Origin of the sequence: Rhodococcus sp. MEB064, assembly GCF_000834565.1 — a bacterium.
GTDB lineage: Bacteria > Actinomycetota > Actinomycetes > Mycobacteriales > Mycobacteriaceae > Rhodococcoides.
The window spans coordinates 1-57,671 of record NZ_JXQS01000021.1; the positions used below are offsets into that span (position 1 = coordinate 1).

At 67.7% G+C, this 57,671-nt stretch carries 55 protein-coding genes (1 of these 55 running past the window's edge); 17 read left to right on the forward strand and 38 right to left on the reverse strand.

The genetic code is table 11. The annotated features are described in order from the left end of the window. Positions 1-130: 130 nt before the first annotated feature. Entirely contained in the window at positions 131-880 is a 750-nt protein-coding gene (locus RU01_RS11235) for a hypothetical protein (RefSeq protein WP_052493240.1), read from the reverse strand. Between the two features lie 298 nt (positions 881-1,178). Between RU01_RS11235 and RU01_RS11240 the strand changes: the two genes are divergently transcribed. After that, entirely contained in the window at positions 1,179-1,472 is a 294-nt protein-coding gene (locus RU01_RS11240) for a WhiB family transcriptional regulator (RefSeq protein ID WP_042574652.1), read from the forward strand. A 114-nt stretch (positions 1,473-1,586) separates the two neighbouring features. Here RU01_RS11240 and groL read toward each other — a convergent pair whose 3' ends face one another. The 3 genes from groL to RU01_RS23170 form a co-directional block, all read right to left on the reverse strand. Next, positions 1,587-3,200, reverse strand: a complete 1,614-nt coding sequence (gene groL / locus RU01_RS11245; RefSeq protein ID WP_042574653.1) for a chaperonin GroEL — start codon at positions 3,198-3,200, stop codon at positions 1,587-1,589. An 86-nt stretch (positions 3,201-3,286) separates the two neighbouring features. Further along, on the reverse strand, positions 3,287-3,586 hold the full coding sequence (gene groES / locus RU01_RS11250) for a co-chaperone GroES (RefSeq protein WP_027503792.1): 300 nt from the start codon (positions 3,584-3,586) through the stop codon (positions 3,287-3,289). A gap of 175 nt (positions 3,587-3,761) precedes the next feature. Continuing rightward, positions 3,762-4,094, reverse strand: coding sequence for a hypothetical protein (locus RU01_RS23170; protein ID WP_197074750.1), 333 nt, complete (start codon positions 4,092-4,094; stop codon positions 3,762-3,764). A gap of 47 nt (positions 4,095-4,141) precedes the next feature. Here RU01_RS23170 and RU01_RS11260 point away from each other — a divergent pair, with 47 nt between their 5' ends. Next, positions 4,142-5,692 (forward strand): Hsp70 family protein, encoded by a 1,551-nt coding sequence (locus tag RU01_RS11260; RefSeq protein ID WP_042574655.1) that lies wholly within the window; start codon positions 4,142-4,144, stop codon positions 5,690-5,692. A 7-nt stretch (positions 5,693-5,699) separates the two neighbouring features. Here RU01_RS11260 and tsaD read toward each other — a convergent pair whose 3' ends face one another. From tsaD to RU01_RS11295, 7 genes are read right to left on the reverse strand one after another with little or no spacing between them, the layout of a single operon-like run. Further along, positions 5,700-6,746, reverse strand: a complete 1,047-nt coding sequence (gene tsaD / locus RU01_RS11265) for a tRNA (adenosine(37)-N6)-threonylcarbamoyltransferase complex transferase subunit TsaD (protein WP_042574656.1) — start codon at positions 6,744-6,746, stop codon at positions 5,700-5,702. Next, complete coding sequence (gene rimI, locus RU01_RS11270; RefSeq protein WP_442970497.1) at positions 6,743-7,210, reverse strand: ribosomal protein S18-alanine N-acetyltransferase; 468 nt, start codon at positions 7,208-7,210, stop codon at positions 6,743-6,745. Before rimI ends, tsaD begins: the two co-directional genes overlap by 4 nt. A 17-nt stretch (positions 7,211-7,227) precedes the next feature. Then, the gene (tsaB, locus tag RU01_RS11275; RefSeq protein ID WP_042574658.1) at positions 7,228-7,884 is read right to left on the reverse strand and encodes a tRNA (adenosine(37)-N6)-threonylcarbamoyltransferase complex dimerization subunit type 1 TsaB; all 657 of its coding nucleotides are present in this window, start codon (positions 7,882-7,884) and stop codon (positions 7,228-7,230) included. Between the two features lie 21 nt (positions 7,885-7,905). Further along, entirely contained in the window at positions 7,906-8,367 is a 462-nt protein-coding gene (gene tsaE / locus RU01_RS11280; protein WP_042574659.1) for a tRNA (adenosine(37)-N6)-threonylcarbamoyltransferase complex ATPase subunit type 1 TsaE, read from the reverse strand. Continuing rightward, the gene (locus RU01_RS11285; RefSeq protein ID WP_042574660.1) at positions 8,360-9,433 is read right to left on the reverse strand and encodes an alpha/beta fold hydrolase; all 1,074 of its coding nucleotides are present in this window, start codon (positions 9,431-9,433) and stop codon (positions 8,360-8,362) included. Before RU01_RS11285 ends, tsaE begins: the two co-directional genes overlap by 8 nt. After that, positions 9,430-10,614: an alanine racemase gene (gene alr / locus RU01_RS11290; RefSeq protein ID WP_042574723.1), complete on the reverse strand. Its 1,185-nt coding sequence runs from the start codon at positions 10,612-10,614 to the stop codon at positions 9,430-9,432. The genes RU01_RS11285 and alr overlap by 4 nt, the downstream gene beginning before the upstream one ends. Before the next feature lie 49 nt (positions 10,615-10,663). Continuing rightward, complete coding sequence (locus tag RU01_RS11295) at positions 10,664-12,109, reverse strand: NAD(P)H-hydrate dehydratase (protein WP_042574724.1); 1,446 nt, start codon at positions 12,107-12,109, stop codon at positions 10,664-10,666. A 56-nt stretch (positions 12,110-12,165) separates the two neighbouring features. Between RU01_RS11295 and RU01_RS11300 the strand changes: the two genes are divergently transcribed. Next, on the forward strand, positions 12,166-12,528 hold the full coding sequence (locus RU01_RS11300; protein WP_042574725.1) for a cupredoxin domain-containing protein: 363 nt from the start codon (positions 12,166-12,168) through the stop codon (positions 12,526-12,528). A gap of 4 nt (positions 12,529-12,532) precedes the next feature. Here the strand turns inward: RU01_RS11300 and glmS are convergent, their stop codons facing one another. After that, complete coding sequence (gene glmS, locus RU01_RS11305) at positions 12,533-14,395, reverse strand: glutamine--fructose-6-phosphate transaminase (isomerizing) (RefSeq protein WP_042574661.1); 1,863 nt, start codon at positions 14,393-14,395, stop codon at positions 12,533-12,535. Positions 14,396-14,462: 67 nt separating this feature from the next. On the opposite strand from glmS, the gene RU01_RS11310 reads away from it, so the two are divergent. Next, complete coding sequence (locus RU01_RS11310; RefSeq protein WP_231568678.1) at positions 14,463-15,329, forward strand: dienelactone hydrolase family protein; 867 nt, start codon at positions 14,463-14,465, stop codon at positions 15,327-15,329. On the opposite strand, the gene RU01_RS11315 is transcribed toward RU01_RS11310, so the two are convergent. From RU01_RS11315 to RU01_RS11325, 3 genes are read right to left on the reverse strand one after another with little or no spacing between them, the layout of a single operon-like run. After that, positions 15,302-15,544: a hypothetical protein gene (locus RU01_RS11315; protein ID WP_042574663.1), complete on the reverse strand. Its 243-nt coding sequence runs from the start codon at positions 15,542-15,544 to the stop codon at positions 15,302-15,304. The genes RU01_RS11310 and RU01_RS11315 overlap by 28 nt on opposite strands. Continuing rightward, entirely contained in the window at positions 15,541-17,193 is a 1,653-nt protein-coding gene (locus tag RU01_RS11320; protein ID WP_197074751.1) for a hypothetical protein, read from the reverse strand. Before RU01_RS11320 ends, RU01_RS11315 begins: the two co-directional genes overlap by 4 nt. Beyond that, complete coding sequence (locus RU01_RS11325) at positions 17,085-17,393, reverse strand: hypothetical protein (protein WP_042574665.1); 309 nt, start codon at positions 17,391-17,393, stop codon at positions 17,085-17,087. Before RU01_RS11325 ends, RU01_RS11320 begins: the two co-directional genes overlap by 109 nt. A gap of 155 nt (positions 17,394-17,548) precedes the next feature. Between RU01_RS11325 and RU01_RS11330 the strand changes: the two genes are divergently transcribed. Beyond that, entirely contained in the window at positions 17,549-18,589 is a 1,041-nt protein-coding gene (locus RU01_RS11330) for an LLM class F420-dependent oxidoreductase (RefSeq protein WP_042574666.1), read from the forward strand. A gap of 4 nt (positions 18,590-18,593) precedes the next feature. On the opposite strand, the gene glmM is transcribed toward RU01_RS11330, so the two are convergent. The 8 genes from glmM to RU01_RS11370 form a co-directional block, all read right to left on the reverse strand. Continuing rightward, positions 18,594-19,931, reverse strand: coding sequence for a phosphoglucosamine mutase (glmM, locus tag RU01_RS11335; RefSeq protein ID WP_042574667.1), 1,338 nt, complete (start codon positions 19,929-19,931; stop codon positions 18,594-18,596). Positions 19,932-20,041: 110 nt separating this feature from the next. Continuing rightward, positions 20,042-20,578, reverse strand: a complete 537-nt coding sequence (gene rpsI, locus RU01_RS11340; protein WP_052493241.1) for a 30S ribosomal protein S9 — start codon at positions 20,576-20,578, stop codon at positions 20,042-20,044. After that, on the reverse strand, positions 20,575-21,018 hold the full coding sequence (gene rplM / locus RU01_RS11345; RefSeq protein WP_042574668.1) for a 50S ribosomal protein L13: 444 nt from the start codon (positions 21,016-21,018) through the stop codon (positions 20,575-20,577). Before rplM ends, rpsI begins: the two co-directional genes overlap by 4 nt. A 184-nt stretch (positions 21,019-21,202) precedes the next feature. After that, a complete protein-coding gene (locus RU01_RS11350) occupies positions 21,203-21,580 on the reverse strand; it encodes a TraR/DksA family transcriptional regulator (protein ID WP_042574727.1) in 378 nt (125 codons plus the stop codon). An 88-nt stretch (positions 21,581-21,668) separates the two neighbouring features. After that, positions 21,669-21,947, reverse strand: a complete 279-nt coding sequence (locus tag RU01_RS11355) for a WXG100 family type VII secretion target (protein ID WP_052493247.1) — start codon at positions 21,945-21,947, stop codon at positions 21,669-21,671. A 35-nt stretch (positions 21,948-21,982) separates the two neighbouring features. After that, on the reverse strand, positions 21,983-22,285 hold the full coding sequence (locus RU01_RS11360; protein WP_197074752.1) for a WXG100 family type VII secretion target: 303 nt from the start codon (positions 22,283-22,285) through the stop codon (positions 21,983-21,985). A gap of 114 nt (positions 22,286-22,399) precedes the next feature. Further along, the gene (locus tag RU01_RS11365) at positions 22,400-23,902 is read right to left on the reverse strand and encodes a type VII secretion-associated protein (protein WP_042574670.1); all 1,503 of its coding nucleotides are present in this window, start codon (positions 23,900-23,902) and stop codon (positions 22,400-22,402) included. Beyond that, complete coding sequence (locus RU01_RS11370) at positions 23,899-27,810, reverse strand: type VII secretion protein EccC (RefSeq protein ID WP_042574729.1); 3,912 nt, start codon at positions 27,808-27,810, stop codon at positions 23,899-23,901. The genes RU01_RS11365 and RU01_RS11370 overlap by 4 nt, the downstream gene beginning before the upstream one ends. A gap of 274 nt (positions 27,811-28,084) precedes the next feature. Between RU01_RS11370 and eccD the strand changes: the two genes are divergently transcribed. Together eccD and mycP are read left to right on the forward strand one after the other, a co-directional pair. Continuing rightward, entirely contained in the window at positions 28,085-29,578 is a 1,494-nt protein-coding gene (gene eccD, locus RU01_RS11375; RefSeq protein ID WP_082043051.1) for a type VII secretion integral membrane protein EccD, read from the forward strand. Next, entirely contained in the window at positions 29,575-30,897 is a 1,323-nt protein-coding gene (gene mycP / locus RU01_RS11380; protein WP_052493244.1) for a type VII secretion-associated serine protease mycosin, read from the forward strand. The genes eccD and mycP overlap by 4 nt, the downstream gene beginning before the upstream one ends. Here mycP and eccB read toward each other — a convergent pair. Then, on the reverse strand, positions 30,878-32,281 hold the full coding sequence (gene eccB, locus RU01_RS11385) for a type VII secretion protein EccB (RefSeq protein ID WP_042574672.1): 1,404 nt from the start codon (positions 32,279-32,281) through the stop codon (positions 30,878-30,880). The two genes, mycP and eccB, sit on opposite strands and share 20 nt — an antisense overlap. A gap of 53 nt (positions 32,282-32,334) precedes the next feature. Here eccB and RU01_RS11390 point away from each other — a divergent pair, with 53 nt between their 5' ends. Next, positions 32,335-34,011: a type VII secretion protein EccE gene (locus tag RU01_RS11390; RefSeq protein WP_042574673.1), complete on the forward strand. Its 1,677-nt coding sequence runs from the start codon at positions 32,335-32,337 to the stop codon at positions 34,009-34,011. Here RU01_RS11390 and RU01_RS11395 read toward each other — a convergent pair. The 11 genes from RU01_RS11395 to RU01_RS11440 form a co-directional block, all read right to left on the reverse strand. Next, complete coding sequence (locus RU01_RS11395; RefSeq protein ID WP_042574674.1) at positions 33,987-34,505, reverse strand: NADPH-dependent FMN reductase; 519 nt, start codon at positions 34,503-34,505, stop codon at positions 33,987-33,989. The genes RU01_RS11390 and RU01_RS11395 overlap by 25 nt on opposite strands. 10 nt (positions 34,506-34,515) lie before the next feature. Further along, positions 34,516-35,355, reverse strand: a complete 840-nt coding sequence (truA, locus tag RU01_RS11400) for a tRNA pseudouridine(38-40) synthase TruA (protein WP_042574731.1) — start codon at positions 35,353-35,355, stop codon at positions 34,516-34,518. Between the two features lie 62 nt (positions 35,356-35,417). Then, complete coding sequence (gene rplQ, locus RU01_RS11405) at positions 35,418-36,005, reverse strand: 50S ribosomal protein L17 (protein ID WP_042574675.1); 588 nt, start codon at positions 36,003-36,005, stop codon at positions 35,418-35,420. Between the two features lie 39 nt (positions 36,006-36,044). Next, positions 36,045-37,106: a DNA-directed RNA polymerase subunit alpha gene (locus tag RU01_RS11410; protein ID WP_042574676.1), complete on the reverse strand. Its 1,062-nt coding sequence runs from the start codon at positions 37,104-37,106 to the stop codon at positions 36,045-36,047. A gap of 117 nt (positions 37,107-37,223) precedes the next feature. Then, positions 37,224-37,829 carry a 30S ribosomal protein S4 gene (gene rpsD, locus RU01_RS11415; protein WP_042574677.1) on the reverse strand — a complete coding sequence of 202 codons (606 nt, stop codon included), beginning with the start codon at positions 37,827-37,829 and terminating at the stop codon, positions 37,224-37,226. 20 nt (positions 37,830-37,849) lie between these two features. Further along, entirely contained in the window at positions 37,850-38,263 is a 414-nt protein-coding gene (gene rpsK, locus RU01_RS11420; protein WP_042574678.1) for a 30S ribosomal protein S11, read from the reverse strand. Further along, a complete protein-coding gene (gene rpsM / locus RU01_RS11425; RefSeq protein WP_042574679.1) occupies positions 38,263-38,637 on the reverse strand; it encodes a 30S ribosomal protein S13 in 375 nt (124 codons plus the stop codon). The genes rpsK and rpsM overlap by 1 nt, the downstream gene beginning before the upstream one ends. Before the next feature lie 172 nt (positions 38,638-38,809). Beyond that, positions 38,810-38,923: a 50S ribosomal protein L36 gene (gene rpmJ / locus RU01_RS22480; RefSeq protein ID WP_026917227.1), complete on the reverse strand. Its 114-nt coding sequence runs from the start codon at positions 38,921-38,923 to the stop codon at positions 38,810-38,812. A gap of 100 nt (positions 38,924-39,023) precedes the next feature. After that, positions 39,024-39,245: a translation initiation factor IF-1 gene (gene infA, locus RU01_RS11430; protein WP_005140011.1), complete on the reverse strand. Its 222-nt coding sequence runs from the start codon at positions 39,243-39,245 to the stop codon at positions 39,024-39,026. 129 nt (positions 39,246-39,374) lie between these two features. Then, a complete protein-coding gene (locus tag RU01_RS11435) occupies positions 39,375-39,794 on the reverse strand; it encodes a VOC family protein (protein ID WP_042574680.1) in 420 nt (139 codons plus the stop codon). Then, on the reverse strand, positions 39,791-40,639 hold the full coding sequence (locus RU01_RS11440) for a helix-turn-helix domain-containing protein (protein WP_042574681.1): 849 nt from the start codon (positions 40,637-40,639) through the stop codon (positions 39,791-39,793). Before RU01_RS11440 ends, RU01_RS11435 begins: the two co-directional genes overlap by 4 nt. A gap of 73 nt (positions 40,640-40,712) precedes the next feature. Between RU01_RS11440 and RU01_RS11445 the strand changes: the two genes are divergently transcribed. The 5 genes from RU01_RS11445 to RU01_RS11465 are packed head-to-tail and all read left to right on the forward strand — an operon-like array spanning position 40,713 to position 50,830. Beyond that, positions 40,713-41,396 carry a membrane protein gene (locus RU01_RS11445; protein ID WP_042574682.1) on the forward strand — a complete coding sequence of 228 codons (684 nt, stop codon included), beginning with the start codon at positions 40,713-40,715 and terminating at the stop codon, positions 41,394-41,396. A gap of 7 nt (positions 41,397-41,403) precedes the next feature. Further along, positions 41,404-42,372 (forward strand): ABC transporter ATP-binding protein, encoded by a 969-nt coding sequence (locus RU01_RS11450; RefSeq protein ID WP_052493245.1) that lies wholly within the window; start codon positions 41,404-41,406, stop codon positions 42,370-42,372. Continuing rightward, positions 42,369-43,151, forward strand: coding sequence for an ABC transporter permease (locus RU01_RS11455; RefSeq protein WP_042574683.1), 783 nt, complete (start codon positions 42,369-42,371; stop codon positions 43,149-43,151). Before RU01_RS11450 ends, RU01_RS11455 begins: the two co-directional genes overlap by 4 nt. After that, positions 43,148-47,008 (forward strand): ABC transporter ATP-binding protein, encoded by a 3,861-nt coding sequence (locus tag RU01_RS11460; protein WP_231568680.1) that lies wholly within the window; start codon positions 43,148-43,150, stop codon positions 47,006-47,008. Before RU01_RS11455 ends, RU01_RS11460 begins: the two co-directional genes overlap by 4 nt. A gap of 36 nt (positions 47,009-47,044) precedes the next feature. After that, entirely contained in the window at positions 47,045-50,830 is a 3,786-nt protein-coding gene (locus tag RU01_RS11465; protein ID WP_082043053.1) for a multifunctional oxoglutarate decarboxylase/oxoglutarate dehydrogenase thiamine pyrophosphate-binding subunit/dihydrolipoyllysine-residue succinyltransferase subunit, read from the forward strand. Between the two features lie 85 nt (positions 50,831-50,915). Here RU01_RS11465 and RU01_RS11470 read toward each other — a convergent pair whose 3' ends face one another. Together RU01_RS11470 and RU01_RS11475 are read right to left on the reverse strand one after the other, a co-directional pair. Beyond that, positions 50,916-51,947: a beta-ketoacyl-ACP synthase III gene (locus RU01_RS11470; protein ID WP_042574685.1), complete on the reverse strand. Its 1,032-nt coding sequence runs from the start codon at positions 51,945-51,947 to the stop codon at positions 50,916-50,918. Positions 51,948-51,998: 51 nt separating this feature from the next. Further along, positions 51,999-52,628, reverse strand: a complete 630-nt coding sequence (locus RU01_RS11475) for a TetR/AcrR family transcriptional regulator (RefSeq protein WP_042574686.1) — start codon at positions 52,626-52,628, stop codon at positions 51,999-52,001. A gap of 68 nt (positions 52,629-52,696) precedes the next feature. Between RU01_RS11475 and RU01_RS11480 the strand changes: the two genes are divergently transcribed. Genes RU01_RS11480 through RU01_RS11490 form a run of 3 tightly spaced genes read left to right on the forward strand, consistent with a single transcriptional unit; the run spans position 52,697 to position 56,016 of the window. Beyond that, positions 52,697-54,277: a flavin-containing monooxygenase gene (locus tag RU01_RS11480; RefSeq protein ID WP_042574687.1), complete on the forward strand. Its 1,581-nt coding sequence runs from the start codon at positions 52,697-52,699 to the stop codon at positions 54,275-54,277. Further along, a complete protein-coding gene (locus RU01_RS11485; protein ID WP_042574688.1) occupies positions 54,274-55,107 on the forward strand; it encodes an SDR family NAD(P)-dependent oxidoreductase in 834 nt (277 codons plus the stop codon). Before RU01_RS11480 ends, RU01_RS11485 begins: the two co-directional genes overlap by 4 nt. A gap of 12 nt (positions 55,108-55,119) precedes the next feature. Then, positions 55,120-56,016 (forward strand): alpha/beta hydrolase, encoded by an 897-nt coding sequence (locus RU01_RS11490; protein ID WP_042574689.1) that lies wholly within the window; start codon positions 55,120-55,122, stop codon positions 56,014-56,016. 16 nt (positions 56,017-56,032) lie between these two features. Here the strand turns inward: RU01_RS11490 and RU01_RS11495 are convergent, their stop codons facing one another. Beyond that, positions 56,033-56,872 (reverse strand): glycine betaine ABC transporter substrate-binding protein, encoded by an 840-nt coding sequence (locus tag RU01_RS11495; RefSeq protein ID WP_052493246.1) that lies wholly within the window; start codon positions 56,870-56,872, stop codon positions 56,033-56,035. A 77-nt stretch (positions 56,873-56,949) separates the two neighbouring features. On the opposite strand from RU01_RS11495, the gene RU01_RS11500 reads away from it, so the two are divergent. After that, a protein-coding gene (locus RU01_RS11500; RefSeq protein WP_042574690.1) for an ABC transporter substrate-binding protein crosses the window boundary here: on the forward strand, positions 56,950-57,671 show its 5' portion. The gene runs 250 nt beyond the window's last position; only the first 722 of its 972 coding nucleotides appear in the window; the start codon lies at positions 56,950-56,952; the stop codon falls past the right edge of the window.

Below are 57,671 nucleotides of genomic sequence, written 5' to 3' on the forward strand. Positions count from 1 at the left end.
TGTGTTCTCCACCTCACGTCGGGCGCGCCCCGAAAGGGGCGCGCTTCCCCCCCGGTCCCCGACAGCCCGGTGTGGAACGCCTCAAGGATAGTCGTCCCCCCTTCGCGGTCTAGCGAACCGTCCGGTCTCGTCACGAGAAAACGCCTCCGCGTGACCGGATCGCAACCTCCAGGGCGCCGCGTACGGTCGCTGCGCCGGTTTCACCCAGTGCTTCCGAGATCGACGACGCCGCCCACGCCAGCGGCAGCAACCCCAGAGCCTCGGCATCGACTCGCACCGATCGTGCGTCGACTGCCGCCGCGCCGTGGTCGCCGGCCACGAGGCGCGCTGCGCACAGGACGAGGCGGGACTTGATGCGGTGGCGATCCGAGGCGAACGCCTGCGACGCGTCGACAGCGCGCGATGCCGCGGACAGAGCGGACGGTCCGTCGCCGCGCGCCATGGCCACCTCGGCCCGGACCCACCACACCCGCAGCGCAACGCGCCGATGGCCGGGGTTCTGGTTCAGGACGTCCTCGGCGCGGGACAACAACGCATCGGCACGCGATGTCCGGTGCGGTCCGATCGAATCGGCGGCGAGACCGACCAACGCGTCCACGACCGCATCGACCGCGCGGGGTTGCAGTGCACCTCGGCCTAAGCCGCTCTCCCGCAGAGCGACCCCGTCGCGGACGGACGCCGCGTCGTGACGCCCCAACTGACGCAGGAGCGACCCCTCGAGGCTCGAGGACAGTGAGCGGACGATCGGGTCGGGGTCCGACCGAAGTGCGCGGGCACCGGTGAACGCCGCCGAATACCACCCCCGAGCTCCTGCCTCGACGGCGCCGGACCATGCCGCGACGGACGTCGGATCGGTCGATCGGGCACTCGATGTCGGCACGCGAAACAGAATAGTCTCCGGCAGTTTCCCGCGAATTTACACAGCGATTGTCACGACATTTGCCGGTGCCATGTGACCGGCCGTTGTCCGCGTCGTGACGGCCGTGTTACGTACCTGCCACACGGGCTCGAAACCAGAGAAAAATGTCGCCCGAGTTAAATAATCCCTGCTCGGACTATGGATCACACCACGAATCGAGGCTGTTGACGGCTATTCCGGGCTCGCTCTACGGTTGCGACAGATCGTGAACGGCACCAAGGAAATTCACGACCGCGCGTGAGAGTACTAGGAGTACACAATGCCCCAGCCCAATCACCTCCCCGGACCCAATGCCGATATCTGGGATTGGCAGATGCACGGCACGTGCCGTGGAGTCGACTCGTCGATGTTCTTCCATCCTGATGGTGAACGAGGTCGAGCCCGCGCGCAACGCGAAATGAAAGCCAAGGAGATGTGCCGCGCCTGCCCCGTGCTCGCACAATGCCGCAGCCACGCGCTCGCGGTCAGCGAGCCCTACGGAATCTGGGGCGGGATGTCGGAGACCGAACGCGAAGTTCTGGCCCGCCGCAACCGCCGCCGACTCGCCTCCTGATCTCTCCCCAGCGCGACCGACCACCCACACCACCGACAGAGGCCCCACCGGACGATCTCCGGTGGGGCCTCTGTCGTGTGATTCACCGGCCGTCAGGGGCCGGGGGTACAGCGGTCAGTGGCTGTGACCGTGTCCCTGTGCGTCGGCGTCGACCTCTTCGGGCTTGTCGACGACGGTCGACTCGGTCGTCAGGATCATCTTCGCCACGGACGCGGCGTTGACCACGGCGGAGCGAGTGACCTTGACCGGGTCGATGACACCGTCGGCGACGAGGTTGCCGTAGGTGAGCGTCGCGGCATTGAACCCGGTGTCGTCGTCGGCTTCGACGAGCTTGCCCACGACGACGGAACCGTCGACGCCGGCATTGGTGGCGATCCAGAACATCGGCGCGCGGAGTGCGAGGCGCACGGCCTCGACACCGATCGCCTCGTCGCCCGTCAGTCCGAGGTGATCCTTCAGTCCACGGCTGGCGTGCACGAGTGCGGCGCCACCGCCGGAGACGATGCCTTCCTCGACGGCTGCCTTGGCTGCATTGACCGCATCCTCGACACGGAACTTGCGTTCCTTGAGATCGGTCTCGGTAGCAGCACCGACCTTGATGACCGCGACTCCGCCGGCGAGCTTGGCGAGGCGCTCCTCGAGCTTCTCACGGTCCCAGTCGGAGTCCGTCGCCTCGATCTCGCGGCGGAGCTGACCGACGCGATCGGCGATGGCGTCGGCGGTGCCGGCACCCTCGACAATGGTGGTCTCGTCCTTGCTGACAACGACGCGTCGCGCGCTGCCGAGCAGATCGAGGCCTGCGTCCTTGAGCGAGAGTCCGATGTCCGCGTTGATGACCGTGGCGCCGGTGACGATGGCGAGGTCCTCGAGGAACGCCTTGCGGCGGTCACCGAAGAACGGCGCCTTCACGGCGACGGCCTTGACGGTCTTGCGGATCGAGTTGACGACCAGCGTGGAGAGCGCTTCGCCCTCGATGTCCTCGGCGATGATGAGGACGGGCTTGCCCGACTCGGCGATCTTCTCGAGCAGGGGAAGGAAGTCCGGCAGCGAGCTGATCTTGTCGCGGTAGAGCAGGATCTGCGCGTCGTCGAGGACGGCTTCCTGGCTGTCGACGTCCGTGACGAAGTACGGCGAGAGGTAGCCCTTGTCGAACTGGACGCCCTCGGTGATGACGAGCTCGGAGACCAGCGAGCTGGACTCCTCGACCGTGACGACACCGTCGGTGCCGACGCGGGTGAGCGCTTCGCCGACCATCTGGCCGATGACCTCGTCGCGCGAGGACACCGTGGCGACCTGCGCGATGGACTTCTCGCCCTCGACCGGAACGGCAGCGGCGAGCAGTGCCTCGGAGACGTGCTCGACGGCCTTGGTGATGCCGACGCCGAGTGCGATGGGGTTGGCACCGGCCGCGACGTTCTTCAAGCCCTGCTTGACCAGTGCCTGAGCGAGAACGGTCGCGGTGGTCGTGCCGTCACCGGCCACGTCGTTGGTCTTGGTGGCGACGCTCTTCACCAGCTGGGCGCCGAGGTTCTCGAAGGGATCCTCGAGGTCGATCTCACGGGCGATGGAGACGCCGTCGTTCGTGACCGTCGGGCCACCGAACGCCTTCGCCAGCACCACGTGGCGACCGCGGGGTCCCAGGGTGACCTTGACAGCGTCGGCGAGCTTGTCGACGCCTCGTTCGAGGCTGCGTCGTGCGACCTCGTTGAATTCGATTTGCTTGGACATGTGGCTTTCAGGCTCCTAGGAGTACGACGTAACGCATTCCGCCCCGGGTCCTGGGGAACCGGACACCGGGGCGGAGAGCGTGGGGCTTACTTGGAGATGACTGCCAGCACGTCGCGTGCGGACAGGATCAGGTACTCCTCGCCGGCGTACTTGATCTCGGTGCCGCCGTACTTGCTGTAGATGACGGTGTCACCCTCTTTGACGTCGACAGGGATGCGATTTCCCTTGTCGGTCACGCGGCCTTCACCCACGGCAACCACGGTGCCCTCCTGGGGCTTCTCCTTGGCTGTATCGGGGATGACCAGGCCGGAGGCGGTCGTCGTCTCGGCCTCGACGGCCTGGACGAGGATCTTGTCCTCGAGCGGCTTGATGTTCACGCCTGCCACGATGAGCCCTCCACTTTCACGATTGTCGGTCCGAGGCTGGTCCCCGGAACGCCTTGTTGCTGTAGTTCAGGTAGTTCGTGACTCCGGCCGCCGATGCCCCGTCGTCGCGGGTGCCGGGCCATCGATATCCGGTGTCGACTAGCACTCTATACACGCGAGTGCCAGCACTCAACCTTCACGAGTGCACAGTTTTCCGGCGCGGTTCCTCGGCCATCGCCTCGCGGACGATCGGCGCGACCTCGCGGCCCAGAAGTTCGATCGAGAGTTGCGCCTCCTCCACCACTTCCCGTAGGCGGCGGCCGTGCCCACCCACGGTGGCGACACCGCCCTCCGGGTAGGTCTCGGCGAACGTCGTGATGCCGATCTCGAAGGTCGAGGACACGGTGCCACACCCCTTTCCAAGAAATTTCACCTGGCGTTCCCGCACAGGTGACGACGGGTTGTTCACGTTCTCGGTGAGGGGGACCAGAACGCGATGCGCACTATTTCCGGCCAAGTTCGGTAACATTCGCATAACGGCACGTTCACGGAGCACGAGGAGAGGGGGTTCGGCGCATGCACGACAGCACTGTCACGATCGGAGTATCGGCAGGTTCGGAAGTAGTCTGCTGCGCCGTCCTCACCACGGCGGCCGACGGTACCGAGTCCTTCGACTACCGCACCGTGACCGCAGAGGGGTCACGCACCGACACCGGCGACCTGGTCGCCACGTCGATCGAGCTGGCGTCGGAGCACCTCGTCCGCGCCGACGACACGAGGTCGACCAGCCGTCACGGTCGCACCGCGGTCGCCCGTCGCACCGAGAGCACCACGCGATCCATCCTGTCCGCCGCGCGTCGCCGCGACCTCGCGATCACGTCCGACGCGTTGGTCACCGACACCGACGCAGCGCTGTGCTGGCTGCGACACACCGGCGAGGTGGCCAGGTACCGCACCGTGCTGATCGCCGACGTGGGAGCCTCGGGAACGTCGATCAGCGTCGTCGACCAGGTCGACGGCACCGTTCTGGCCTCCGAGCGGACCGACGAGGTCGGAGGTCGCGTATTCGACGACCGTCTGCAGGACGCCGTCGCCGGTCGGCTGCCGTCCGTGTCGCCCACCGACCGCGTCCTTGTCGCTGCACGTCTGCGGACGGCCAAGGAACAGTTGTCCTTCCACGAGTCCGTGACGGTCGATCTCCCGGACGGCGAGACACTCACCGTGACCCGCGCCGAGCTTCTCGACGCCCTCGCCGAGCCGCTGGCCACGTTGCGGGCCGTCGTGACCCGTGTCGTCGAGAGCGCCGTGGATCGACCCGATGCAGTGGCTGTCGTCGGTGGCGGCGCCTTCGTTCCGTCCGTCACCGAAGCCATCACCTCTGCTGCGCAGGTAGCGAACGTCGGAACGTCGGAACCCGACGCGGCGGTGGCCAAGGGTGCCGCACTGCTCGCCCGAGCGTTCGACCACGACATCGCGCCCGCGATGCAGTCGACACCGACATCGCTGTCGTCGAGCCTGCGAACCGTCGGCCTGCTGGCCGCGGCCTGCGCGGCCATGGCGGTAGTGCTGGCATACGGCGTCCAGGCCCTGACCCCGTCCAGTGACACGGATGTCACGACCGTCGCCACGTCCACCGTTCCGACCGATACTGCAGACACGTCGGCCGAACGACCGGACACCGCCTCGGCGGCGCCCCCGGAACTGACCGGAGGGTGGGACGACCCTGCTCCGGAGCCCGAGCGGCAGGCCGTCACACCGTGGCCCACCACGGACTACACCTACACCGCGCCCGCCGTGACCCCGACCCCGGCATATCCGCAGCGTACAGCCGTGACGACCCCGGATCCCGTGGTTCCCGAACAGTCCACGACGCCCCGGACGCCGACGCCACAACCGTCGACGTCCCAGTCCGCGACGCCGACGACCCCGAGTCTGCGACCCGCGCCGGATCTCCCGATCATCGTGCTGCCGGATTTCCCGGACCTGCCGCCGTGGTGGGCGGACCTGCCGGGAGTCGGCCCTGCGCCCTCCGCCCCGACCGAGCCGCCGGTCACGCCGGCGCCTGTCCCCGGCATCACGACGCCGGCTCCGCCGGTCTCGTCGGAACCGGCCGTTCCCGTCTCCTGACGGACCGTCAGCGCACCTGACTGACGGATACCGGGAGTCCCGGGTCGGTCGCCACGGTCAGCGGCGACGGTTCCGCGCCGGCTGCCGCGAGGTGCGCACCCAGTGTCGCGATCATGACTCCGTTGTCGGTGCAGCGCTGCGGAGTCGGCACGCGCAGCGTCACCCCGGCTGCGGCGCAGCGTTCCTCGGCCAACGACCTGATCCGCGAGTTCGCTGTGGCCCCACCGCCGAGAACCAACGTGTCGATGTCCCGATCCTTCAGTGCGCGGATCGCCTTCATCGTCAGGACGTCCGCGACAGCTTCCTGGAAGGACGCCGCCACGTCGGCGACCACGACCGGGCGGCCGGCGCGCTCCGCGGACTCGACGTAACGCGCTACCGCCGTCTTGAGACCGGAGAAGGAGAAGTCGTACCGGGAATCGCGGGGTCCCGTCATCCCTCGGGGGAACGCGACCGCCGCCGGATCGCCCTCGCGCGCGAGCGTGTCGAGCACCGGTCCGCCGGGGTAGCCGAGCCCCAACAACCTGGCCACCTTGTCGAAGGCCTCGCCTGCCGCGTCGTCCACCGTGCTTCCCAGTTCGACGATGGGTTCCGCCAGCGACGACACCTCGAGAAGGTGCGTGTGTCCGCCGGAGACGAGAAGGGCGACGCACTCCGGCATCGGGCCGTGCTCGAGGGTGTCGACGGCAACGTGCCCGCCGAGATGATTGACCGCGTAGAACGGCACGTTCCATGCTGCCGCATAGGCTTTCGCCGCCGCGACACCGACCAGCAGTGCGCCGGCGAGCCCGGGTCCGATGGTGACGGCCACGGCATCGGGGCGACGGATCCCGGCCGCGGACAACGCACGCCGCATGGTCGGGACCATCGCTTCGAGATGGGCGCGCGACGCGATCTCGGGAACCACACCGCCGAAGCGGGCGTGCTGATCGACGCTCGACGCCACCTCGTCGGCAAGCAGCTCGCACGTCCCCGATCCCGACGAGTCTCCGCTGTAGCGGACGATGCCGACACCTGTCTCGTCGCAGGAACTTTCGATGCCCATGACGATCACGGGTGTCCACCTTTCACTTCGTCCGCCGCGGCGGGTCGTGTCATCGTGTAGGCGTCCGCGCCGCTGGGCTGGTAGTACCGGCGCCGCGTGCCGACCACGGCGAAGCCTGCGCGCGTGTACATCTCGATCGCCGGATCGTTGTCCGTGCGTACTTCGAGGAACACCGGGCCACCGTGCCGGTCGGCTTCGGCCAGCATCGCACCGAGCAGAGCCCCACCGATTCCGCGTCGTTGACGGTCCGGATCCACGCCGATCGTGTGCACCTCCGATTCGGCACCGGAACCGTTGCCCAGCAGGGCGATACCGGCATATCCCGCAACGGTTCCGTCCCCGTCCCGCACCACGAAGTACCGCACGTGCGGCGCCCGTAGCTCGTCCACGAACGCCGACGCGGGCCACGGCCCGTCACCGGGAAACAGGATGATCTCGAGCTCGGCGCAGCGCTCGGCGTCCTCTGCCCGCATGGGCTCGACCGCAACGGTCACGGAGTCCCGGCCGGAGTTCGGTCCGCGGTCGCGACCGCGTCGGGACGACGGAGGTATTGCGGGGTCGGCTCGGCGGGCACATCACCGCGGAGCAGGGCCGCGGCCGCGACGGCCACCAACGCCTCCGGGGCCGGAGACTCGACGGGCTCCACCGGGAGGTCGACGATGTCGACGTGCGACGCGGATCCGGCCACCACCTGCGACTCCCCCACCACGATGTCCGACGGACTGCTGACGAACGGTCCGGCGATCCGATCGGCGCCGCGGAAGCGCGCCCAGTACACCTCTTTACGACGCGCATCGGTCACGACCAGCACCTCCCTGTCGCCGGGGACTGCAGCGGCGATGGCGTCGAGGCTGCCGACACCGTGCACCGGGATTCCCAGCGCGTCGGCGAACGCCGCACCGGTAGCCATTCCGACGCGGAGACCGGTGAACGGGCCGGGGCCGGTGCCGACGACGACCGCGTCCAGGTCGTCCGCTCCGATCCCGGCTTCCGCCAGGCATTCGAGGATCTGCGGGGTGAGTACCTCGGCGTGCGCGCGTGCGTTCACGGTGATGCGAGTGGCCAGTGGACGCGGGCCGGCGTCGTCGAGTCGGACGACTCCGGCCGTGACGGCGGGTGTCGAGGTGTCGACGGCAAGTATCAGCACGGATGTCGAGATTACTCCGCGTCAGACTGACGGTGCGCGGACCCATTCCCAGGAGGCGGTACGGACGTCGGATTCGGGTTCGCGGCGCAACCGCACCAGCAGGTGGCGATCGGTCAGGGTCTCCGCGATGCCCTCGCCCCATTCCACGACCACGACGGAGTCGGTCAGCTCGGTGTCCAGGTCGAGCGCGTCCAGCTCGTCCATGGCCGACGCCCCCGTTCCGAGCCCCAGCCGGTAGGCGTCGACATGGACCAGTCCGGGTCCCGTGTCGTGACCCGGTCGGTGGGTACGGGCGATCATGAACGTCGGTGAGCTGACGCGTCCGACGACACCCAGGCCACGCGCGAGGCCCTTGGTCAAGGTGGTCTTGCCGGCACCGAGGGGGCCGTCGAGAACGACGACGTCTCCGGCGACCAGTTCGTGCGCGAGGGCCTCGCCGAGGCGCTCGGTGTCCTCCGCGGTCTCGAGAACGGTGTCAGCCAACGGTTCGCCTCGTCGGCCGCGCCTGGATCTGCCCGTCCGTCGCCCGCTGCACCAGCCGATCGACAGCGTCGTTCACCTCGTCCGGGAATTCCAGCTGCACCAGGTGCCCGGCACGCCGTACCCGCACCATCTCCGCGTGCGGCAGCAGGTCGGCGAGCTCGAGCGACTTGTCGTACGGGATCACCCAGTCGTCGTCCCCGCACAGCACCAGTGCAGCGACATCCGCGATGGCCGGCAGGGCGTCGAGTTCGTCGTGCAGTTCGAGTGCCTTCAGGAAGTTCACCATCGTCACCACCGACGTGTCGTGGGTCATCTGCTCCGCGAAGGCGACCAGCGCCGGGCTGACCTCGGTGCCGAACGACGCGGCCCGCAACACCGGCGCGATGATCGACCGCACCACACCCCGGCCGACCTGCACGGCGCCGGGCGCGGTGCGCACGATGGTGCGGAACGCGTCGACGGCAGGGTTCTGCAGGTTCCGTCCGAGGCCGCTGTGCGCGAGCCCTGCCGCGGTCGTCGACATCAAGCCGACCCCGACGACGCGCTCGGCGATGGACTCCGGGAACTGCCGACACGCGGCGAGGACGGCCATGCCGCCCATCGAGTGCCCCACCAGGACCAGGGGTCCGTTCGGCACGACGGACCGGATGACGTCGGCCAGATCCACGCCGAGACGGCCGATGTCGCATTCGTCGGGCGAGACGTCACCGGAGCGCCCGTGACCGCGCTGGTCGTAGAACACCATCCGGACGTCGTCGCCCCACCGCCGGGCCAGTTCGCGGCGCTGGTAATGCCAGCACTGCATCCGGAGGCAATATCCGTGGACGAAGACGACGGTCACGGGAGCCGTCACCGGCCCTACTTCGCGAACGGCGAGCGGCACACCGTCACCGGTCGCGACCACGCATCCTCGATCGGCGTCCATCGCCTCGAAGTCTTCACGCCGACAGGAATCCGCCGCCACCGGGACGACCCGTCGGCGAACCGCGGCAATTCCCGCCACCGCCGCCACGGCCGCGATACTTGCTGCGCCACCGGCAATTCCGGCTATCTTCGCGGTGATCATCCGACGCCTCCGACGACAGTGCGCTCGACACGGCCGCGGATCCCGGTGATCACCTCGTAGTTGATGGTGCCCAGGGTCTCGGCCCAGTCCTGCGCCGTGGGCTCGCCGTGATCGCCGGGGCCGAAGAAGTAGGCGGTGTCACCCTCGGCGACGTCGGGACGACCGGGCCCCAGATCGACGAGCACCTGGTCCATGCAGACACGTCCCACCGCGGGGCGACGACGCCCGTTGATCGACACCTCGTAGCGATTCTTCAGCGCACGCGTGATGCCGTCCGCGTATCCGACGGGGAGCAGCGCCACCGTCGTGTCCCTCGGCGCGATCCACTCGTGGCCGTAGGACACACCCTCGCCCGCCGCGACCTGCTTCAGCAGAATCACGGTGGCGCGCAACGTCATCGCGGGCCGGAGTCCGAAGTCACCGAGATCAGGCGTCGGCGACAGGCCGAACATCGCGATCCCTGGTCGCACCGCCTCGTAGGCCATGTCGGGGCGCGTCAGCACCGCCGCCGAGTTGGCGATGTGCCGCTGTCGGGGCGCCACACCCGCGCGCGTCATGACCTCGACGGCGGCGTCGAAGCGGCGCTTCTGTCGATCGTTGACGGGATCCCCCGGGACATCCGCGGATACCAGGTGGGAGAACATCCCGTGGACATCCACTGCGCCGCTGCGCGTTTCGCGGACCAGAGCGGCGACGGTCGCGTCCAGCTCGTCCGCACTCACACCGTTGCGGTTCATGCCGGTGTCGACCTTGAGCGACACCACGGCGGCTCTCCCCACCGAGCGGGCGGCGTCGGCAACCTCGAGAACCTGCCGGGGCGACGAGACGCCGATGCCGATGTCCGCCTCGATCGCCGCAGTGAAATCGGTTCCGGGTGCGTGCAGCCAACACAGCACGGGAGCCGTGAGGCCGCCGGCGCGCAGCGCGAGGGCTTCGCGAACGGTGGCGACACCCAGCTCTCGCGCACCCGCTGCCAGCGCCGCGCGCGCGACCGGGACGGCGCCGTGGTTGTACCCGTCGGCCTTCACGATGGCCATGACGGCCGCGTCGCCCGCATGCTCGACGAGAATCCGGGTGTTGTGCGCGATGGCGTCCAGGTCGATCAGCGCTTCGGCCTGGGGTCGACGCGCCGGAGCGGCTGCGCGAGTCGACCCGGCTGCTACCTCCTGCGCGCTGTTCATCGGCGTCATTCTGCCATTGCCGACACGTCGCGACGTGCACTGCCGTCCGTCACACGCTCGCGCGCAGACTCCCCACGGCGTCCCGGAGTGCCCGCAACAGCGGCGACGCGGACACCGGTGCACCCACCCGTCGATCGTCGTCCGTGGCCGCGAGCAGTGCCGCGCGCGAGTGTGCACGGGCTCCCAGTGCTGCAGCTGTGCGGCTCGGCAGTCCGGCCGCGAGCAGGGCGCCGATCATGCCGGACAGAACATCTCCCGAGCCCGCCGTCGACGACCACGAGGAGCCGGCGTCGTCGACCGTGACAGCGCCGTCCGGGTCGGCGATCACCGTGGCTTGCCCCTTCAACAGGACGGTCACCCCGCGGCGCGATGCGAGGTCGCGCACGGATGCGACTCGATCGGGACCCGGCGCCGAGCCCGTCAACCTCTCGAACTCCCCGGCGTGAGGGGTCAGCACGGTCGGCGCCTCTCGGCCAGTCAGCAGATCCGGCCGACGCGCGAGCACCGTCAGGCCGTCCGCATCCACCAGGACGGGCACGTCCGACTGCAGGACGGTCCGGAGCCTGCCCTCCGCGTCGTCGTCGGTGCCGAATCCGGGCCCGACCACCCACGCCTGCACCCGACCGGCGTCGTCGAGGTCGCGGGCAGTCACGACTTCCGGATAGTGGTGCAACACCTCCGCGCCGCCGGTTCCGACGTACCGCACCATGCCCGACGTCGCGGCCACGGCAGCGCCGGTGCACAGCACCCCGGCCCCCGGGTACTTCTCGCTTCCCGCCAGAATCCCGGTGACCCCCTGCGAGTACTTGTCGTCCGTGGGTCCGGGAACCGGCCACAGCCGTCCCACCTCGTCGTCCTCGAAGGATCCGAGAGTCGACTCACCCATGCCCGATCCCGTGTCCGCCGACCAGAGGTCTACGAGATGCAGCCGCCCGCACCACGCGCCGGCCAGCACGTGCACGGGTTTCCAGGCACCGAACGCCACCGTGACGTCGGCACGCACGGCAGGGCCGTCGACCGCGCCGGTGTCCGGGTCGACCCCCGACGGCAGGTCGGCGGCCACCACGGGTGCGTCGATCTGCGAGACGACTCGCGCGGCCTCCGGCCGCAGCGATCCCCGAGCCGACAGGCCGACGATTCCGTCCACGACGAGATCGGGTGTCCCGACCTGCGTGACGACGCGTCCCCCCGCCGCTCGGAAGGCAGCCAGTCCGGCGGCATGAGCGCGATGCGGATCCAGGAGCAGAGCCTGCACCTGCGCGCCCCGACGGCGGAGCTCGGCGCCGGCGAACAAGACGTCGCCGCCGTTGTCACCCGACCCGATCAGAAGAAGCACACGACGTCCGAAGACACCGCCTTCGCGTGACCGCAGCTCGCGGGCGACCACCACGGCCAGCCCATGGGCCGCCTTCCTCATGGCGGCGTACGGCGGCAGCGCGGCGATCAGCGGCGCTTCGGCGGCCCGGACCTCGTCGGCGGTGTGGAAGTACTGCATGCGATCCACGGTAGCGCCGACCGGCCACGATTCCCCGCAGGTCTACCGTGGGATTCATGGCTCGCCTGACAACACTCGCGGCGACGATCGGAGTCACTGCCGCACTGGCACTGTCGCTCACGTCGTGCACCGAGGACGCTCCCACCGCCGAACGACCGACCGGACCGAACGTGGTGACCGTCGCCGCGATGGCCTACTCCCCCGCGAGCGTCACCATCTCTCCCGGCGACACGGTCACGTGGTTCTTCGACGACACCGGCGTCGCGCACAACGTGGTCGGCATCGATGCGGCGTCGCGGTTGCTGCACAGCCCGATGATCTCGTCGGGTCAGTTCAGCCAGACGTTCGACGACCCCGGGACCTATCCGTACTTCTGCTCGGTGCACCCGAACATGACGGGCACCGTCATCGTCAAGTAGTCGTCTACTCGACGGTGACGGACTTCGCCAGGTTGCGAGGCTTGTCGACGTCGTAACCGCGCGCCTGAGCCACCTCCGCAGCGAAGACCTGCAGCGGCACCGTCGACAACAACGGCTGCAGCAGTGACGGCGCCGCCGGGATCTCGATGAGGTGGTCGGCGAACGGACGCACTGTCTCGTCGCCCTCCTCGGCGATCACGACGGTGCGGGCGCCGCGGGCCTGGATCTCGCGGATGTTGCTGAGCATCTTCGAGTGCAGCACCGCTCGGCCCTTCGGAGACGGCATCACGATGATCACCGGAAGACCGTCCTCGATCAGCGCGATCGGACCGTGCTTGAGCTCACCCGCAGCGAAGCCCTCGGCGTGCATGTACGCGAGTTCCTTGAGCTTGAGCGCACCTTCGAGCGCCACCGGGTATCCCACGTGGCGTCCGAGGAACAGCACCGTCGGCGACGACGCCAGTTCGCGGGCGAGCGCACGCACCGGCTCGACCGTCTCGAGAACCTTCTGCACCAATGCGGGCATGGCCTCGAGATCGGCGTACTCACGCGCGACCTCGTCGGGGTACTTGGTCCCGCGCGCCTGAGCGAGAGCCAGACCGACGAGGTAGTTCGCGGTCACCTGCGCGAGGAAGGCCTTCGTCGACGCGACACCGATCTCCGGTCCCGCACGCGTGTAGAGAACTGCGTCGGCCTCACGCGGGATCTGCGATCCGTTGGTGTTGCACACCGCGAGAACGCGGGCCTTCTGCTCCTTCGCGTGCCGCACCGCCTCCAACGTGTCGGCGGTTTCGCCGGACTGCGAGATGGCGACCACCAGCGTCGAGCGATCCAGAACGGGATCGCGGTAGCGGAACTCGCTGGCCAGCTCGACCTCGACGGGCAGACGCGTCCAGTGCTCGATGGCGTACTTGGCCAGGAGTCCGGAGTGGTACGCACTGCCACAGGCGACAACGAACACCTTGTCGACGTCGCGCAGTTCCTGATCGGACAACCGCTGCTCGTCGAGCACGATGCGTCCGTCGGTGAAGTGGCCGAGGAGCGTGTCCGCGACGGCCGCCGGCTGCTCCTGGATCTCCTTGAGCATGAAGTAGTCGTGACCGCCCTTCTCGGCGGCGGCGAGGTCCCAGTCGATCCGGAACGGGCGGCCCTGCGCCGGCGTCCCGTCGAAGTTCATGACGTCGTAGCCGTCGGCGGTGATGACCACCACCTGGTCCTGTCCCAGTTCGACGGCGTCCCGGGTGTGCTCGATGAAGGCTGCGACGTCGGAGCCGACGAACATCTCACCGTCACCGACACCGACGACCAACGGTGTGGAGCGACGCGCGGCGACAATGGTTCCAGGGTGATCGACGTGGGTGAACACCAACGTGAAGGCGCCCTCGAGTCGCTGCAGAACCGACAGTGCGCTCTGCACGAAGTCGCCTGCGGTGGGGCCGGCGTCGTACGCGGCGGCGACGAGATGGACGGCGACCTCGGTGTCGGTGTCCGACTCGAACTCGACGCCGGCGTTCTCGAGCTCGGCCCGCAGCGGTCCGAAGTTCTCGATGATGCCGTTGTGAACCACGGCGACACGGTTCGCGCGGTCGCGATGCGGGTGTGCGTTGCGGTCCGTCGGACGCCCGTGGGTGGCCCACCGCGTGTGGCCGATTCCGCTGGTTCCGACAAAGGTGTCGCGGCCCAGATCGTCCAGTTCGGCCTCGAGATTGGCCAGTTTTCCGGCCTTGCGTTCCACCGTCATGCCACCCGCGCCGTCCAGAACGGCGATGCCCGCGGAGTCGTATCCGCGGTACTCCATCCGGCGCAGCGCCTCCACCACCACCGGCAGCGCTCGACGATGTCCGACGTACCCGACGATTCCGCACATGGGACGACAGCCTACTTCGGGACGGACCGTGCCCCTGCCGCCCGGCCGGTCGACTACGGTCAGTGCTGTGCCGAAGACGCAGAAGCTGGTCGCCGACCTCACCAAGACCGGTCCTCATCGCGTGTTGCGCGGTGATCTCGCACTCGCCGGGCTCCCGGGTGTGATCTACACACCGAGTGAAGGCTCGGGCCTGCCCGCCGTCGCATTCGGCCACGGGTGGATGACCGGCTCGGTGCATTACGAGTCGACACTCAGGCACCTCGCATCGTGGGGCATCGTCGTCGTGGCGCCCGACACGCAGCGCGGACCGGTTCCGTCGCACAGCGCACTGGCTCACGATCTGCTGGTCTCGCTCGACGTGTGCACCGGAATCCGCCTCGGCACCGGCGACATCAGCGTGAACCCGTCGAAGCTCGGATTGGTCGGACACTCCATGGGTGCCGGCGCGGCCGTCATCGCGGCGTCTCGCCGCCCCGACATCGCCGCGCTGGGCGCTCTGTACCCCGCTCCGACCTCGCCGCGCGCCTTGTCGCCGGACATCGCCGGTCGCGTGACGGCCCCCGCGCTCGTCCTCGGCAGCCCCTCCGAGCTGAACTCGCTGACCGCGGAGCCGGTCGCGCTGGCCGACGCCCTGGCCGGACAGACCTTGCTGCGCATCATCGACAAGTCCGAAGGCGACGGCATCGTCGAGGGTCGCAAGCTCCTGAGCTTCCTCGGCGTCGGCAATGCGCAGCCGAAGACGCGAAAATCGGTGCGCGCACTGCTCACCGGGTTCCTGCTGCACCGACTCGAAGGTGACGACACCTACAAGGACTTCTCCGATCCCGATGCCGTGATCAAGGGCACCGAGGTCGTCGACCCCGATGCCCCCACCGCGGATGCCCCCAAGAAGGTCAGCGCGCTACGTCAGCTCAGCCACCTCGCCGGTCGCTGAACCCGGTCGTCGCGCGGGGCGTCGTCGCCGGCAGCGGGTTCCTTCGCCGACCTGAGGAAGGTGCCGGGGCGTCGCCCGTCCGGCGTCGCTGCGACCTCTGCGCGGCGACGCGTCCGCTCGTCGGCCTCCGCCAGTCGTTCGCGGACTCGACGCGTCGCCACTCGGTGATCGGCGACGATCGCCTCGATGATGTCGGCACTGTTGCGCGCGTTCACAGCGGCCCCGCCTCGGCGGCCTCGGGCTGAGCCAGCTCGTCGGCCAGCGCGGCCTCACCACCCGAGGCGGTCGGCGGCTCGGGAAGCGGACCGGCCGACCACGGTTCCAGCTCCGGTGGCGCACAGTCGGCCCCGGCATCCGCGACCGCAGGTGGTTCCGTACTCGGCTCGGCGCTCATCGGCGGCTCCGGTGTCACCGTGTCGGGGGTCGGCCCCTCTCCTGTCTCCGCCGGGGCGTCGACTGGGGCTTCGGGTGTGTCGGTATCGGGTGCGGTGTCCAGCGTTTCGGTCGCGGGCGCGTCGGAACCGGGTGCTTCAGTAACGGGCGCATCGGGGTCGAGGAGGCGGATGTCGAGGGCCCCGTCACCGGTCAGTGCCACCCGTATCCCCTGTCCCTGCCACTCGGCCTCCAGATGTCCGAGTTCACCGGCTGCTGTCGCCGGTGCAGATGGCGGACCGTCCTCAGGACAGCCCGGCGGGACCATGGCCGTCGGAAGTGTCGGCGGCGCCGATGAACTTACCGACGAGTCGTCGCTGGATACGAGCGCCGAGACGACGCCACGCACGAGATCGCCCAACGGATCGGAAGCCGGAGATCCCGTAGCTGCAGGGGCACCGAGCACAGGATCGGCTTCGACGGGCGCGGCGGGTGGCTGGGGCGCGGCAGCCGCAGGGCCGGTCCCTGCCGGCTCTTGCTCGTCGACTGTGTTTGTCGGGCAACCACAGTCGACCGGACCGATGATTCCGGCGCCGGTCGGGTAGGGCTCGGTGTTCACATCACCCAGGGCAGCTGTCAGGGCCGCGTAGATCTCCGTCACGGCGGTGTCGGTGGCCGTACACATCTGGTCGAACGCGGCGATGCGTTCCGTCACCGCGGGCACGAAGACGGTGTCCAGCCACGCCCGGCACTGCGCGGCAACCGGCTCGACGATGCGGCTCTGAACTTCGCCCGGCGAGGTCGCTCCCAGGAGTTCGGCTGACAAGGTGGGAAACAGCGACGAGAGAAGCCCGAGGGTGTCCGTTGCACCCTCGACGTGACCGCCGGCGCCCGCGACGGTCGCCGCGACCAGTGCCGCGTCTCGCCCACCGACCTCCGGGCTCCAGAAATGCGCGGTGGTGATCGATTTGTCCTCGACCACCGATCTCAGCCCTGCCGACGCTGTATCCATCGCCGACGCCACGGCGTCGAGAAGGTCGACGTCGGCTGCGGACCTGGCCGACTGCCGACCCAACAGGTCCAGCGCTGCGTCGGAGGCACTGCCCGACCACGCATGCCCCAGCTGGGTGGCCGCGTCCGTGTGACGGCCGGCCTGGGTACGCGCATCCGCAGCCGCCGCACGCACCAGGTCGGCGTCGGACTGCAACAGGTCCGCGTCGAGACCCCGCTGCTCGTCGTACCGCGCGCACAGGGCTGCGTGGGAGGTGGGCACAGTAGCTCCGCTCGCTACGGCGAGTGGGACGAACACCTCGAAGAACCGCAATCCGACGGCCCCCGCATCGAGGAGCTCCTCCACCGTGAGTGCGGTCGGCGACGGCGCCGTCATCTCACGCCCCGAGGCAGGGAGCCGGCGGTGGAGGTGTCCGTCGATACGGATGCGGCGACTGCCGATCGGATCGACGACGACGTCTCCGTCGTCGCCTGCGACCACGCACGCAGTGCGCCCGACAGGTGCCCCAGGCCTGTCGCGAGGTCGGCCGCCGACGATCGGTAGTTCCGACCGGCCGTATCCGGACCGAATGCGCGGCCGTCCAGGCGATCGGCACACCGTGCCACCTCGTCGGACGAGCGCTCGAGCTCCGATGCGGCCTCCCCTGCGGCCCGCGCGTCCAGTGTTGTGTCCGTACTCATCGCCCACCCCCTCCAGCTGTGCTCCCTCTCTTGGACGCACGGGTCGAGTGGGCAGTTCCCTCCGAACAGCGGCCCTCACCACAGTGGACGCCGACCGGACGGTAACGTCCGATTCCACAGGCGAGTAACACACACCTCTAACCCCAGGGAGACTCATGCGAATCGGGATGCAGCTGAACTATTCGGGCGGCTTCAGCGAAACGGTCGAGGAGGTCGGCGCACTCGAGAATGCAGGAATGGACATCGTCTTCGTTCCGGAGGCGTACTCGTTCGACGCAGTCAGCCAGATCGGCTTCCTCGCAGCCAAGACGTCCACGATCCAGCTGGCGTCGGGCATCTTCCAGATCTACACCCGCACCCCGTCGCTGCTGGCCATGACCGCGGCCGGCCTGGACTACGTGTCGGGTGGCCGGTTCGTGATGGGCATCGGAGCCTCCGGCCCCCAGGTCATCGAGGGATTCCACGGCGTGAAGTACGACGCCCCGCTGGGCCGCACCCGCGAGATCATCGAGATCTGCCGCCAGGTGTGGCGCCGCGAGAAGGTGCAGTTCGAGGGCAAGTACTACCAGATCCCGCTGCCCGCCGATCAGGGCACCGGGCTCGGCAAGCCGCTCAAGCTCATCAATCACCCTGTGCGCGCGGAGATTCCGATCGTCATCGCCTCCCTCGGCCCGAAGAATGTCGCGCTGACCGCTGAACTGGCGCAGGGCTGGGAGCCCATTTTCTTCCACCCGGAGAAGGCCGAGTCCGTGTGGGGCGAGTCCCTCGCCGCCGGCAGGGCGAAGCGCGATCCGTCGCTCGGTGATCTAGACGTCTTCGCAAGCCCGGTCGTGGCGATCGGCGACGACGCCGATCAGTATCTGCCCTTCATCAAGCCTCAGCTCTCGCTGTACATCGGCGGCATGGGCGCCAAGGGCAAGAACTTCTACAACGACCTCGCCGTTCGCTACGGCTACGAGGAAGAGGCGGAGAAGATCCAGGACCTGTACCTGGCGGGCAAGAAGGACGAGGCCACCGCTGCCGTGCCCGACGAGTTGGTGCGCGCGATCTCGCTGATCGGCACCGAGAGCTACGTCAAGGAACGCCTGGCGGCATTCGACGCGGCCGGTGTCACCACCCTGAACATCCACCCCATCGCTGCCGACACCGCGGGTCGCGTGTCGCAGGTCGAGCAGCTCAAGGCTCTGATCGGCTGATGCGTCAGACTGCGCCGACCACGTCCGCGATGTGGTCGGCCAGTCGACGCGCCGTCTCGGCCGTACCGGCTTCCACCATCACCCGCACCAGCTGTTCGGTGCCCGAGGGGCGCAGCAACACGCGGCCGTCCTGCCCCAGTTCGTCCTGTGCGATTCTGACGGCGTCCACGACGGCGCCTGCGGTCGTCGATGCCGACTTGTCGACGACGGGCACGTTGACGAGTACCTGAGGCAACGTGCGCATGACGGACGCCAGCTCCGTCAGAGACCGCCCCGTCTCCGCCATCCGGGCCATGATCTGCAGGCCGGTCAGGACCCCGTCGCCCGTGGTTCCGAAGGCCGGAAGCACGATGTGTCCGGACTGCTCTCCGCCCAGTCCGTACTGACCTGCTCGCAATTCCTCCAGGACGTAGCGATCGCCGACTGCGGTGGTGCGCAGCGTGATTCCTGCCTCGCGCATCGCGATGTGCAGTCCCAGATTGCTCATGACGGTGGCCACGAGTGTGTCAGCGGGCAAGTCACCGGCGTCCTTCATCGCGAGCGCGAGAATCGCCATGATCGCGTCGCCGTCCACGACGGCTCCGGAGGCGTCGACGGCGAGACACCGGTCGGCGTCGCCGTCGTGTGCGAGACCGAGATCGGCGCCGTGCTCGGCGACAGCCTTCTGCAGGACGTCGAGGTGGGTGGACCCGCACCCGTCGTTGATGTTGAGGCCGTTCGGGTCGGCGTTGATGGCGATCACCGTGGCTCCGGCGGCCCGATAGGCATCGGGGGCTGCGGTGGACGCGGCACCGTGCGCGCAGTCGACGACGACGGTGATGCCGTCGAGGCGTCGGGTGACGATCTTGGCGAGGTGGTCCTCGTAGCGGGACAACGCATCGGGGGCGGTACGCACGCGTCCGATGGCGGCCCCGACGGGCCCTCCCGGAGGCGCATCGAGGAGCGCCTCGATGCGGTCTTCCTGGGCGTCGTCCAGCTTGTGGCCGCCGGCGGCGAAGAACTTGATGCCGTTGTCCGGCATGGCGTTGTGGGACGCGGAGATCATGACGCCGAGTGCGGCGTCGTACGCGTCGGTGAGATAGGCCAGGGCGGGAGTGGGCACGACCCCGACGGTCAGGACGTCGACTCCGGCGGAGGACAGTCCCGCGACGATGGCGGCTTCCAGCATCTCGCCGCTGGCGCGTGGATCGCGACCCACGACCGCTACGGGCCTCGTGGGAGTGTCGTCGGCGTTGTCACCGAGAACAGTTGCGGCAGCGCGGCCGAGCCGCAGTGCGAGGTCCGCGGTCACCTCCTCGTTGGCCAGTCCCCGAACCCCGTCGGTTCCGAACAAGCGAGTCATGACGCGTACCTCTTTCGAGCGGTGGTGCAGATGCAGGTGACACGAAGCAGGCGCCCGCGGCGGTCCTCACGACCGGCCGGAGCGCCTGCTTCGGAACAGAAGAGCTGGTATCAGCGCTTCGAGTACTGCGATGCCTTACGGGCCTTCTTCAGGCCGTACTTCTTGCGCTCCACGGCACGCGGGTCACGCGTGAGGAAGCCGGCCTTCTTGAGGGCGGGGCGATCGTCCGGGGTGACCTCGATGAGGGCACGGGCGATGGCCAGACGCAGCGCGCCGGCCTGTCCGGACGGGCCGCCACCGTGCAGGAGGGCGGTGATGTCGAAACCGTCAGCGCGCTCGACGGTGACGAACGGAGACTTGATGAGCTGCTGGTGCACCTTGTTGGGGAAGTAATCCTCGAGGGTGCGTCCGTTGAGCTTGAAGTCACCGGAACCGGGGGTCATGCGGACGCGGACGACGGCTTCCTTACGACGACCGACCGTGGTGACGGGGCGGTCGATGTAGATGGCCGGACGTGCTGCGGCTTCGATGTCGGCAACGACCTCGGGCTCCTCGACGGAGACGAACTCGTCGGCGATCTCGACGGTCTCGGCCGGGACGTTCTCCTCGGCCGTTTCGGTCACGACGTTCTCTTCGGGCGCGGTCACTGGGACACCTGCTTGATCTCGTACGGAACGGGCTGCTGAGCCGTGTGGGGGTGATCGGGGCCTGCGTAGACCTTGAGCTTGCCGGCGATGGCGTTGCCCAGCTTGGTCTTGGGGATCATGCCCTTGATGGCCTTCTCCACGACGCGGTCGGGGTTCTTGTCCAGAACCTCACCGATGCTGCGCGCGCGGAGGCCACCCGGGAAGCCCGAGTGGTGGTAATGGAACTTGTCGGTACGCTTGTTGCCGCTGATCGCGACCTTCTCAGCGTTGATGACGATGACGAAGTCTCCGCCGTCGAGGTTGGGTGAATAGGTGGGCTTGTGCTTGCCGCGCAGCAAAGTTGCTGCCTGGACGGCAAGGCGGCCGAGAACGACGTCGGTGGCGTCGATCACGTGCCAGGTCCGGGTGATATCCCCGGCCTTTTGGCTGTACGTGGACACAGAACTTCCTTGTCTCATCGCTGATGGTGCTGGCCAGGCGCGTGGTCGGCATCCTCGGCGGCCAGTGGAGACCCGAGGTACCGGTATCGGTCGAACGTGACGACTCGATGTACCGAACGCCAACGGTGTACCTTACCGGCCCACGTACTGGCAGGTCAAAACCCCTAGGTCGAACCTCGAACAGTCACCGCCGACGAGAGGTGCAGTCGATGCACCGCCGCGCCGTCGGCAGCGCGTCCAGCCGCGCCTCCGCGATGGCTGCCCCGCACACTTCGCACACCCCGTACGTTCCCCGCTCGACGCGCAGCTCGGCGTCGTCGAGCTCGCGGAGTTCGTCGCGAGCTTCCCGCGACATGGACGCGATGGCGGCGCGCTCGAAGGCGATGGTCGAGCCCTCGGGGTCGTGTTCGTCGTCGTCGGTGGTCCACCGGGATCCCTCGACGATGGTCTGATGCTGACGCGCGAGAGAGACGATGCGCGCCTCGGTCGCGGCGCGTTCGGCTGCGACACGCGAGCGTGCACGTGCCTTGTCGGCGGGCTGGGCGTACGGCGGATCGGTCATGTCGACATCCATCATCCTCCGAACGCAGGACGTAGCGGAGAACCGGACACCCCCCACACCCCGGTTCCCCGCCACGCCCTCCTTCACGTCAGGCGAACATCCCCCGATTGGCCGCCTCACGAGCCTGCATGTCGGCATTGCCCTGGCCGACCGCACGTCCTACCGATTCGAGGACCTGGTTCAGCTCGAGCGCCGCCGAGTCCCACTGCCTCTGCTTGTCCTGATAGGACTCCGACGCCGCACCTTCCCAGTCCGCGACGAGCGGCGAGATCACGTGACGCAACTCGTCCAGCTTGCTGTTCAGCGTGGCCTGCTTCGCGTTGATCTGGCCGGTGACCTGATCGATCGCTCCGAATACGTACCTCATGGTCATAGATCCTTTCCGTCGATCGTGTGGGTCGGTCAGAGGTTGAGTGATCCGCCGGCGGCGGTCACCGAACGCGTGTTGTCGTCGTCCGCCGCGCCGTACGCCGTTCCGCTGGACTTGATGGCGTCTCCGATTGAGCCGAGAGCGAGTTGGAGCTTGTTCGCGCTGGCGTCCCAGCTGTTCATCACACTCTGGAACGCGACTGCGGCAGCTCCCTCCCAACTGCCTCCCACTGATTGGACGTCACCACGCAGTTGATCGAGCAGTGACTTGATCTCGAGCGTGAGCTGGTCGACCTTCCCGGCGGTGACCTGCATCGTCTCGACGGTGGTCTTCATCTGCGACATGTTCTTCGATACCCCCTCGATGTGTGCCGAGCCTGATGTCGGCACTTCCCCTGCACCTACTTCGACGTCACGCGAGACCGAACGGTTCCTCCGAATCTCGACTCGTCACTCGAGGTCGATCGACGTCAGCACCTCCGCGCACAGAGCGCTCATCGCGTCCTCGCTCGATGCGGCCGCCTGACACCCGACGCTCGTCTGCTCACCCGGCGAGACGATCACCGTCCAGTCCACCGTGGAGCCGTCGGATGCGTTCTCCGAATAGACGAGTGCGGGGTGCCGCGACACATCCGGTCCTCGAGTGAGGCCGTCCAACGTGCTGCTCGGGTCCTGTGAGGCCATGCGTGCACTCACCGTGGCCGCGACGTCGTCCACGCCCAGGCCCACCGCGAGTTCCCGCGTGACCAGCACGATCCGCATCCCCGCCGCGACATCGGGCTTCAGCAGCACTCTCTCGGTGCCCGGTTCGACGTGCCACCCGGTCGGCACGGTGAGAGTCAGACCGGCGGAACGAAATTCGCGCCCCGGAGGCGACGCTTCCGTCGATGTGACGGGTGGCCCGGATGTAGCCGAGCCCGCGCGAACGGTGGGCACGGCATCCACCATCTCGGCAACGTTGCTCGTTCGAAAATCGTCGGCACCCCGTGTGGACACCGCCGTCGCCACCGCGATGCAGGCCACCACAGCGAGAGACACCGCGACACCGACAAGGACACGCCTGTCGGTGAATCGTCGCGTCGGTTGCATCGCTGCCGTCCGTTCCGCCAGCCACGCTCCCGAACGCGCGGGTGGAAGCGGGGTCACGACGGACATGTCGTCGACCACCGTGCGAGTGTTCGACACCGGCTGCACGCACGGCACGACGGCAGCGGCAAGATCCCCGTCGTCGAGGGAGATGACCGGCACCGATGTCAGGGACTCGATATCGGAGAGCGATACCACGTCGGATTCTCCGTGGACGATCACGCGACACACACTCGTCACGGCGCAGGCGTCGTCGATCGCGGACCCGATTCCCGTCGACACGGCGATGTCCTCCGTGTCCGGAACCGTCGCGTCCACCAACACACACGCGACGACATCCGGACCCGCCGCCGAGGTGACGACCGTGGACACCGTCGTCCGACGAGGAGCCCTGTCCACGACGACGACGCGGCACTGCGCATCGCACGAACACGGCCGAAGAGACTGTGCGGCATCACATGCGACGATCGCCGACGGCACGAGGAGCACGTCTCGCGCATGCGGCCGCGCGGACACCGAGAGCACGTCCCGGCGGACCGGGCCCCAGTGCGGTGGATGCACCACCACCAGATCGCACTCCCCGCTCGGGACGCCGGCGTGACGGACGGCGTCGTCGACGAGGCCGGAGAGGACATCGACGGTCCGGACGTCGTCGCCACCGGCAAGAGCAATCCGCTCGTCGTCGATGTGCCGGAAGACATCGAGTGTGCCGACTGCGTCCGCTGGATTCAACACCGGGACAGCGGACGCTCCGTGGAGTACGACACCGTCGTGTCGAGCGAGCAGGACAGGTGTCGCCGAGACGACCCCCGACCACGAGCACAGAACGGCATCTCGCGTGATCAGCACTCCCACCGCCGACGTCACGCCGACACCGTCAGGGCGGTCTGCACGAGCGTGGCTGTTCCGCGTCCGGTGAGTACCCCTCTGCCGGTGGGCAGTTCGGTGGGCCGGGCCGTCCCGAGCAACACACCTTCCTCCCTGTTCCCGCTCATGACGATGCCCGGCGACGCCAGGTCGCGCAGACGCGCCAACACTGGCTCGTACATCGCGCGCGCAGCACCGCCGGAGCGTCTGGCGACGATGACGTGCAGTCCGATGTCTCGTGCTCGGGACAGCAGGTCCAGCAGCTCGCTCAGCGGATTGCCGTGGGGCGTCACCACCAGGTCGTAGTCGTCGACGATGACCACGATGTCGGGCCCGGTCCACCAGGACCGCGCCGTCAGCTGTTCGCGTGTGGTGTCGGGACCGGGAAGTCTGAGCCTGAGATACGTACTCAGTTCCGCCACCATCGCGGTGGCCTGTTCGCCGGACGACGCGTGTCCGGCGAGCCGGTCGTCGGGGATGTCACCGAGAAGGGTTCGGCGGTAGTCGATCATCAGGATACGAAGGGATGAGGCGTCGTTCGCGTCGACGAGCCCGGCGCACACGGTTCGAAGCAGTGTCGTCTTCCCGCATCGACCGTCCCCGAGAACGATGAAGTGGGGATTCTCGTCGAGGTTCAGAAGAACGGGAGCCAGATCGTCCTCGTCCACGCCGACAGGCACCGTGGCGGTGAACGACGTCGACGACGCGGGAGGCCATGACGGCATCGCGGCGAGGAGATCACCCCGCGCCAGTAGGCGCGGAAGCAACTGCACAGTCGGTGCCGGCGACACGTGCGCCCAGTGACGCGCCACGTCGGCGATCGCGGAGCCGGTTCCGCCGGCGCTGTCCCCCACCCGGTCGATCCGCGGCAACGCCACGAGAAGATGCAGACCCTCACGAGTCATTCCCCGACCGGGCCGACCTTCGGGGACACCGGCGGCTCGTGCGCGTCCGATGTCGGAGTCCGACGGGTCACCCATGCGGAGTTCCACTCGAGTGGTCACCGCATCCTTGATCGCGGGGCGTATCTCGGCCCATCTGCTCGCCGCGATCACCACGTGGACTCCGTACGACAATCCCGTGGAGACGATCGTCTGCAACGCCGGCTCGAGCGATTCGAACTCCGCACGGATGGTCTGCCACCCGTCGATCACCAGAATCAGGTCCGGAACGTCCGGCATCGCCGGAGCCGTCACGTCGGCGCTGGAGGTTGCTCTTCCTCGCCGCACCTCGGCCATCGACCCGATAGCGCGCTCCCGGAACAACGTCTCGCGCCGACGCAGGGTCGCGGCGACGTCGGCGACGATTCTGCGGACGGTGTCGGTGTCCGATCTGGTCGCGACGGATCCCACATGGGGAAGCTCACGCAGACGACCGACCGATCCCCCGCCGAAGTCGAGGCAGTGGATCTGCACGTCGGACGGCGAGTAGCGAAGGGCCAGGGACAGAACGAGTGTGCAGACCGCAGTCGATTTCCCGGAGTGCGGTCCGCCGACGATCGCGACGTGGCCGGCAGCGCCGGTCAGATCGAGCGCGAGGGTGTCTCGACGCTGATCGTAGGGGCGATCGACGACCGCGAAGGGAACGCAAAGCGACGTCGGCGACACCGGCTCGAACGGCACGACGACGCTGCCCAGCGCGATCGGATCGTCCAGAGGCGGGAGCCACACCTGATGGGCAGCCGTACCGTGTCCGACCATCCCCGCGACAACGGCCGACAGCACGGTCGGCGCCTCGTGACCGGAACGCTGCTCGGGCACCTCGAGAAGCACAGCCGGGGCAATATCGTCGTGCGCCACCGGAACTGCCGTGAACAGACGAATCCCGGCGGCCGCGCTCGCGCCGGACGTGGACACTGCCGCACCACGGGAATCACCCAGCGGACCACCGTGTGCACACGGTCCGGACACGTAGGACGCGGTGAACCGCACCAGATCGCTGGAGTCCGTCTTGAGATACCCCGCACCCGGACCACCCGTCAGGTGGTGCGCGTCGGGTACGCCCAGCACCGAACGGGACTCGGCGGCGGAGAACGTCTTCAGTCCGATCCGGTAGGAAAGGTGGCTGTCGAGTCCCCTCAGGCGCCCCTCGTCGAGGCGTTGACTGGCCAAGAGGAGGTGAATGTGCAACGACCGTCCGAGCCGCCCGATCGCGACGAAGAGATCCGCGAATTCCGGGAAACGACTGAGTAGTTCGGAGAACTCGTCGACCACCACGAAGAGTGCGGGCAGCGGAGCCAGCGGTGCGCCGGAGAGGCGGGCTCTGGTGTAGTCGGACACGTTCGCGAAGTTCCCGGCCGATCGCAGCAACTCCTGCCGGCGGTTCATCTCGCCCGCAAGGGCGTCCCGCATCCTCTCGACCATTCCTGCTTCCTCGGACAGGTTGGTGATCACCGCGGCGACATGCGGCGCCGAGTCGAGTCCGAGAAACGTTGCCCCACCTTTGAAGTCGACGAGGACGACGTTGAGCTCACTGGGTGAATGGGTCGCGAGGAGCCCCAGCACGACAGTTCTGAGCAGCTCGGACTTTCCTGACCCAGTGGCGCCGATGCACAGACCATGGGGGCCCATTCCGCCTTCGGCGGACTCCTTCAGGTCGAGTTCCACGACGCGTCCGTGCTCGTCGGTGCCGAAAGGAACGCGCAGGCGCGCCCTTCCGGAATGCTCGGCCCACGACGTCGCCGGATCGAAGGATCCCGGTTCCGACATGCCGGGAAGTCGCTCCCACCTGTCGTACACCGGTGCCGCCGCATCCGTCCGACCGTTGTCCGACGACGTGCGGTATCGAGCGAGAGTGCGGGCGACCGTCGCGGCGGTTATCGGATCCACGCCGTCGGCGAGTCCGAACATCTCGACACCGGCGCGGCCGTGAGCTCCCAGAGCACCGTCCTGAAGCACGAGGACCAGCGTTCTCTCGTCCGACGTCGGAGGGACGAACCCGCCGAGATCGAACACCGTAGTCGACTCCGCGCGACGAATCGATGTCAGCTCGGCCGCATCGGGCACCGTGCCGTCGACGACCACCAGCACATGACCGTGCAGGAGAGCGTCCACGTCGACCGACGCATCGGCCACCGTCCGGTACGTCGATCGGCGGGCACCTGCACCGTCGTCCCCGGCCGGGTTCCGGTGATGGGGAAGCCATTTGACCCAGTCCCACTCGGTGATCGCGTCCGGACCGACGATCACGACCACAGCTACGTCGTCCGGTCCATGAAAGAGACACGCCTGCAGCATCATCGACCGCAGGAGCGCACGTGAAGACTCGTCGTCGCCCTCGAACCGGACACAGGAGAACGCACGCAGCGATACCGCGGTGGGCAGGTTCCGGACGATCGAGTGGTTGCGGACGAACGATCTCAGCGAGGACGCCGAGACGGGCTCGAGCCCGTCCTGTGGACCGGTGTCGGGCGAGACGAGTCTCGTCGCCAGTCGCTGGTCACCCACTCCGACGCGGACGTGTACGAAGTCGTCGTCGGCAGCGCGGCGCTCCCACATCCGCGTCGTACCCACGAGAGTCCACAAGGTGGACGGATCGGGGTGTGTCCACGCCAACGAGGCACTCTGGGCCTGGCCTGTCGCCCGCACCTTGCGCCGGAGCTCGGACAGATACGTCAGGTAGTCCTTGCGCGACTCGTCGAGCTCTGCTGCCCGGGGACCGCCGCCGCGTCCACCGCCGGCGAACATCCCGAGCATCGACACCACCATCATGGCGGGGAACAGCAACATCATCGGATTGGCGGCCGCACCGGACGTGACCAGCAATGCCACCATTCCGACCATGGCCACGACCATCACGAGCGGAAGCATCTTGAGCAGCGGATCTCCCGGAACCACACGAGGAATCTCGGGAGGTGCCTCGATCTCCACGACTCCGGACGGCACGCGTGGTGCATCCGATCTCTGCACCCGCCGGTGAACCGTACGGACATCGACGACTGCGCCGTCCCTGCTCGTCTCGACAACCACGTCACTCCCCCCACGGCCCGCCGCCCCGTTCGGCGAGTCGTGTCAGACCGTAACCGCGACTGCCGACATCGGACAGGGAGTGGACCGGAGGCTGTGGATGAACCGTTCACCGACGTCGTGGCCCGGGGCGCTGTCACGGGTCTGACCTATAGTGCTCGGACGAGCCGCGGCGGAAGCTGCGGTTGTGGGTTCGGAGGGTTCGGGGGGACTTTCGATGACGACAGTGACAGCAGGCGTGCCCGGGGGCGGACACGATTCGGCGACAGGCGACGTCGGAGTACGACGCATCGGGGCAGGGATGCTGCGCGTGACCGTGGTGTCCGACGACGTCGAGGTGGACGTGAGCGTGCCGGCGGGACTGGCGCTGGTGGCACTGCTTCCGGCACTGTCCGCGCTGATCGGCGGCGCACGGGGCGAGACCCTGACGGGTGATGACATCGTCTTCTTCACCGTCCTCGGTGAGCCGCTCGAGATGAGATCGTCGTTGCTGGACAACGAGATCCACGACGGTGATTCGCTGGTTCTCTGTACCCGCACGACCGTGTCGGCTCCGGTCTTCGACGATGTCGGCGACGCGGTCGCGGCGTTGGGCGCCACCCGTTCGTGGTCGCCGTCCGACTCGACCACGGCGGCTGCCCTGGTGGTCGCGGGGGCCTTGGCGGTGGCGTCCTGGACGGTGTTCGGTGCGGCCGGTGCGGGGGCGGGCCTGTCGGCCGTGGTGCTCGCGGCCGTGACTGCCGTCATCGCAGGCGTCTGTTCGAGCGCCACCTCGGTATCGCCGGCGATCGTCACCGGTTTGCGACTGGGCGCGTGGGTCACTGCTGCCGGCGCGGGCGCGGCACTCGTGCCGGGTGACGATCCGATAGCCGACTCGGTGCTGGCATTCGCGCTCGCCGCCGGTGTCTCGGTCATGACGTCGATGTTCGCCGGCGAGAGCGGTCGCGCACTCTTCACGGCGATCACGACGGTGACGATGCTGGGGTGCGTCACTGCCGCCGTTGCCGCACTGAGCGACATCCACCCTGTCTCCATAGCGGCTGTCACCTGCACTGTCTGCCTTCTCGCTGTGCACTGGACCCCTCGCGTGTCCGCGGCCCGCGCAGGTATCCGACTGACTCCGGTCCCCCTCGGCGACGCCCGGCCCGGCATCGATGCCGTCGGCCGCAGGTCGTCTCCTACCCGGCCGTCGCCCGCGGTTCGTGCCGCCGAACTCGACTCGGCGGCCACGGATGTGCCGGTGGTCGCGGCACGTGCGCGGACGGCGCAGCAGTACCTGACGGGTTACACCAGCGGCGTGACGGCGGTCGCCGCAGTTGGAGCCGTCGTCGTCGCCACGCAGGATCTCACCGACTCCGTGGACGGAGCGCGTCTGGCCTTCGCGGTCGTCGTCGCGTCGGTGCTGTGCTGTCGCGGACGGTCGCAACCCGACAGGGCGCGGAGCGCGGTCGCCCTTGCATCCGGCGTCACGGTTCTGCTGGTGATCGCCGCGATCGGGTCGATCCTGCGGCCGGACCTCTGGCCGTGGTGGTCGACGACCATGACTGTGCTTCCGATTGCCGCGGTGCTCATGGGAGTAGTCGTTCCGACTCGCCGCTTCTCACCGGTCGTCCGTCGAACGGCAGAGTTCGCGGAACTCGCCGCGGTCGCTTCGGTGGTTCCCCTGGCCTGCCTGATCGTCGGAGCCTTCTCGGCGGTTCGAGGATTGTGACCGGCCGCGTACGACTGTCGATCGTCGTGGCCGTCCTCGCATTTCTCGTCCTCCGCGCATCGTCCGTCACGATGTCGGCGGCGGACCCCGAGGAACCGACGGAACAGCGAACCGACTGTGCCGCGGTGTCGGTCGTCGCGCCGAGCACGGTCGTATCCCCGGCAGAACAGTCGCTGAGATTCTCCGACGTCTGGGGCCTGACACGGGGCGCCGGTCAGACCGTTGCCGTCATCGACACCGGCGTCGCCCGACATCCGTTGCTTCCCGGCGCGATAGCGGGTGGCGACTTCGTCTCGGACGGTGACGGTTCGACCGACTGCGACGCGCACGGCACCGTCGTGGCCGGACTCATCGCAGCGCGACCGTCGCCGGGATCCGGGTTCGTCGGCGGCGCGCCCGACGCCGACATCCTGACCATCCGACAGTCGAGCAGTGCTTTTTCGGCCGTCTCCGCAGAGCGTGAGACCCGCGACGACGGGTCGACGTCATCCGGCTACGGGGACGTCGATTCGATGGCGCTGGCGGTGAGAGCAGCGGTGGACGCGGGGGCGGGTGTCGTCAACATCTCGGAGGTGGCGTGCGCTCCGGTGGGCACGCCGCTCGGTGACGACGCCCTGGCCGACGCCATCGAGTACGCGGCCGTGGTCAAGGACGCCGTGATCGTCGTCGCGGCAGGCAATTTGGACGGCAGTCGGTGTCGCGATCAGAACGACACGATGCGCGGACAGGCCGGCCGGGACTCCCCCGCAACGAGAACCACCGCATCGCCGGCCCGATTCGACGACTACGTCCTCACGGTCGGCTCACTCGATGCGGACGGCACACCCTCGGCCTTCAGCCTCGCCGGGCCATGGGTGGACATCGCTGCACCGGGCACCGACGTCACCTCCCTCAGCCCGACCGGTGAGGGCTTGGCCGACGGCACCCTGGATGAGGAAGGGCGCTTCAGTCCCTTCACCGGAACCAGCTTCGCGACGCCGTTCGTATCGGCCACGGCGGCCCTCGTTCGATCTCGCTACCCGGACATGTCCGCCCGAGAGGTCATCGCACGTATCGTTCGCACCGCCCACGCGCCGGCGGGTGGGTGGGATTCGGCTGTCGGTTTCGGCAGCCTCGACCCGGTCGCCGCCGTCACCGGCACCGCGGAGGACGAACCGGAGAACAGACCGGCGACGCGATTGGACGCACGCGTGACGACACCGCCCGAGGACCGCAGCAACGCGACGGTCGCCCTCGTCGGTTCCGCGGGTGTGATCCTCGCACTTGCGTCACTGTGTTTCTGCGCAGCGCTTTTCGACGTCAAGAACCGTCGTGAGTAGTTCGCGCATCACTGCGTGCCAGAGCGGGTCCGGCCGGGAGAAGTTCCAGGATCGGCCACGGGGCGGTCACCGGCTCACCCAGTCCCAACGCCGCCGCGTCGTCGTCGTCGGGAACACCGAACCGCACACCGGTGTCGGCCACGTAGAACCGGAAATCTCGCCGCACGTCGTCGACTGCCATCCCGGTACTCACGGCGTACACCCCCGTCCCGGGAGCGACTGTCACCGTGTCCAGTCCGTCGCCGGCGCCGTCGGCGGTCCCGAGCATCACTGCCGTCGTCCTGTCTGTCGGCTCCCCCGTGGTCAGAACAACGGTTGCACCGGAATCCGAGCCCACTCCGGCGGCGCTCGATTCGACGCACGTGGAGGATGTCGCGTCGATCAATCTCGGCGGGCGGTCCGGAAATGTACCGATGGCCAGAGGCGTCGCGCTCCTCGGAGCGCGCGCGATCACATCCGGCGGAACCGCGTCGACGCCCACCCGACCGGCGGAGTCGGCGAATCTGAGCAGTTGGGCACTCGCCGGCCCGATTGCCTGGATCCCGTCCGAGAGAATGACGTAGTGCTGGCTACGGTCACCGAGGTCGACCGTCACCACCGACCCGACGGGCCGGCCCCCGGTGGGATACGGCGCCGTACTTCCCGCGTCGGTGATGACCGGGGCTGTGATCCGAGGGACCTCCGGAACTGCATCGAACAGCCCGGCACCGACTCGGACGGGTATCGCATCGTCCAGGCCCAGCGCGCGAGTGACCGCCGTGTCGCGCAGGTCCACCTGTGCCCGGACACCGTCGTACACGAGATAGTCGACCCCGTCGCGTGCCCACAGCACAGCGTCGTCGGACTCGAAGGCTCGGCGGCCGGGTTCCCCCGACGAACCGAGGGGAACTATGGACACGTCCGTGGTTCCACCGCTGCCATCGGTGCTTCGGAACTCGCACACCGACCACACCAACAGCTCGGATCCGACGGGCAGGGTCTGAGGTGCTCCCCCTATTCCGATCGCCGGTCCCCGTGCCTTGGAGGCGATCTCGCGCGCGTCGACGGCTACCGGATCGTCGGCTGCACCGACGAAGAGCCGGGCGGACGCGAGATTGAAAGCAGGATGCAGGACGTCGTCCTCGACGACGAACAATGCACCGTCGTCCTTGCTCATGACGATGGACGCGTCACCGATCTTCGTGGCCGGCCTGATGAACGCCAGAATTCCGCAGCCGGCCAGGATCAACACCGCGACAACGATTCCCACCATGGATGCCCGAGACGACGACCGCATCGGGTCGTGCCGCATCGAGGTGTCGCCGAGAACCAGAGCGTGGTCGAGCCGTCGAACGGAGAAGCGGTGTGCGCCGATCTGCCATCGTGTCGTCGGTGTCGCTGCCATCGATCCCCCTGCCCACAGAGCACGTGTGACCGTGCCCCGGCCCCCCGGCCGGCATGCGGAACCCATCGGAGACGGGCCGCGTCAAGGCACAGTACATCGAGCAGGAGATCGGAGTCATGATGCGATTCGGCTACCCGGGGATGAACTCGGCGCGGACAGTGCTGGCGATCCAGGCGATCGCTGTCGTGGTCGGCGGGCTCGTCGCCCTCGCGGGCTCCGCGGTCGCGGCGATCGCATCCGCCCTGTTCGTCGCTGCAGTTCTCTCCGTCTCGCGCGACGGCCGCACCGTGGCCGCATACCTGTCGGCCGCGGCTCGGTACCTCCTGCGGCGGCGCGGCAGGTCGCCGCTCGACGCGCGCACCCTGGTGACTGTCGAGCAGCGCGGACTCCCGACGGGCGTCGTGTGGAACGGGTCCGAACTGTCCGTCGTCGCCGAGCTGGGTGTCACCGGCATCGGCGGCTGGACCACTGTGGGCGGGGAAGGAATCGTCTCGGACGTCTCGGTCCCGTTCCGTGTTCTGTCGGACAGTGTGAGCCGAACGAAGGCGCCGATAGTCCTGGGGGTGACGACTGTGGGATCACGTCCGGTTCGAGGCCGTCGCGCGTCCGACGCGTATTCGTCGATGGCGGGAACACTGGCATCGGTGTCACATCGCCGAACGTGGTTGTCGCTCTCGATGGATGTCCACGACGGCGCGTCCGGGATAAGTCGACGCGGAGGCGGAGTGAGCGGTGGCGCAACGGTGTTGACGCGTCACATGTCCCGCCTGCAGCACATCCTCGGCACGCTGGGGATCGAGGCCACGCTTCTGACGGCCGACGCCATCGCCGATGCGGACCTGTTCGTCTCCTCGGGCACACCTCGTCGCCATGTGCGCACCACGTGGCGGGCGGCCACGCTCGGCGGGACGGCATGGACCTCCCGGCGATTGCGCCCGAATCTGTGGACCAGCTCCATCGTCGACGATGTCTTCGATCGCGATGCATCCGTCACCGCCATGTCGGTCACGACGCGCGCCGACGGCGACGCAGTGTCGGTAGTCGGCTCGTACGGTCAGTGCGCCGCGGTCCCTGTCGAACGGGACGTCACAGGGTCGGCGACGCTGGACGGGGAGCAGCATCGAGGCTTCGACGCAATCCTTCCGTCGACGGCGTGCATCGCTCTCCCGACGAGCAGTGTCGATCCGAATGCCCTGGACCCGCTGGTGTTTCCTGTCGCGGGTTGCGGCCAGATCCTCGGTGTCGACGGACACGGATCAGCGGTCGCCATGCGCGTCTACGGGCCTGCGATTCGGTCGATCAGGGTGCGGGCCGAGTTGTACCTGGTGCATCAGATCGTCTTTCGAGCGGTGGCCATCGGTGCGACCGTCGTCGTCGTCACCGATCGTCACCACGCGTGGCGTCATCTTGCTGCGTCCCTGGCGGACTCCGGAACGCTGAGCGTGGTCGCGGTCGAATCCTCGCAGGGTCACGACGCGGACCTCATGGTCGCGGACCATCCCTCCGTTCGGCCCGTTCCCACCGGTGGAACTGTCCTCCACGTCGATACCGACCGACGATCCGGCGACGCGGACATCGAGATCGACCAGGCGGATTCGAGCGGTGATCACGTCGTCGTCACCGTCGGGCACCGGAGTATCGCTCTACGCCTGGTGACCACTGCCGCGGAAACGGAAGCCATCGGCCGTCCGCGAACGACTATCCGTCAGCGAAGTCTCGCACCCGGATAGGTCGACGCGTCGCCCCGACGCCACCACCACAGTTGGTCGATCATGCGAGCGGCGGCGTCCATGGCGGCTCCGTCAGTCGTGTCGCCGTTCTCGTCGAAGGCCTTCTTCACGCGCGCGAACAGCGGTGCGTCTCGCACGGACGCCATGTGCAGTTCGGCGACGACCTGTCGCAACTGTTCCACAGCTCTCGCTCCCCCGGCCGAACCGCCGTAGGACACGAAACCCACAGGCTTGCCGCGCCATTCGTACTTCACCGAGTCGAGGGCACCCTTCAGCGCCGCGGAGTACCCGTGGTTGTACTCGGGCGTCACCAGAACGAACGCGTCGCTCTCCCCGACCCACCGTGTGAAACCGCCGTCGTCGTCCCGTAGATCTTGGACCCTCACCTCGAACCGGCCGTCGGCGACGGCCTGCCGGACGAACCACGCCGCGACGGTCGGACCGATTCGCCCTTCGCGGACACTGCCGATGATCACGCCGAGAACTGGTGCCATACCGCCGAGATTAACCGCAGCAGCCGCCGGGCATCGACCGCGTCGCTCGCGTCGTCGCGTTCCGTTCGGCCAGCCGATCCTCCGCCGGGTAGTCGACGCGTACCAGAGACAATCCGTGAGCAGGGGCCACGGTGATCGAGCTGGACCTGGCATCGCTGGACAGCAGGCCGCGTACCCAGGCGACGTCACGCCGTCCCTCACCCACCGCCAGCATCGCCCCGACCAGAGACCGCACCATCGACCAGCAGAACGCATCGGCGCTGACGAAGGCGGTGAGATCGTCACCGTTCCGGACCCACTCGAACCGCTGCAGCTCGCGCACGGTGGTGGCGCCGTCACGGCGTTTGCAGAACGCCACGAAGTCGTGCAGCCCCAGTAGGACGGCGGACGACTCCTGCATCGCGGCCACGTCGAGTGCGCGGGTCCACGGCACCACGGATCCCGCGCGGAGCGGCGACACCCCGAAAGGGGCCGTGGACAACCGGTACTCGTAATGGCGCCGCAGCGCGGAGAAGCGAGCGTCGAAGTGTGTGGACGCCTCGGACACCGCCATGACGCGCACGTCCGCCGGCAGGAACCGCGCCAACCGCCGTACCAGCAGGGACAGGTCCGGCGCACGGTCCGGATTACGAGGATCTATGCGTCGCAACGCTTCTCGCGGGACGTCGACGTGGGCGACCTGACCCTCGGCGTGCACGCCGGCGTCGGTCCGTCCGGCGACCGTGAGTTCGATAGGCACCCCGAAGATCGCGGTCAGCCGCTCCTCGAGCACCCCGCACACGGTCCGCTGGTCGCGTTGTCGCGCCCATCCGGCGAAGTTCGTTCCGTCGTAGGCGATGTCGAGACGCAAACGAACGAGCCCGCCACCGGTGAGGGTGGCGGGCTCGTCCAGGGAGTCCGTAGTGGACACTCTTACTTCTTGTCTGCCTCATCGGCGTTGGCCGCGTGAGCGTCCTCTGCCTCGACACCCTCGATGACGGCGTCTGCATTCGCGACCTGAGCGTCGGTTGCCTCGGCCTCGACGGCCTCGACGACGTTCTGATCGGATGCAGCCTCGTCAGCGGCGGTCTCGTCGTTCGTGGCGGCAGGCGCGGCCTGCGATGCCTGGACACGACGAGCACGGTCCGCCTCGTTGGACACCGTCTGCTCGCGAACGAGCTCGATGATGGCCTGAGGAGCGTTGTCACCCTTGCGGGGGACGGTCTTGATGATGCGGGTATAGCCGCCTGCGCGCTCGGCGAAGTGCGGGCCGATCTCTGCGAACAGAGTGTGAACGACGTCCTTGTTGCGGATGTCCTTCATGACCTCACGACGGTGAGCCAGCGAGCCGGCCTTCGCGTGCGTGATGATCTTCTCGGCGTAGGGGCGAAGGCGCTTGGCCTTCGACTCCGTGGTGGTGATCCGTCCGTGCTCGAACAGCGCCGTGGCCAGGTTGGCGAGAATCGCCTTCTGGTGCGACGCCGATCCGCCGAGACGGCGACCCTTGGTGGGCTTGGGCATGTCAATATCTCCTGATCAAGAGCTCGCGACGCGTGTGCGTCAGAGCTGTTCGGTCTCGGCGTAGTCCTGCTCGGCGCCGTCGGCATCGCTCACGGCGTTGTCGGTGTCGCTCCAGGTACCGGTAGCGGCGTCATATCCGGCAACAGTGCTCGGATCGAACGTCGCGGGGCTGTCCTTGAGCGAGAGGCCGAGCGAATGCAGCTTGACCTTGACCTCGTCGATGGACTTCTGTCCGAAGTTACGGATGTCCAGCAGATCCGACTCGGTGCGGCCGACCAACTCGCCGACGGTGTGAACACCCTCGCGCTTGAGGCAGTTGTAGGACCGGACGGTGAGGTCCAGATCCTCGATCGGCAGACCGAAGGAAGCGATGTGATCGGCCTCGGCGGGCGAGGGTCCGATCTCGATGCCTTCTGCTTCGACGTTGAGCTCACGGGCAAGCCCGAACAGCTCGACCAGGGTCTTGCCCGCCGAAGCGAGCGCGTCCCGCGCGGTGATGGAGTTCTTGGTCTCTACATCGAGAACGAGCCGATCGAAGTCGGTGCGCTGCTCGACACGGGTGGCTTCCACCTTGTACGTCACCTTGAGGACGGGCGAGTAGATCGAGTCGACCGGGATACGGCCGATCTCTGCGCCCGACGCCTTGTTCTGCACTGCCGGGACGTATCCGCGGCCACGCTCGACGACGAGCTCGATCTCGAGCTTGCCCTTGTCGTTCAGGGTCGCGATGTGCAGATCCGGGTTGTTCACGGTGACGCCGGCCGGGGGAACGATGTCGCCCGCGGTGACAGTGCCGGGGCCCTGCTTGCGGACGTACATGGTGACCGGCTCGTCCTCTTCCGAGGACACGACGAGACCCTTGAGGTTCAGGATGATGTCGGTGACATCTTCCTTGACGCCGGGGACCGTGGTGAATTCGTGCAGAACGCCGTCGATACGGATGCTGGTGACAGCAGCGCCGGGGATCGACGAGAGAAGCGTACGGCGAAGCGAGTTGCCGAGGGTGTACCCGAAGCCAGGCTCGAGGGGCTCGATGACGAACTTCGAGCGGTTGTCAGCGATGACCTCTTCGGTCAGCGTGGGTCGCTGAGAAATGAGCATTGATGTCCTCCTGGGAAGAGCGTCCGCTATTTGACGCTCGTGGTGGGGCGGTCAACGCCCCGTGCGCCTCGCGTGTTCCCGCGAGGGGATGACACGTGAGGCGCACGGGCCGGAGGCCTACTTCGAGTAGTACTCGACGATGAGCTGTTCGGTCAGCGCGATGTCGATCTGCGAACGCTCCGGCTCCTGGTGGACCAGGATGCGGAGACGGTTCGGAACGACCTGCAGCCAACCGGCCACCGGGCGATCGCCGTAGGTTTCACGGGCGATCTGGAACGGGAGCGTGCTCAGCGACTTCTCGCGAACGTCGATGATGTCGTACTGCGAGACGCGGTAGCTGGGGATGTCGACCTTCTTGTTGTTGACCAAGAAGTGGCCGTGCGTGACCAGCTGACGTGCCTGACGACGCGTGCGAGCGAGGCCCGCACGGTAGACGACGTTGTCGAGACGCGTCTCGAGGATGCGCAACAGGTTCTCACCGGTCTTGCCCTTGAGGCGGTTCGCTTCCTTGTAGTACAGGGAGAACTGCTTCTCCATGACGCCGTAGGTGAAGCGTGCCTTCTGCTTCTCCTGCAGCTGGAGCAGGTACTCGCTCTCCTTGATACGCGCGCGGCCGTGCTGGCCGGGCGGGTACGGGCGACGCTCGAAAGCCTGGTCGCCTCCGACGAGGTCGACGCGAAGTCGACGCGACTTGCGGGTGATGGGTCCGGTATAACGTGCCATGTTCTGTTACTTCCTTCCCGCTAGACGCGACGGCGCTTGGGCGGACGGCAGCCGTTGTGCGGCTGGGGGGTGACATCGGAGATGGTGCCGACCTCGAGGCCTGCCGCCTGGAGCGAACGGATCGCGGTCTCGCGGCCGGAGCCGGGACCCTTCACGAAGACGTCGACCTTCTTGACGCCGTGCTCCTGCGCCTTGCGGGCAGCGGACTCGGCGGCGAGCTGTGCAGCGAACGGAGTCGACTTGCGCGAGCCCTTGAAGCCGACATGGCCCGAGGACGCCCACGAGATGACGTTTCCGGCCGGGTCGGTGATCGACACGATCGTGTTGTTGAACGTGCTCTTGATGTGCGCGCTGCCGTGCGGGACGTTCTTCTTGTCCCTGCGGCGCGTCTTCTGGGTCTTCTTCGGACCGGAGGTGCGTGTCTTCGGGGGCATTACTTCGCCTTCTTCTTGCCGGCAATGGTGCGCTTCGGTCCCTTACGGGTGCGCGCATTGGTCTTCGTGCGCTGTCCACGAACGGGCAGACCACGACGGTGGCGAAGGCCCTGGTAGCAGCCGATCTCGATCTTGCGACGGATGTCGGCCTGCACCTCGCGGCGCAGGTCGCCCTCGACCTTGAGCGACTCCTCGATGTACTCGCGAAGCTTGGTGAGGTCCTCGTCGGAGAGGTCCTTGCTGCGCAGATCGGGGCTGACGCCCGTGGCAGCGAGGATCTCGTGCGAACGGGTACGGCCGATGCCGTAGATGTACGTGAGTGCGATCTCCATGCGCTTCTCGCGCGGAAGATCCACACCGGCTAGACGTGCCATGTGGCGGTTTCCTTCATTCGTGCGGAGGTCTGCTCCCAGTCCGTCCCCATACATGTGGTGCTCGGGGCCCCGGCCTCCGCGGCCGAGGGTGTACTGCCCGCGTGTGGGCAGCTGGTGCTGGGAGGTCTTCTTCTTGCATGTGGTGCCAAGTGGATCTTCGAGAGGGGGTTGATCAGCCCTGACGCTGCTTGTGACGCAGGTTTTCGCAGATCACCATGACCCGGCCGTTACGGCGGATCACTTTGCACTTCTCGCAGATCGGCTTGACGCTCGGCTTGACCTTCACGTCTGTTCGATCTCCTGGTCGCGTCCGAGAATCACCGCGCGTGCGCGCCGAACCTCGGACATGGTTGATCCCCGGCTCGCGAGGAACCGGGGACTCTTGACTACTTGTAGCGGTAGACGATCCGCCCGCGTGTCAGGTCGTAGGGAGACAGCTCGACTACGACGCGATCCTCGGGGAGGATGCGGATGTAGTGCTGCCGCATCTTGCCGCTGATGTGAGCGAGCACCTTGTGACCGTTTTCCAGCTCGATGCGAAACATCGCATTGGGCAGGGGTTCGACTACTCGGCCCTCGACCTCGATTGCGCCGTCCTTCTTTGCCATATCCTCCGCGATCCTGGTTTGCACACCTGATTGACGACTCGTAACCACACTTCATGCAGGCACGAGTAAACGCACCGACGTTCCATGTTAGCGGGTCGCGACGACCAGGCCAAACCAGCGCCGACCGAGTCAGCCGCCGTGGCCACGGTAGGTGCCGAAGGACCAGTGCACACCCTCGGGATCGAGGCAGGTGAAACCCTGGCCGCCGTAGTCCTCGTCCCGCAGCGGTTCCACGATACGGGCGCCGGCCTCGCGCGCACGATCGTGCAGTCGCGTCAGCTCGTCCTGTCCCACGGCGACGTAGACGGCGCCCACTCCGGGCGGTAAGCCCGTGATGGTGCTGTCCTCGCGCGCCGAACCCAGCATCACGGCCCCACCCGAGGCTCGGGCCAGTTCGGCGTGATCGACACGCTTTCCCTCGCCGTACACGGCGGCCTCGGTGAAGCCGAGTACGTCGACGAGGAAGGCGATGGCCGCCCGTGCATCGCGATAACGCAGGGCCGGAAAGAGGAGCGACGGCGTCGAGTCGGTGCTCTGTGTATTCGTCATACCGTCGATCCTGTCGCCGACGCGGTGCTGTCGTCTTGTACGGATGCGAACACTTCGTTCGCGCGCCACACCGAGGGCGCCGACCCCGCGAGAGAACGCCAGTCGCGCGCCATGTGCGCCTGATCGAAGTACCCGCACGCCGATGCGACCTCCGCGAACCGCGGCGGCTCCGGCGCGCGCAGCATCGCATGGGCACGGGTGAACCGGCCGAGTCGGATCGCATCCCGCGGAGTGACCGAGAACTCCGATGCGAATCGAGTCTCGAGGCGACGCCGACTCCACTCTGCATCCGCTGCGACCTGCCCGACGGTGACCGATGCCGGACCGGTCAGCTGTATCCACGCGCGGTCGAGACGAGCATCCGGGAGCGTCGCCCGGCCCAGGCGACCGACCAGTATCCGGTCCACCACCGTGAACGCCGCCGCCCATCCGGATGCTGCGTGAACACCGTCGAGAAGTCGGGGCGCGTCGTCACCGAGAAGGTCGTCGAGCGAGACGATGTACTGGCGGAGCGCCGCCGGCGGGACGTGCAGCAACGCCCGACATCCGGCGGGCGTGAGCGAGATCTGGATCCCGTGCTGGTAGCCGTCGTGCTCGATGACCACCGGTTCGACGCCGAGACCCGAGGCGAGCGCGCCGAACTCTCCGGGGCTCTGATCGATCATCGCCGTACGAGAGATCGTCAACGGTGCCCCGATGGGCAGAATGATCGTCAGATCGACCGACGGCATTCCCACGTGGGAACCCGCCGGGAAGCCCGACAGGCGGTAGCCCTCGTATCGACGCACGAACGGGCGCAGCGACCGCGCCGGCAGCGCGACCGATCCGTCCGACACGCCTGTCATAGGCACACGGTAGAACGGTACGTGCGAGGTCGCACGGCAATCGGGCGCACGCGACGACGAGGAGGACCAGTCGATGGCCGACGATCCAGGACGACTCGAGAAGGCGCTCGTGTCGATACTCGACAACGGCAGTCGCCTCCAGGGTCCCGCTGTCGAGAAGTACGTCTGGCGCATCCGGCGTGCGCACCCCGAGGATTCCCCCGCGCAGATCGTCGAGCGGATGGAGAAAACGTTTCTGACGGCCGTCACCGGTAGCGGAGGCGCCGCCGGTGCCACCGCCGCGGTGCCGGGCGTCGGAACCGTGGCATCGGTGGCCGCGGTAGGCGCCGAGACGGCGTTCTTCGTCGAGGCGTCGGCTCTTCTCACACTGTCCATCGCTGCTGTGCACGGCATCGCGGTTCACGATCACGAGCAGCGACGGGCTCTCGTCCTGGCCGTCGCGCTCGGTGAGTCCGGGCGCGAGATCGTGGGGAAGACACTCGGCCGCGGCAACATCGGCAAGGTCCTCACCTCGCGCATTCCCGGCGCGAACCTCGGTGGTCTGAACAAGAAGTTGATCCAGAAGTTCGTCACCAAGTACGCGGCCAAGCGTGGCGCGGTCATGCTCGGCACCATGTTGCCCGCGGGCATCGGTGCGGTGGTCGGAGGGGCCGGCAACCGCGTGCTCGGCAAGGGCGTCGTCAAGAACGCACGCGAGGCCTTCGGACCTCCGCCGCTGCGGTGGCAGGACGCTCCCGGCGTAGTCGATGCGGACTGACGGCCGGGTGGATATCTCCGGGACGATCGAGCCTGCGCTGCAAGCACGGTCGTTGACCAAGAGTTTCGGTGGTGTCCGCGCGGTGTCGCAGGTCGGCTTCTCGGTCCCCCGTGGATCCGTGACGGGTTTCCTGGGACCGAACGGTTCCGGCAAGTCGACCACGCTGCGGATGATGCTGGGGCTGGTCCGACCGGACAGTGGCGATGCGTCGGTGGACGGTGTCCCCTACGGACGTCTCACCGACCCCGGACGCGTGGTCGGCGCGGTGCTCGACGGCGCCGGCGCCCATCCCCGCCGCACCGCCAGGAGACACCTCCGCACCTACACACCCGTCCTGGGAGTGCCTGATTCCCGTGTGGACGAGGTTCTCGCCCTCGTCGGACTGCACGACGTCGCGGATCGCCGCGTCGGCGACTTCTCGTTGGGAATGCGGCAACGCCTCGCGTTGGCCGGCGCAGTGCTCGGTGATCCGCACATCCTCGTGCTGGACGAACCGGCCAACGGTCTCGACCCGGAAGGCATTGCCTGGCTGAGGGAATTCCTTCGTGGATTCGCTCGGTCGGGGCGAACCGTCCTCGTGTCGAGCCACCTCGTGGGAGAGATCGAGCAGATCGTCGACCACGTCGTGATCCTCAGCGCCGGAACCGTGGTGTTCGACGGCAGCCTGGCGGATCTTCGCAGCACGCACCCGGTGCGAGTGCTGGTGTCCTGCTCGAACCCCGCCGCACTCGCACTCGGACTGGCAGCGGCGTCCTTCACCGACGCCACGCTCGGGTACGACGGACGACTCGTGGTCACCGGTGCGAGCGATGACATCGTTCGTGGAGTCGCGGACTCGAGGGGCGTCGCAGTCTTCGGCACCGAGCAGTCCGCCGTCTCCCTCGAGCAGATCTTCCTGTCGATGACTCGGCCGCAATACCCCTCGTCGCCGGCTCTTCCGGGCGTCGTCCCGTCGCACCCGGGAGCGCGAGTATGAGCGTCACGGCCTCGGGCCTTCTCCGATCGGAGATACGCGCGGTCACCTCGCTGCGTACGTGGTGGGCACTGGGACTGGCGCCCGTCGTGATCGGCGCGTTCGCCAGTGCCGTGTACGCGGGCATCGCGTCGTCGGACGCTCTGTCCGACGTCGAGGACGTCGATCGCTTCGCCGCTCTGATCGGCCTGTACGTCACCGTCGGATCCACGGTGCTGTTCGCCGCCGTGTTCGGGGCGGTGCACTCCGCGTCGGATCTACGGCACGGAACCGCGACGACGACGTACCTGGCCGCTCCGCGACGCGGACAGGTCGTGGCCGCGAAGATCCTGGTCAGCGCCGCGGTCGGAGCGGCCTACGCTGTTGTCGCCGTCCTGGTCAGCCTCGCGTCGCTCGCCGTCTTTGGCCGCGGAGCCCTGCCCGTCGACGACGGCCTCGTCGTCGCGATCTGTCTACTCGGTGTCGTCGTGGCCGCTCTGTGGGGTGTCCTCGGATGTGGCCTCGGACTGCTGATGGGATCACCGACATGGGCCGCCGTCGCCATCGTGGCGTGGGTTCCCGTCGGCGAGTTGATCGTCGTCGCCGTCCTCGGCGGAGTTGGTGGTGAAAGCGCTGCATCCGTGCTTCCCGGCGCAGCCACCGTAGGCGTACTGGCCGCGGACCGAGCGGGCGAGAGCGCGTCCGTCCTCCCGTTCTCGGCCGCGGTGATCGTGCTGTTGCTGTGGGCGGCTGCGTTCGCCGCGGCGGGGTGGCTCCGGACCCTGCGCCGAGACCTGACGTGAGCGAGACGCAGCCTCGCGGCTGGATCTCCCGACTGGCCTCCGACTGTTTCGCACATCGCCGTACCGCGGTGGGCGCACTCGCGGTCACCTTCGTGGCGGCGGCGATCGACATCTCGTTCCCGCTGCTGACGCGCGCTGCCGTGGACGATGCGTCCCGCAGCCGGACCGATGCCATCGTCGCCATCGTCGTCGCCATCGCCGGGCTGGCCGTCGTCCGCTTCGCGTGCCAGTTCGGACGTCGACTCCTGGCCGGGGCGCTGTCGATCGACGTGCAGCACGATCTCCGCCAGCGACTGCTCGCGTCACTGCATCGACTCGACGGCACCCGCCAGGACGAGATCAAGGTGGGGCAGGTGGTGTCCCGATCGATCACCGACCTGCAGTTGCTGCAGGGCCTGCTGGCAATGGTCCCGCTGTCCGCGGGCGCGCTGCTCCAGTTCCTGCTTGCACTCGGCGTGATGGCCTACCTGTCGCCGCTCCTGACGGTGGTCGCGCTGGCTGTCGTCCCTGCCATAGCCGTTCTCGTGGTCCGCCGACGGCCGATGCTCTACGCCGCGACATGGTCGGCTCAGCAGCGCGCCGCGGAACTCGCGGGACACGTCGAGGAAACCGTCACGGGCGTCCGCGTGGTCAAGGGATTCGGGCAGGAGACGCGCGCCGTCGACACTCTCGAAACCATCGGTCGACGCCTCTACGCCGAACGCCTGCGGGCAGCGGTGGTGAACTCCCGGTTCGCGCCGGGCATGGCCGCCCTCCCCCAGCTGGGACTGGTCGGCATCGTCGCGCTGGGCGGATGGCTCGCGTTGAACGGGTCCATCACCATCGGCACGTTCCTCGCCTTCGCCAGTTACGTAGCCACCATGGCGGCGGTCGCCCGCACCCTCACCTCCGTGGTGGTCATGGCCCAGTTGTCCCGCGCAGCCGTGGAACGCGTCTACGGCGTCATCGACACCACGCCCGTCCACGACGAGCCCGCGCACCCGGTCGCCGTTCCCGACGGTCCCCTGGGTCTGCGCCTGCAGGGAGTGCGCTTCGGCTTCGACCCCGATCAGCCGGTGCTGGACGGGCTGGATCTGACGGTGGAGCCGGGTGAGACCGTCGCCCTCGTCGGGCCGTCGGGCAGCGGTAAGTCGACTCTGTCGATGCTGCTCCCCCGCTTCTACCGCCCCTCCGACGGCAGCATCGAGCTGGTCTCGGCGCACGGGAGCGTCGACATCGCCGATGTGTCCGCCGACGACCTCCGCGCCGCGGTCGGCGTCGCCTTCGACGAGCCGTTCCTGTTCTCGAGCAGCGTCGCCGACAACATCGCACTGGGCGCGCAAGGTGCCACGGACGACGCCGTCCGGGACGCGGCCGTCCGCGCCCACGCCGACGAGTTCGTCTCGCAGTTGTCCGACGGCTACGCCACCACCGTCGGTGAGCGCGGCCTGACGCTGTCGGGTGGTCAACGCCAGCGCATCGCTCTCGCGCGGGTGCTGCTGGCGTCACCGCGCATCCTGGTTCTCGACGACGCCACCTCCGCCGTGGACGCTCGCACCGAGGCATCCATCTTCGACCAGCTCCGATCGGGCCCCCGCGTCACGACAGTGATCCTGGCGCACCGCCGCTCGACCCTGTCGTTGGCAGATCGCGTCGCCGTGCTGGACGCGGGCCGCATCGTCGACATCGGCACCGAGGCGGAGCTCGATCAGCGGTGCGCGCTGTTCCGCGAGTTGATGTCCGGTGCCGCCACCGAGGCGGCTGCCCCGGACCGTTCCCCGGAGCTGTCGGTGTGGCCGGACGACGGTGAGAACACCACCTTCGACTCGACCCCGGCCAGAAGCTCCGAGGTGGACGGTGCGGGCGGCGGCGGTCCGCCCGGGGCGGGCGGCCACATGGCGTCGTCGCTCGGTGGTTCGACACCGACCGAGGCCATGTACGACATGCTCGATCGGCTCGACCCCGCCGACGAGGATCCCGGAGTGGACACCGCAGCGTCACGACGCGACGAGTCCACGTTCACCTTGCGACGCACGCTCGCGCCCGTCGCGGGACTTCTCGCTGCCGTGATGGTGTGTCTGGCGTTCGATTCACTGGTCACCATCGCGTTCCCGTCGATCGTGCGGTTCGCCGTCGACCACGGCGTGGCCGAGCGCTCGACCGCGGTGCTCGCCCTGGTCTCCGGTGTCGCACTCGCCCTCGTGATCGCGGACTGGATCGTCGTCAAGGTGATGACGGTCATCACCGCGCGAGCCGGCGAGCGCGTCCTCTTCGGACTTCGTGTCCGCAGCTACGCACACCTGCAGCGGCTTGGCCTCGACTACTACGAGCGGGAGCTGTCCGGCCGCATCATGACGCGAATGACGACGGACGTGGACGCCCTGTCCGCATTCATGCAGACCGGACTGTCGACGGCGGTGGTGAGCCTGCTGACCATCGTCGGCGTCTCGCTGGCGTTGATCCTGACCGACAGCGTCCTCGCGGCCGTCGCGCTGTCCGTCGTGCCGGTGCTCGTCGTCGCCACGCTGGTGTTTCGTCGGATCTCCTCCCGCGCCTACTCGCAGTCGCGTGAACGCATCTCCGCGGTGAACGCCGACTTCCAGGAGAACGTCACCGGGCTCCGGGTATCGCAGGCGTACCGCCACGAGGCCGTGGCCGCGGAGGCATTCCTGGTGAAGTCGAACGCCTATCGACGCAGTCGCATGCGATCCCAGCGCGCCATCTCGGTGTTCTTCCCGTTCATCGCGTTCCTGTCGGATCTGGCCCTCGCCGCCGTGGTCTTCGTGGGTGCCTACCGTGTCGCGGACGGGCAGACGTCCGCAGGTGCGCTGGTCGCGTTCGTGCTGTACCTGGGATTGCTGTTCGGACCGATCCAGCAGTTGTCGCAGGTGTTCGACGGTTACCAGCAGGCATCGGTGGGACTCACGCGTATCGGTGATCTGCTCGCCACCCGCAGTTCGATCGAGAACGGCGAGAGCGACGCACAGGTCGCGGTGCCCGCGAGACTGCGGGGCGACATCCAACTCGACGATGTGACGTTCCGGTATTCCGGAGCGGGGCGTGACGCACTGACCTCGGTCGACCTGCACGTACCGGCAGGCACGACCCTGGCACTCGTCGGTCGTACCGGGGCCGGGAAGTCCACCATCGTCAAACTCATCGCGCGTTTCTACGATCCGACCACCGGCGACGTCCGGGTCGACGACGCGTCGCTGCGGTCCTACCCGCTGGGCGACTACCGACGCCGGCTCGGCGTCGTTCCGCAGGAAGCGCACCTGTTCAGCGGGACGATCGCGTCGAACATCGCCTTCGGTCGACCCGATGCGACGCGTGCGGACATCGAGAACGCGGCACGAGCTGTCGGCGCACTCCCCGCGATCGCTGCACTACCGCGCGGCATGGCGACGCCGGTCGGCGAGCGCGGCCGCGGTCTGTCCGCCGGCACCCGACAACTCATCGCGTTGGCCCGAGCCGAGCTCGTCGATCCCGACATCCTGTTGCTGGACGAGGCGACGGCGACGCTCGACCCGGCCACCGAACGGGCCGTCCTCGACGCCGGTCGCACCGTGACCGGGGGACGGACGTCGGTGATCGTGGCTCACCGTCTGGCCACCGCGGCGCGCGCGGATTCGGTCGTCGTGGTCGACGGCGGACGCATCGTCGAGAGAGGAACCCACGAGCAGTTGGTGACATCCGACGGTTTCTATGCCGAACTATGGGCATCCACCGAAGGACGCACCAGCAGTACACCGAGTGATGTGGCTCACCCGAGCCCCGATGGTTCGAGTTCGCCACGTCGCGGTGAGGCCAGTCACAAGGGCGACGCGGCCACGCGGCCGCCCGGCGGAAGGTCTAACCTTGACGGTGCCGTGCGCTGAGCGAGAAACAAGAAGGAAACGAGGCGAACACCTGCCGTGAGCAGCAGCTCTACAACACAGTTCGGACAAAATCAGTGGTTGGTCGACGAAATGTACCAGCGCTTCAAGACCGACCCGTCGTCGGTCGACGAGAGCTGGCACGAGTTCCTCGCTGACTACACCCCCGAACAGAACGGTGGCGGCGATCCCGCGACCGACAGTGAGTCCACCTCTGCCACACCGCAAGCCGAGCCTGCACCCAAGGCCGACAAGCCGGCGAGCAAGCCCGCCCCGAAGGCAGAGAACACGCCGAAGGCGGAACCCGCCCCCGCTCCCAAGGCAGAGAGCAAGCCCGTGACGAAGCCCGCTCCGAAGGTCGCCCCTGCGAAATCGACGGCAGCCGCCGGCCCTGCGGACAAGAAGTCCGCGGCAGTGCCGCCGCCGAAGCCGGAGTCGGACGGCCCCGAGGAAGACACGTCGAAGGTGCTCCGTGGAGCTGCTGCGGCCGTCGCCAAGAACATGGCCGCGTCGTTGCAGATCCCGACGGCCACCAGTGTTCGCGCGATCCCCGCCAAACTGATGATCGACAACCGTCTGGTCATCAACAACCACCTGGCGCGCACACGCGGCGGCAAGATCTCCTTCACCCACCTGCTCGGGTACGCCATCGTCCAGGCCGTGAAGTCGTTCCCCAACATGAACCGGCACTTCGCGGAGATCGACGGCAAACCCAACGCGATCACCCCGGCGCACACCAACCTCGGCCTCGCCATCGACTTGCCGGGCAAGGACGGGTCACGCTCGCTCGTCGTCGCCGCGATCAAGGGCTGCGAGAACTTCACGTTCAACCAGTTCCACACCGCGTACGAGGACGTCGTGCGCCGTGCCCGCGACGGCAAGCTCACGGCAGCCGACTTCAGCGGCGTCACCATCTCGCTCACCAACCCCGGCACCATCGGCACCGTGCACTCGGTTCCCCGCCTGATGAACGGGCAGGGCACCATCATCGGCGCCGGCGCCATGGAGTACCCGGCCGAGTTCCAGGGCTCGAGCGAAGAGCGCATCGCCGAGATGGGCGTCGGCAAGCTCATGACGCTGACCTCGACGTACGACCACCGCCTCATCCAGGGTGCGGAGTCGGGCGATTTCCTGCGCACGATCCACAATCTGCTGATCAGCGACGAGTTCTACGACCAGATCTTCCATGGTCTGGCCATCCCGTACGAGCCCATCCGCTGGCGTCGGGACCTGCCGACCGGAACCGTCGACAAGAACACGCGAGTGCTCGAGCTCATCGCGGCGTACCGCAACCGCGGCCACCTCATGGCCGACACCGATCCGTTGATGTTCACCAAGGACAAGTTCCGGATGCACCCGGACCTCGACGTGATCAGCCACGATCTGACCCTGTGGGACCTCGACCGCGAGTTCAAGGTCGGCGGCTTCCACGGCGAAGACAAGATGAAGCTGCGCGACGTGCTGAGCGTGCTGCGCGACTCGTACTGCCGGCACGCGGCCATCGAGTACACGCACATCCTCGAGACCGACCAGGTGGCGTGGCTCCAGGAGCGCGTCGAGGCCAAGCACGTCAAGCCGACGGTCGCTCAGCAGAAGTACATCCTGAGCAAGCTGAACGCTGCCGAGGCCTTCGAGACGTTCCTGCAGACGAAGTACGTCGGACAGAAGCGTTTCTCGCTCGAGGGTGCGGAGTCGGTCATCCCGATGATGGACTCGGTCATCGACCAGTCCGCCGAGCACGCCCTCGACGAGGTCGTCATCGGCATGCCGCACCGCGGCCGCCTGAATGTGCTCGCCAACATCGTCGGCAAGCCGTACTCGAAGATCTTCACCGAGTTCGAGGGCAACATGAACCCGGCCGCGGCACACGGGTCGGGCGACGTGAAGTACCACCTCGGCGCCGAGGGCAACTACATCCAGATGTTCGGCGAGAACGACATCAAGGTCTCGCTCACGGCCAACCCCTCGCACCTCGAGGCGGTGGACCCGGTCCTCGAGGGTCTGGTCCGCGCCAAGCAGGACATGCTGAACAAGGGCGATTCGTCCGACGGCTTCTCCGTCCTGCCGCTGATGCTGCACGGCGACGCAGCCTTCGCGGGACAGGGTGTGGTGGCGGAAACGCTCAACCTCGCGCTGCTGCGCGGCTACCGCACCGGCGGCACCGTGCACATCGTCGTCAACAACCAGGTCGGCTTCACCACGGCGCCGGAGCACTCGCGGTCCAGCGAGTACTGCACCGACGTCGCGAAGATGATCGGCGCGCCGATCTTCCACGTGAACGGTGACGACCCGGAGGCGTGCGCCTGGGTGGCTCGACTGGCGGTCGACTTCCGTCAGAAGTTCCACAAGGACGTCGTCATCGACATGATCTGCTACCGCCGTCGCGGCCACAACGAGGGTGACGATCCCTCGATGACGCAGCCGGCCATGTACGACGTGATCGACACCAAGCGCAGCGTCCGCAAGAGCTACACCGAGTCGCTCATCGGTCGTGGCGACATCAGCCTCAAGGAGGCGGAGGACGCTCTCCGCGACTACCAGGGTCAGCTCGAACGCGTCTTCAACGAGGTGCGCGAACTCGAGAAGTACACCCCGGAGCCCAGCGAGTCGGTCGAGCTCGACCAGCAGTTGCCGACCAAGCTCACCACCGCGGTGGACAAGTCGGTCCTGCACCGCATCGGCGACGCGTTCGTCAACGTCCCGGACGGGTTCACCGTGCACCCGCGCGTGCAGCCGGTCCTGGACAAGCGTCGCGAGATGGCCTACGAGGGCAAGGTCGACTGGGCGTTCGGCGAGCTGCTGGCTCTCGGCACGCTCATCGACGAGGGCAAGCTCGTGCGCATGTCGGGTCAGGACACCCGCCGCGGCACGTTCACGCAGCGCCACTCGGTCATCATCGACCGCAAGACCGGCGAGGAGTACACGCCGCTGCACAACCTGGGCAGCGACGATCCGGGCAAGTTCCTGGTGTACGACTCCGCGCTGAGCGAGTACGCGGCGGTCGGCTTCGAGTACGGCTACTCCGTGGGCAACCCGGACGCGCTCGTGCTGTGGGAAGCGCAGTTCGGTGACTTCGTCAACGGCGCGCAGTCGATCATCGACGAGTTCATCTCGTCCGGTGAGGCCAAGTGGGGCCAGCTGTCCGACGTCGTGCTGCTGCTGCCGCACGGCCACGAGGGCCAGGGTCCGGACCACACGTCCGGTCGCATCGAGCGGTTCCTCCAGCTGTGCGCCGAGGGCTCGATGACGGTTGCCGTGCCGTCGACTCCCGCGAACTACTTCCACCTGCTGCGCCGTCACGCCCGTGACGGCATCCAGCGGCCCCTGGTCGTGTTCACGCCGAAGTCGATGCTGCGCAACAAGGCTGCGGTCAGCAACATCGAGGACTTCACCGACGGCAAGTTCCACTCGGTGTTCGACGAGCCGACCTACGACACCGGTGACGGCGATCGCAAGAAGGTCGAGCGGGTGCTGATGGTGAGCGGCAAGCTCTACTACGAGCTTCTCGCCTACAAGCAGAAGAACTCGCGCGACGACGTCGCCATCGTGCGCGTAGAGCAGCTCTACCCGATCCCGAACCGTCGGATCGCGGAGACGCTGGACGGCTACCCCAATGCCACCGAGTACCGGTGGGTCCAGGAGGAGCCGGCCAACCAGGGTGCGTGGCCGACGTTCGGCCTCGCGTTCCCCGAGCTCCTTCCCGAGCGTCTGTCCGGCATCAAGCGCGTGTCACGACGCCCGATGTCCGCACCGTCCTCGGGTTCGAGCAAGGTCCACGCGGTCGAGCAGGCGGAGATCATCGACACCGCCTTCAACGGCAAGTAGACACACCGAACACGAACCGGGCCGCACCTCGAAGGAGGTGCGGCCCGGTTGTCGTTGTGCCGCCTGATGTTTCAGGCCGAGGCTGTCAGGCGCTCGGCGCCTCCGGCAACGTGACGACCTGTCCGGCGAAGGACAGACCCGCACCGAATCCGAGCAACAGGGCGGTGTCGCCCTTCTTCGCCTTGCCGGTGCGGAGGACTTCCTCCACCGCGAGCGGGATCGACGCGGCGGAGGTGTTGCCCGCCTCGGCGATGTCGTGAGCCACCGGGATGTCCTCGGCGAGTTCGAGGCTCTTCGCCAGGAGGTCCGTGATGCGCGAATTGGCCTGGTGCGGAACGAAGACGTCCAGTTCCGATGCCTTCACGCCGGCCTTGTCCAGCGCTTCACGGGCGACCTTCGCCATCTCGAACGCAGCCCAGCGGAACACCGCGATGCCTGTCATGGCGATCCACGGACGGTCGGCGTTGGGGTCTTCCTTCAGATCGGCGAAGTACTGCAGCCAATCCTTGTCCTGCTTGATGGCGTCGGACTGCGATCCGTCCGATCCCCACACGACAGGTCCGATGCCGGGCTCGTCCGTGAGGCCGACAACCATGGCGCCCGCGCCGTCGCCGAAGATCATGCGGGTTCCGCGATCGTCCGGGCGTGTCGTGACGGAGAGGTGCTCGGTTCCGATGACCAGCACCTTGTCCGACGTCCCCGCCCGGACCATGTCGGAGGCGAGCGCGAGGCCGTAGCAGAATCCGGCGCAGCCCGCTCCCAGGTCGAAGGCGCCGGGACCGCCGGTACCCAACGCGTCGGCGATGATCGACGCCGCGGGGGGCGTCAGCAGAAGGTGGGTCGACGTCGCGATGATGACGCACCCGATCTCCTCGGCACTGATGCCCGAGTTCTCCAGAGCGCGCCGACCTGCCTCGATGGACATCGAGACGACGTTCTCGTTCTCCCCTGCGAAGCGACGCGACTCGATGCCGGTGCGGGTACGGATCCACTCGTCACTCGAGTCGATCGTCTTGCAGATCTCCTCGTTGGTCACCACTCGCTCGGGCCGGTACGCGCCGATCCCCAGGATTCCTGAGTGCCGCGTCTCGGTCGGAATAGTGATCTGCGCGCCCATCGAAGGCCGTCCTCTCATGCCGCTGTCCGCGCGAAGCGCGGGTGTCGTGGCCTACGTTACTGCGCTGGAACGGGCCGCGGACAACTCCGTCGCCCCGTCGGGACCGAGGGCTACGGCGGGCAGCGCGTGAACCAGGAGCTCGATCAGCTCGTCCCGATCGAGGTCCTCTCGGCTCAACCAGGTGATGGTGACCTCCTCGCAGAACGCCACCCACCCGCGGATGGCAAGCTCGATCCGAGGAGTCGTCTCGATGCCCAGGAGCGGGAGTTGACCCACGGTTCGTTCGACCATGACGTCGCGGGTGCGCTCGAACACCGCCCTCATGTCCGGGTCCCCACTGGCGGTGCCGCGGAGCAGTGACACGTAGGTCGATCGGTGTGCGGTGACGTAGTCGACGTACGACGTGAGCGCGACCGCCAGCGTCGTGAGCGGGTCCAAACCCTCCGGCGGCTCGGTCGACGCGAGCATCTCTCTACTGGTGTGATCGACGATCGCGACGTGGAAGTCGTGCTTGGAGGTGAAGTAGTGGAAGAGCAGACCGCGGGAGACGCCGGCCTGGTCGGCGATGTCCTCGACCGAGATGGCGTCGAGTGTGCGCTCGGAGAGCATCTCCACACCCAGCTCGATGAGCTGGGCCCGCCGTTGCTCGGGGTTGAGCCGCGTTCGCTTCACGCTGTCCATTCACTCATCTTACTGAACAACGGTCAACAACTGTTGACTCACACTCAGTAAGCCCTTATTCTCATTTCATGAGTCTTCCAGTAACAGACACCGGGACTGCTACACGGTACGTCGACACGATCATCATCGGCAGTGGTTTCGCCGGGCTGGGCGCGGCGATCAAGCTGACGCAGCAAGGCAGCACCGACTTCCTCGTTCTCGAGCGCGGCAGCGATGTCGGCGGCACATGGCGCGACAACACCTATCCCGGCGCGGCATGCGACGTGCCGTCGCACCTGTACTCGTACTCGTTCGCCCTGAACCCCGACTGGACCCGGTCCTTCTCGCGGCAGGCCGAGATTCAGAAGTACATCGAGGGTGTCGCACGGCAGTACCGCGTGTACGACCGTCACGTCTTCGACTGCCATGTCGAGTCCGCCCGCTGGAACACCACCACCTCGCAGTGGGACATCGCGACCACCAAGGGCAACTTCACGGCCAAGAAGGTCGTGTCCGCCGTCGGCGCACTGTGCGAGCCCAACCTGCCCGACATCGCCGGCATCGGCGACTTCCAGGGCGAGATCTTCCACTCCGCCCGCTGGAACCACGACGCGAGTCTCGCGGGCAAGCGCGTCGCCGTCATCGGCACGGGCGCCTCCGCGATCCAGATCGTCCCGGCCATCGCGTCGACGGTGAAGCATCTCGATGTCTATCAGCGCACCGCCCCGTGGGTCCTGCCGCGATTCGACCGCGAGTACACCCGGCTCGAGAAATTCGCGTTCAAGCACGTTCCGGGGTACCAGAAGCTCTCCCGCACCGGCATCTACGCGGCCCGTGAGACGCAGGTCGTCGGCCTGACCAGGGTGCCCAAGCTCATGAAGGCCTTCGAGTTCATCGCACGCCGGCAGATCGCCAAGGGCATTCGCAATCCCGAGCTGCGCAAGAAGGTCACGCCGAATTTCCGGATCGGCTGCAAGCGCATGCTGATTTCGAACAACTACTACCCGGCACTCGACCGCCCGAACGTCGACCTGGTGACCGACGGAATCCGGGAGATCCGCGCGAACTCGATCGTGACCGTCGACGGTACGGAGCGCCCCATCGACGCGCTCGTGGTCGCCACCGGCTTCCATGTCACCGACTCCCCCACGTTCGCCGGCATCATCGGCAAGGACGGGCGCTCTTTGGCCGACGTCTTCGACGAGCGCGGTCAGCAGGGATACAAGGGCGCGACCGTGGCCGGCTTCCCCAACCTGTTCTTCCTCGTCGGCCCCAACACCGGGCTCGGACACACCTCCATGGTGTTCATGATCGAGTCGCAGCTCAATTACGTGATCGACGCGCTCAACACGATCGACAAGCACGATCTCGGTGTCGTGGAGGTGCGCCGCGACGTCCAGGACCGGTTCAACGCCGACCTCCAGGCCAAGTTGGGCAAGACGGTGTGGCTCAACGGTGGCTGCGCCAGCTGGTACCTCGACAAGCACGGCAACAACACCACCCTGTGGCCGGACTTCACCTTCGAGTTCCGCCGGATCACCCGCAACTTCGATCTCGACGCCTACGATTCCGTGTCGGCAGGGTCCACGTCCCGCCCGGTGGCGGCCGTGGACGGCTCCCCGACCGCGGGCACGACCGACAACGACGACGAGAAAGTGATCTCACGATGAGCGAATTCCGAGGCCGCGTCGCCGTGGTGACCGGAGCCGGGTCCGGTATCGGCCGCGCGTTGGCCCTCGAGCTCGCCGCACGGGGAGCGCGTCTGGCCCTGTCCGACGTCGACTCGGTCGGCCTCGCCGCCACCGTCGCCGCGGTGACCGAGCGGGGGGCGGACGTCCGCAGCGACCACCTCGACGTCAGTGAGCGTGGCAGCGTCATGGACTACGCGGACACCGTTCGTCAGCACTTCGGTGCGGTGAACCAGGTCTACAACAACGCGGGCATCGCGTTTCACGGTGATGTGGAGAAGTCCGAGTTCAAGGACTTCGAACGTGTCATCGACGTCGACTTCTGGGGAGTCGTCAACGGCACGAAGGCCTTCCTGCCGCACCTGATCGAGTCCGGTGACGGCCACGTCGTCAACGTGTCCAGCCTCTTCGGCCTGCTGTCCATTCCGTCCCAGTCCGCCTACAACGCAGCCAAGTTCGCGGTGCGTGGGTTCACCGAGGCGCTCCGCCAGGAGATGCTGATCGCGCGGCACCCGGTGCGCGTGACGTGCGTGCACCCCGGCGGCATCAAGACCGCGATCGCCCGGAACGCGACGGTCGCGGAGGGTCAGGACCAGAAGTCGGTGGCGGAGTTCTTCGACCGCCGCCTGGCCAAGACGACGCCCGAGCAGGCCGCACTGGTCATCCTCAAGGGCGTCGAGAAGAACAAGGCGCGCGTGCTGATCGGAAACGACGCGCGTGCACTCGACGCTCTCGCACGCATCACGGGATCGCGCTACCAGGACATCATCGTCAAACTGTCCTCGCGCGTCCTGCCTCGGCCGGCAGCGTAGGAACAGGCCGGTATGCGTCCCAAGGTTCTCCCCCTCGGTGTGGTGTCACGGGCGTTGAAGCCCGTCTTCCGCATCGCGCTCCACCCGCGCGTGCCTGTCCCCGCGCAACGGTTCCTGCTCGAAGCGTCCGCGCGATCGCTCCCCCTCTGGGAGGGGACGGTCGTGCGGAGCGAGCAGATGGCCGGTGTGCCGGTGGAACGAGTCACCGTGGGGGCCACCGAGAGACCCACCGCCGTCCTGTACCTGCACGGCGGTGCGTACACGGTGGGCTCACCGCTGACTCACCGCGTCGTCACGTCGTCCATCGCCCGCGACTCGGGTGCGGTCGTCGTCGCGCCGCATTATCGGTTGGCGCCAGAGCACCCGTGTCCCGCGGCACTCGACGACGCTCTCGCCGTCTTCGACGCCCTGGTCGCCGATCACGGATTCACTCCGGATCGCATTGCGGTGGTTGGTGATTCGGCCGGCGGCGGCCTGGCTGCGGCGGCGACACAGGCGCTGGTGGACCGTGGCACTCCCCCGTCGTCCCTCGCCATGATCTCCCCGTGGGCGGATCCGAACGACCAGGACTTCCCCGCGCCACGGGACTTCCTCCTCGATGCCCGGTGGTTGCGGAACTCGGCCCGCCAGTACCTCGGCGACGGAGACCCGGCCGATCCCCGCTACGCGCCGATGCGAGGAACCCTGACCGGTTTCCCGGCCACTCTCGTCCAGGTGTCGGCCGGAGAGATACTGCGTCCTCAGATCCTGCGGTTCGTGGACGCGCTGACCACCGCCGGCGTCGACGTTAGGTGCACGGAGTTGCAGGATCTGTGGCACGTGGCCCACCTGCAGGCGACTCTGTTGGCGGAAGCCGATGCCGCGGTGCGAGAGATCGGAACGTTCGTCCGCGAACGCTTCCCGGCCTGATCCGACGCGGGAAATCTCAGAAGGACTGCTCGCCCAGCCAGTTCCGCGCGATCGCCGACGGATCCTCGCCCGCGCGTACACGTTCCACCATCCGGGCGAGGTCCGCCGTGGTCAGCTCCCCGGCGATCACCTGCAGCCGACGTGCGGACTCGTCGTCGACGGAGCCCTTGCGGAACAACGGCACCACCTCCTCCGCGACGAAACCGTCGCGGTCGTCGGCCAGCACCACATCGGTCGACTCCGGATCAGACGATCGATCGGTCGCATCGAGCACGGTGACGGCGGGAACACCGCCTGGTGCCGCGAGCAGACAGTCGTAGACCTCGTCCAACACCGCGCGGACGGCGGCGTCGTCCGCGGCGGGTTCGACGTCCGCGGAGAGGGTCTCGCACTGCGGCGCCAGCGCGGAGACGGTCGCTTCCTCGAGCGTCGAGCCGACGGTGGACGGAACGGACACGGTCGGCCCGTTCTCGGCCAGCCCCTGGTCGCTGACGGACAACCATTCCGGCAGAGCCCGAGCCAGAGCACCGTAGACGTCGTCGGCATCACGGGCGTCGGACGACGGATCCAGTTGCCGGAGCAGAGATCCCGTGAAACCCGGCAGCATCGAGACCGACGCGTCGTCGAGTCCGGTCAGTGCCGCGGCCGTGTCGTCCACCGGCATCACCGACGCGGCCATGCCGTCACGGGTCAACGCTCCGGCATAGATGTGGGCCAGGACGCTCTGGACCGGCGTTCCCGTGTCCGCGACCGCGAGGGCGCCGACTGTGGTCGTCGGCTCGTCCACCGCTGCCGACGAGCAACCGGCCGACAGCACCAGCGGCAGCAGCACCGCGGCGATCTTCGATCCACGCACGTCCGGAGCCCGGCCTTTCTCGTCGTCGCCCGTACCGAAAACGGGCCGGTGTCGGCACCTATCGTTACACTCGAGCAGTGAACACGACACGTCGCACCACCTCACGTTCCGTGCGCGTCGCCGCCACCGCTCTGGTGGCCGCTGCAGCACTCACCCTGTCCGCCTGTGGCGGCGACTCGGATCCCTTGAGCAGCGGCGGTGAGGGTGGCAGCGGGGGCGACCCCAACACCATCGTCGTCGGTTCCGCGAACTTCACCGAGTCCGAGATCATCGCCAACATCTACGCCGACGCCTTGAAGGCCAACGGTTTCGATGCCAGCACACGCCTGTCGATCGGCAGCCGAGAGGCCTACATCCCCGCCGTCCGCGACGGTTCCATCGACCTCATCCCGGACTACACCGGGAACCTGTTGTTGTACTTGGACCCCGCTGCCACCGCCACGGCCCCGGAGGACGTGAACACCGCGTTGACCTCCGCGCTCAGCGACGACCTGCTGGCGTCCACGCCGGCTCCCGGCGAGGACAAGGACGCCGTCGTCGTCACCCGCGACACCGCGACCAAGTGGAACCTCACCAACATCGCCGACCTCGCTCCCTACGCGGGCCAGGTCAAGTTCGGCGGACCGCCCGAGTTCGCGGAGCGTCCGGTCGGCCTGCCCGGCCTGCGGGACAAGTACGGCGTCGACATCCCGGCAGCCAACTTCGTTCCCATCTCCGACGGTGGCGGTCCGGCGACGGTGGCAGCACTGGCGGCCGGAGACATCGATGCGGCCAATCTGTTCACCACCACGCCCGCGAT

What these genes read in the sequence shown, in the direction of transcription:
- RU01_RS11240 (WP_042574652.1), top strand. Translation starts at nt 1,179, where the DNA reads ATGCCCCAGCCCAATCACCTCCCCGGACCCAATGCCGATATCTGGGAT.
- groL (WP_042574653.1), bottom strand. Translation starts at nt 3,200, where the DNA reads ATGTCCAAGCAAATCGAATTCAACGAGGTCGCACGACGCAGCCTCGAA.
- RU01_RS23170 (WP_197074750.1), bottom strand. Translation starts at nt 4,094, where the DNA reads ATGTTACCGAACTTGGCCGGAAATAGTGCGCATCGCGTTCTGGTCCCC.
- RU01_RS11260 (WP_042574655.1), top strand. Translation starts at nt 4,142, where the DNA reads ATGCACGACAGCACTGTCACGATCGGAGTATCGGCAGGTTCGGAAGTA.
- rimI (WP_442970497.1), bottom strand. Translation starts at nt 7,210, where the DNA reads ATGCGGGCAGAGGACGCCGAGCGCTGCGCCGAGCTCGAGATCATCCTG.
- RU01_RS11285 (WP_042574660.1), bottom strand. Translation starts at nt 9,433, where the DNA reads ATGATCACCGCGAAGATAGCCGGAATTGCCGGTGGCGCAGCAAGTATC.
- alr (WP_042574723.1), bottom strand. Translation starts at nt 10,614, where the DNA reads ATGAACAGCGCGCAGGAGGTAGCAGCCGGGTCGACTCGCGCAGCCGCT.
- RU01_RS11295 (WP_042574724.1), bottom strand. Translation starts at nt 12,109, where the DNA reads ATGCAGTACTTCCACACCGCCGACGAGGTCCGGGCCGCCGAAGCGCCG.
- RU01_RS11300 (WP_042574725.1), top strand. Translation starts at nt 12,166, where the DNA reads ATGGCTCGCCTGACAACACTCGCGGCGACGATCGGAGTCACTGCCGCA.
- glmS (WP_042574661.1), bottom strand. Translation starts at nt 14,395, where the DNA reads ATGTGCGGAATCGTCGGGTACGTCGGACATCGTCGAGCGCTGCCGGTG.
- RU01_RS11325 (WP_042574665.1), bottom strand. Translation starts at nt 17,393, where the DNA reads ATGAGTACGGACACAACACTGGACGCGCGGGCCGCAGGGGAGGCCGCA.
- RU01_RS11330 (WP_042574666.1), top strand. Translation starts at nt 17,549, where the DNA reads ATGCGAATCGGGATGCAGCTGAACTATTCGGGCGGCTTCAGCGAAACG.
- glmM (WP_042574667.1), bottom strand. Translation starts at nt 19,931, where the DNA reads ATGACTCGCTTGTTCGGAACCGACGGGGTTCGGGGACTGGCCAACGAG.
- RU01_RS11350 (WP_042574727.1), bottom strand. Translation starts at nt 21,580, where the DNA reads ATGACCGATCCGCCGTACGCCCAGCCCGCCGACAAGGCACGTGCACGC.
- RU01_RS11355 (WP_052493247.1), bottom strand. Translation starts at nt 21,947, where the DNA reads ATGAGGTACGTATTCGGAGCGATCGATCAGGTCACCGGCCAGATCAAC.
- RU01_RS11360 (WP_197074752.1), bottom strand. Translation starts at nt 22,285, where the DNA reads ATGAAGACCACCGTCGAGACGATGCAGGTCACCGCCGGGAAGGTCGAC.
- eccD (WP_082043051.1), top strand. Translation starts at nt 28,085, where the DNA reads ATGACGACAGTGACAGCAGGCGTGCCCGGGGGCGGACACGATTCGGCG.
- eccB (WP_042574672.1), bottom strand. Translation starts at nt 32,281, where the DNA reads ATGGCAGCGACACCGACGACACGATGGCAGATCGGCGCACACCGCTTC.
- RU01_RS11390 (WP_042574673.1), top strand. Translation starts at nt 32,335, where the DNA reads ATGCGGAACCCATCGGAGACGGGCCGCGTCAAGGCACAGTACATCGAG.
- RU01_RS11395 (WP_042574674.1), bottom strand. Translation starts at nt 34,505, where the DNA reads ATGGCACCAGTTCTCGGCGTGATCATCGGCAGTGTCCGCGAAGGGCGA.
- rplQ (WP_042574675.1), bottom strand. Translation starts at nt 36,005, where the DNA reads ATGCCCAAGCCCACCAAGGGTCGCCGTCTCGGCGGATCGGCGTCGCAC.
- RU01_RS11410 (WP_042574676.1), bottom strand. Translation starts at nt 37,106, where the DNA reads ATGCTCATTTCTCAGCGACCCACGCTGACCGAAGAGGTCATCGCTGAC.
- rpsD (WP_042574677.1), bottom strand. Translation starts at nt 37,829, where the DNA reads ATGGCACGTTATACCGGACCCATCACCCGCAAGTCGCGTCGACTTCGC.
- rpsK (WP_042574678.1), bottom strand. Translation starts at nt 38,263, where the DNA reads ATGCCCCCGAAGACACGCACCTCCGGTCCGAAGAAGACCCAGAAGACG.
- rpsM (WP_042574679.1), bottom strand. Translation starts at nt 38,637, where the DNA reads ATGGCACGTCTAGCCGGTGTGGATCTTCCGCGCGAGAAGCGCATGGAG.
- infA (WP_005140011.1), bottom strand. Translation starts at nt 39,245, where the DNA reads ATGGCAAAGAAGGACGGCGCAATCGAGGTCGAGGGCCGAGTAGTCGAA.
- RU01_RS11435 (WP_042574680.1), bottom strand. Translation starts at nt 39,794, where the DNA reads ATGACGAATACACAGAGCACCGACTCGACGCCGTCGCTCCTCTTTCCG.
- RU01_RS11440 (WP_042574681.1), bottom strand. Translation starts at nt 40,639, where the DNA reads ATGACAGGCGTGTCGGACGGATCGGTCGCGCTGCCGGCGCGGTCGCTG.
- RU01_RS11445 (WP_042574682.1), top strand. Translation starts at nt 40,713, where the DNA reads ATGGCCGACGATCCAGGACGACTCGAGAAGGCGCTCGTGTCGATACTC.
- RU01_RS11455 (WP_042574683.1), top strand. Translation starts at nt 42,369, where the DNA reads ATGAGCGTCACGGCCTCGGGCCTTCTCCGATCGGAGATACGCGCGGTC.
- RU01_RS11470 (WP_042574685.1), bottom strand. Translation starts at nt 51,947, where the DNA reads ATGGGCGCGCAGATCACTATTCCGACCGAGACGCGGCACTCAGGAATC.
- RU01_RS11475 (WP_042574686.1), bottom strand. Translation starts at nt 52,628, where the DNA reads ATGGACAGCGTGAAGCGAACGCGGCTCAACCCCGAGCAACGGCGGGCC.
- RU01_RS11480 (WP_042574687.1), top strand. Translation starts at nt 52,697, where the DNA reads ATGAGTCTTCCAGTAACAGACACCGGGACTGCTACACGGTACGTCGAC.
- RU01_RS11485 (WP_042574688.1), top strand. Translation starts at nt 54,274, where the DNA reads ATGAGCGAATTCCGAGGCCGCGTCGCCGTGGTGACCGGAGCCGGGTCC.
- RU01_RS11490 (WP_042574689.1), top strand. Translation starts at nt 55,120, where the DNA reads ATGCGTCCCAAGGTTCTCCCCCTCGGTGTGGTGTCACGGGCGTTGAAG.